The organism is Microvirga brassicacearum (assembly GCF_008757455.1).
GTDB lineage: Bacteria > Pseudomonadota > Alphaproteobacteria > Rhizobiales > Beijerinckiaceae > Microvirga > Microvirga brassicacearum.
The window spans coordinates 1-57,400 of sequence record NZ_VCMV01000007.1; the positions used below are offsets into that span (position 1 = coordinate 1).

Annotated in this window: 49 protein-coding genes and 2 tRNA genes; 24 read left to right on the forward strand and 27 right to left on the reverse strand. The window is 62.6% G+C overall.

Annotation, left to right across the window (positions count from 1 at the left end; all coding sequences use genetic code 11):
* On the forward strand, positions 1-301 hold a 301-nt coding region (locus FEZ63_RS25360; protein ID WP_210251573.1), incomplete at its 5' end, for a hypothetical protein.
* Between the two features lie 111 nt (positions 302-412).
* Here FEZ63_RS25360 and FEZ63_RS05720 read toward each other — a convergent pair.
* From FEZ63_RS05720 to FEZ63_RS05740, 4 genes are all read right to left on the reverse strand, one after another.
* Complete coding sequence (locus FEZ63_RS05720; protein WP_150942804.1) at positions 413-2,107, reverse strand: arylsulfatase; 1,695 nt, start codon at positions 2,105-2,107, stop codon at positions 413-415.
* 617 nt (positions 2,108-2,724) lie between these two features.
* On the reverse strand, positions 2,725-6,246 hold the full coding sequence (locus FEZ63_RS05730; protein ID WP_150942684.1) for an autotransporter outer membrane beta-barrel domain-containing protein: 3,522 nt from the start codon (positions 6,244-6,246) through the stop codon (positions 2,725-2,727).
* 332 nt (positions 6,247-6,578) lie between these two features.
* Positions 6,579-8,099: a DUF1254 domain-containing protein gene (locus FEZ63_RS05735; protein ID WP_150942685.1), complete on the reverse strand. Its 1,521-nt coding sequence runs from the start codon at positions 8,097-8,099 to the stop codon at positions 6,579-6,581.
* Positions 8,100-8,167: 68 nt separating this feature from the next.
* Positions 8,168-9,610: a DUF1254 domain-containing protein gene (locus tag FEZ63_RS05740; RefSeq protein WP_150942686.1), complete on the reverse strand. Its 1,443-nt coding sequence runs from the start codon at positions 9,608-9,610 to the stop codon at positions 8,168-8,170.
* A gap of 343 nt (positions 9,611-9,953) precedes the next feature.
* Here FEZ63_RS05740 and FEZ63_RS05745 point away from each other — a divergent pair, with 343 nt between their 5' ends.
* Complete coding sequence (locus FEZ63_RS05745) at positions 9,954-11,045, forward strand: AraC family transcriptional regulator (RefSeq protein ID WP_150942687.1); 1,092 nt, start codon at positions 9,954-9,956, stop codon at positions 11,043-11,045.
* Positions 11,046-11,114: 69 nt separating this feature from the next.
* On the opposite strand, the gene FEZ63_RS05750 is transcribed toward FEZ63_RS05745, so the two are convergent.
* Positions 11,115-14,414 (reverse strand): autotransporter outer membrane beta-barrel domain-containing protein, encoded by a 3,300-nt coding sequence (locus FEZ63_RS05750; protein WP_162419678.1) that lies wholly within the window; start codon positions 14,412-14,414, stop codon positions 11,115-11,117.
* A 358-nt stretch (positions 14,415-14,772) separates the two neighbouring features.
* On the opposite strand from FEZ63_RS05750, the gene FEZ63_RS05755 reads away from it, so the two are divergent.
* From FEZ63_RS05755 to FEZ63_RS05770, 4 genes are all read left to right on the forward strand, one after another.
* Positions 14,773-15,078 carry a hypothetical protein gene (locus FEZ63_RS05755; protein WP_150942689.1) on the forward strand — a complete coding sequence of 102 codons (306 nt, stop codon included), beginning with the start codon at positions 14,773-14,775 and terminating at the stop codon, positions 15,076-15,078.
* A gap of 55 nt (positions 15,079-15,133) precedes the next feature.
* A complete protein-coding gene (locus tag FEZ63_RS05760; RefSeq protein WP_150942690.1) occupies positions 15,134-15,901 on the forward strand; it encodes an isocitrate lyase/PEP mutase family protein in 768 nt (255 codons plus the stop codon).
* A 124-nt stretch (positions 15,902-16,025) separates the two neighbouring features.
* Complete coding sequence (locus FEZ63_RS05765; protein WP_150942691.1) at positions 16,026-16,796, forward strand: SDR family oxidoreductase; 771 nt, start codon at positions 16,026-16,028, stop codon at positions 16,794-16,796.
* A gap of 161 nt (positions 16,797-16,957) precedes the next feature.
* Complete coding sequence (locus tag FEZ63_RS05770) at positions 16,958-18,217, forward strand: GGDEF domain-containing protein (protein ID WP_150942692.1); 1,260 nt, start codon at positions 16,958-16,960, stop codon at positions 18,215-18,217.
* A 31-nt stretch (positions 18,218-18,248) separates the two neighbouring features.
* Here FEZ63_RS05770 and FEZ63_RS05775 read toward each other — a convergent pair whose 3' ends face one another.
* The 6 genes from FEZ63_RS05775 to FEZ63_RS05800 form a co-directional block, all read right to left on the reverse strand.
* On the reverse strand, positions 18,249-18,680 hold the full coding sequence (locus FEZ63_RS05775) for an RbsD/FucU family protein (protein WP_150942693.1): 432 nt from the start codon (positions 18,678-18,680) through the stop codon (positions 18,249-18,251).
* Positions 18,681-18,690: 10 nt separating this feature from the next.
* On the reverse strand, positions 18,691-19,680 hold the full coding sequence (locus FEZ63_RS05780) for an aldo/keto reductase (protein WP_150942694.1): 990 nt from the start codon (positions 19,678-19,680) through the stop codon (positions 18,691-18,693).
* Positions 19,681-19,708: 28 nt separating this feature from the next.
* Positions 19,709-20,542: an amidohydrolase family protein gene (locus tag FEZ63_RS05785; RefSeq protein WP_150942695.1), complete on the reverse strand. Its 834-nt coding sequence runs from the start codon at positions 20,540-20,542 to the stop codon at positions 19,709-19,711.
* Between the two features lie 6 nt (positions 20,543-20,548).
* Positions 20,549-21,844, reverse strand: coding sequence for a TRAP transporter large permease (locus FEZ63_RS05790; RefSeq protein WP_150942696.1), 1,296 nt, complete (start codon positions 21,842-21,844; stop codon positions 20,549-20,551).
* A complete protein-coding gene (locus FEZ63_RS05795; protein WP_150942697.1) occupies positions 21,844-22,344 on the reverse strand; it encodes a TRAP transporter small permease in 501 nt (166 codons plus the stop codon). Before FEZ63_RS05795 ends, FEZ63_RS05790 begins: the two co-directional genes overlap by 1 nt.
* 174 nt (positions 22,345-22,518) lie before the next feature.
* On the reverse strand, positions 22,519-23,523 hold the full coding sequence (locus FEZ63_RS05800; RefSeq protein WP_150942698.1) for a sialic acid TRAP transporter substrate-binding protein SiaP: 1,005 nt from the start codon (positions 23,521-23,523) through the stop codon (positions 22,519-22,521).
* Positions 23,524-23,709: 186 nt separating this feature from the next.
* Here FEZ63_RS05800 and FEZ63_RS05805 point away from each other — a divergent pair, with 186 nt between their 5' ends.
* Both FEZ63_RS05805 and FEZ63_RS05810 read left to right on the forward strand, forming a co-directional pair.
* A complete protein-coding gene (locus tag FEZ63_RS05805; RefSeq protein ID WP_275552332.1) occupies positions 23,710-24,603 on the forward strand; it encodes a dihydrodipicolinate synthase family protein in 894 nt (297 codons plus the stop codon).
* A gap of 2 nt (positions 24,604-24,605) precedes the next feature.
* Positions 24,606-25,286 (forward strand): GntR family transcriptional regulator, encoded by a 681-nt coding sequence (locus FEZ63_RS05810; protein WP_150942699.1) that lies wholly within the window; start codon positions 24,606-24,608, stop codon positions 25,284-25,286.
* 54 nt (positions 25,287-25,340) lie between these two features.
* Here the strand turns inward: FEZ63_RS05810 and FEZ63_RS05815 are convergent, their stop codons facing one another.
* The 11 genes from FEZ63_RS05815 to ehuR form a co-directional block, all read right to left on the reverse strand.
* Complete coding sequence (locus FEZ63_RS05815; protein ID WP_150942700.1) at positions 25,341-26,732, reverse strand: aspartate aminotransferase family protein; 1,392 nt, start codon at positions 26,730-26,732, stop codon at positions 25,341-25,343.
* A gap of 13 nt (positions 26,733-26,745) precedes the next feature.
* Positions 26,746-28,263, reverse strand: a complete 1,518-nt coding sequence (locus tag FEZ63_RS05820) for an NAD-dependent succinate-semialdehyde dehydrogenase (protein WP_150942701.1) — start codon at positions 28,261-28,263, stop codon at positions 26,746-26,748.
* Between the two features lie 132 nt (positions 28,264-28,395).
* Positions 28,396-29,163, reverse strand: coding sequence for an ectoine/hydroxyectoine ABC transporter ATP-binding protein EhuA (gene ehuA / locus FEZ63_RS05825; RefSeq protein ID WP_150942702.1), 768 nt, complete (start codon positions 29,161-29,163; stop codon positions 28,396-28,398).
* Entirely contained in the window at positions 29,160-29,852 is a 693-nt protein-coding gene (ehuD, locus tag FEZ63_RS05830; protein ID WP_150942703.1) for an ectoine/hydroxyectoine ABC transporter permease subunit EhuD, read from the reverse strand. The genes ehuA and ehuD overlap by 4 nt, the downstream gene beginning before the upstream one ends.
* Entirely contained in the window at positions 29,849-30,514 is a 666-nt protein-coding gene (gene ehuC, locus FEZ63_RS05835; RefSeq protein ID WP_150942704.1) for an ectoine/hydroxyectoine ABC transporter permease subunit EhuC, read from the reverse strand. Before ehuC ends, ehuD begins: the two co-directional genes overlap by 4 nt.
* A 78-nt stretch (positions 30,515-30,592) precedes the next feature.
* Positions 30,593-31,444 carry an ectoine/hydroxyectoine ABC transporter substrate-binding protein EhuB gene (gene ehuB, locus FEZ63_RS05840; RefSeq protein ID WP_150942705.1) on the reverse strand — a complete coding sequence of 284 codons (852 nt, stop codon included), beginning with the start codon at positions 31,442-31,444 and terminating at the stop codon, positions 30,593-30,595.
* Positions 31,445-31,525: 81 nt separating this feature from the next.
* Positions 31,526-32,536 (reverse strand): N(2)-acetyl-L-2,4-diaminobutanoate deacetylase DoeB, encoded by a 1,011-nt coding sequence (doeB, locus tag FEZ63_RS05845; RefSeq protein WP_150942806.1) that lies wholly within the window; start codon positions 32,534-32,536, stop codon positions 31,526-31,528.
* A 5-nt stretch (positions 32,537-32,541) separates the two neighbouring features.
* On the reverse strand, positions 32,542-33,723 hold the full coding sequence (gene doeA, locus FEZ63_RS05850; protein WP_150942706.1) for an ectoine hydrolase DoeA: 1,182 nt from the start codon (positions 33,721-33,723) through the stop codon (positions 32,542-32,544).
* The gene (gene eutC, locus FEZ63_RS05855; protein WP_150942707.1) at positions 33,720-34,733 is read right to left on the reverse strand and encodes an ectoine utilization protein EutC; all 1,014 of its coding nucleotides are present in this window, start codon (positions 34,731-34,733) and stop codon (positions 33,720-33,722) included. Before eutC ends, doeA begins: the two co-directional genes overlap by 4 nt.
* Complete coding sequence (gene eutB, locus FEZ63_RS05860; RefSeq protein ID WP_150942708.1) at positions 34,733-35,734, reverse strand: hydroxyectoine utilization dehydratase EutB; 1,002 nt, start codon at positions 35,732-35,734, stop codon at positions 34,733-34,735. The genes eutC and eutB overlap by 1 nt, the downstream gene beginning before the upstream one ends.
* A gap of 208 nt (positions 35,735-35,942) precedes the next feature.
* Complete coding sequence (gene ehuR, locus FEZ63_RS05865) at positions 35,943-37,403, reverse strand: MocR-like ectoine utilization transcription factor EhuR (RefSeq protein ID WP_150942709.1); 1,461 nt, start codon at positions 37,401-37,403, stop codon at positions 35,943-35,945.
* Positions 37,404-37,465: 62 nt separating this feature from the next.
* Here ehuR and FEZ63_RS05870 point away from each other — a divergent pair, with 62 nt between their 5' ends.
* Both FEZ63_RS05870 and FEZ63_RS25480 read left to right on the forward strand, forming a co-directional pair.
* Complete coding sequence (locus FEZ63_RS05870) at positions 37,466-37,930, forward strand: Lrp/AsnC family transcriptional regulator (RefSeq protein WP_150942710.1); 465 nt, start codon at positions 37,466-37,468, stop codon at positions 37,928-37,930.
* Positions 37,931-38,102: 172 nt separating this feature from the next.
* Entirely contained in the window at positions 38,103-40,679 is a 2,577-nt protein-coding gene (locus tag FEZ63_RS25480; RefSeq protein ID WP_244622657.1) for a DNA translocase FtsK, read from the forward strand.
* A 78-nt stretch (positions 40,680-40,757) separates the two neighbouring features.
* On the opposite strand, the gene hpf is transcribed toward FEZ63_RS25480, so the two are convergent.
* On the reverse strand, positions 40,758-41,123 hold the full coding sequence (hpf, locus tag FEZ63_RS05880; protein ID WP_162419679.1) for a ribosome hibernation-promoting factor, HPF/YfiA family: 366 nt from the start codon (positions 41,121-41,123) through the stop codon (positions 40,758-40,760).
* 220 nt (positions 41,124-41,343) lie between these two features.
* Between hpf and FEZ63_RS05885 the strand changes: the two genes are divergently transcribed.
* The 6 genes from FEZ63_RS05885 (at position 41,344) to FEZ63_RS05910 (ending at position 46,074) form a co-directional block, all read left to right on the forward strand.
* Positions 41,344-41,949, forward strand: a complete 606-nt coding sequence (locus tag FEZ63_RS05885) for a cysteine hydrolase family protein (RefSeq protein WP_150942712.1) — start codon at positions 41,344-41,346, stop codon at positions 41,947-41,949.
* A 265-nt stretch (positions 41,950-42,214) separates the two neighbouring features.
* Positions 42,215-42,670 carry a hypothetical protein gene (locus FEZ63_RS05890; RefSeq protein WP_150942713.1) on the forward strand — a complete coding sequence of 152 codons (456 nt, stop codon included), beginning with the start codon at positions 42,215-42,217 and terminating at the stop codon, positions 42,668-42,670.
* Positions 42,671-42,777: 107 nt separating this feature from the next.
* Entirely contained in the window at positions 42,778-42,972 is a 195-nt protein-coding gene (locus tag FEZ63_RS05895) for a hypothetical protein (RefSeq protein ID WP_150942714.1), read from the forward strand.
* Positions 42,973-43,213: 241 nt separating this feature from the next.
* Complete coding sequence (locus FEZ63_RS05900) at positions 43,214-44,923, forward strand: ArnT family glycosyltransferase (RefSeq protein WP_150942715.1); 1,710 nt, start codon at positions 43,214-43,216, stop codon at positions 44,921-44,923.
* Between the two features lie 45 nt (positions 44,924-44,968).
* The gene (locus FEZ63_RS05905; RefSeq protein WP_150942716.1) at positions 44,969-45,703 is read left to right on the forward strand and encodes a glycosyltransferase family 2 protein; all 735 of its coding nucleotides are present in this window, start codon (positions 44,969-44,971) and stop codon (positions 45,701-45,703) included.
* Complete coding sequence (locus tag FEZ63_RS05910; RefSeq protein WP_150942717.1) at positions 45,703-46,074, forward strand: lipid-A-disaccharide synthase N-terminal domain-containing protein; 372 nt, start codon at positions 45,703-45,705, stop codon at positions 46,072-46,074. The genes FEZ63_RS05905 and FEZ63_RS05910 overlap by 1 nt, the downstream gene beginning before the upstream one ends.
* 22 nt (positions 46,075-46,096) lie before the next feature.
* On the opposite strand, the gene metC is transcribed toward FEZ63_RS05910, so the two are convergent.
* Complete coding sequence (metC, locus tag FEZ63_RS05915) at positions 46,097-47,293, reverse strand: cystathionine beta-lyase (protein WP_150942718.1); 1,197 nt, start codon at positions 47,291-47,293, stop codon at positions 46,097-46,099.
* Between the two features lie 228 nt (positions 47,294-47,521).
* On the opposite strand from metC, the gene FEZ63_RS05920 reads away from it, so the two are divergent.
* The 4 genes from FEZ63_RS05920 to FEZ63_RS05935 all read left to right on the forward strand — a co-directional run bounded on the left by FEZ63_RS05920 (position 47,522) and on the right by FEZ63_RS05935 (position 51,986).
* A complete protein-coding gene (locus tag FEZ63_RS05920; protein ID WP_150942719.1) occupies positions 47,522-48,541 on the forward strand; it encodes an amino acid ABC transporter substrate-binding protein in 1,020 nt (339 codons plus the stop codon).
* Between the two features lie 129 nt (positions 48,542-48,670).
* On the forward strand, positions 48,671-49,873 hold the full coding sequence (locus tag FEZ63_RS05925) for an amino acid ABC transporter permease (RefSeq protein ID WP_150942720.1): 1,203 nt from the start codon (positions 48,671-48,673) through the stop codon (positions 49,871-49,873).
* An 8-nt stretch (positions 49,874-49,881) separates the two neighbouring features.
* Positions 49,882-51,201, forward strand: a complete 1,320-nt coding sequence (locus FEZ63_RS05930) for an amino acid ABC transporter permease (protein ID WP_150942721.1) — start codon at positions 49,882-49,884, stop codon at positions 51,199-51,201.
* A gap of 5 nt (positions 51,202-51,206) precedes the next feature.
* A complete protein-coding gene (locus FEZ63_RS05935) occupies positions 51,207-51,986 on the forward strand; it encodes an amino acid ABC transporter ATP-binding protein (RefSeq protein WP_150942722.1) in 780 nt (259 codons plus the stop codon).
* A 78-nt stretch (positions 51,987-52,064) separates the two neighbouring features.
* Here FEZ63_RS05935 and sseA read toward each other — a convergent pair whose 3' ends face one another.
* The 3 genes from sseA to FEZ63_RS05950 all read right to left on the reverse strand — a co-directional run bounded on the left by sseA (position 52,065) and on the right by FEZ63_RS05950 (position 54,116).
* Positions 52,065-52,919, reverse strand: coding sequence for a 3-mercaptopyruvate sulfurtransferase (gene sseA, locus FEZ63_RS05940; protein ID WP_150942723.1), 855 nt, complete (start codon positions 52,917-52,919; stop codon positions 52,065-52,067).
* Between the two features lie 87 nt (positions 52,920-53,006).
* The gene (locus FEZ63_RS05945; RefSeq protein ID WP_338042197.1) at positions 53,007-53,849 is read right to left on the reverse strand and encodes an alanyl-tRNA editing protein; all 843 of its coding nucleotides are present in this window, start codon (positions 53,847-53,849) and stop codon (positions 53,007-53,009) included.
* A 192-nt stretch (positions 53,850-54,041) separates the two neighbouring features.
* Positions 54,042-54,116 (reverse strand) — tRNA-Asn (locus FEZ63_RS05950).
* Between the two features lie 204 nt (positions 54,117-54,320).
* On the opposite strand from FEZ63_RS05950, the gene FEZ63_RS05955 reads away from it, so the two are divergent.
* From FEZ63_RS05955 to FEZ63_RS05970, 4 genes are all read left to right on the forward strand, one after another.
* A tRNA-Cys gene (locus tag FEZ63_RS05955) sits at positions 54,321-54,394 on the forward strand.
* 21 nt (positions 54,395-54,415) lie between these two features.
* The gene (locus FEZ63_RS05960; RefSeq protein ID WP_150942725.1) at positions 54,416-55,078 is read left to right on the forward strand and encodes a protein-L-isoaspartate O-methyltransferase family protein; all 663 of its coding nucleotides are present in this window, start codon (positions 54,416-54,418) and stop codon (positions 55,076-55,078) included.
* Between the two features lie 236 nt (positions 55,079-55,314).
* A complete protein-coding gene (locus FEZ63_RS05965; protein ID WP_150942807.1) occupies positions 55,315-56,661 on the forward strand; it encodes a TolC family outer membrane protein in 1,347 nt (448 codons plus the stop codon).
* Positions 56,662-56,819: 158 nt separating this feature from the next.
* Positions 56,820-57,356 (forward strand): PopZ family protein, encoded by a 537-nt coding sequence (locus tag FEZ63_RS05970; protein ID WP_162419680.1) that lies wholly within the window; start codon positions 56,820-56,822, stop codon positions 57,354-57,356.
* Positions 57,357-57,400: the final 44 nt, after the last annotated feature.

A 57,400-nucleotide genomic window follows, 5' to 3' on the forward strand; every position in this document is an offset into this window, starting at 1 on the left:
TCGACGAACTGATCCGGATCAAGCGTTAGAACTCGTCGGAGCTGTCTCTGCATCGATAGCCGATGAAGCATTGGGGATTGTTCGAGCTCGGGACCCATGCCGGCTCGGGGAATTGATCGACGAGGCATTCACCAGCACCTTTGACGAATCGAGCATAGGTGTTGGGTCCCGTATCCAGGACAACCGCGCCTTCCTTCAGAACAAGCTGCCGGTTGGCCGAGCAAGGCCGTTGGGACGTAGGCGGTCCGACCTGGGCCGTCGCCGCTGTGGCGATTGCGGCAAGGGCAAGAGCTGGCAATAACCTTATCATCGCTACTTCCTCCAGTTCTCAAAAGTGCTTGAGCGCGTGTGAGAGTTGGATGCACGCGGGCAACCACAACCGATGGCCCGCGTGCATCAATCCTTGACTCACCTATTTGCCGATTGCCCCCCGGGCGGCCTCGATTTGTTGCTTTACAGCTTCAAGGTTGAAGCTCGCGCCCTTTTGCATCGGCGGGAATTCGACCGCCGTCATGGCCAGCTTCTCTACCTGCTGCTGAACGAACACAAAGCGCCAGAATTCGTACTTGAACCAGTCAAAGTATTGCTGCGCTCCCTCCTTGGTTCCTGAATTGGGCCAGCCGGTGCGCTCGAAGGGATCGAGGCGCAGATTGGTCAGGAACGGCACATCGACCTGGGTCTTGCTGCCGAGCCAACCACCTGGCTGGTCGATGAAGCGATACTTGTAATCGCCGAACCGGACCGCGCCCAACGTGCTTTCGCCGAAGTAGAAGATCTCCTGGCGATTGGACGGACCCTTGCCGGTGATCAGGTTGGTTTGGTCATAGCCGTCCAGATGGTTCTTGTAGGTCCTGTCGCCGATCTTCTTGCCCTGCTTCAGCTCGGCGGTGATGTTCGGGTTTCCGGCCGCCGTCAGGAGCGTCGGGAACCAGTCGAGCCCGGAGATGAGACCGTTCTCGACCTTGCCAGCCGGCACCTTGCCGGGCCAGCGGATCATGGCCGGTGCGCGGAAGCCGCCTTCCATCACCGTGCCCTTGCTTTGAGCAAAGGGGGTCTGTCCCCCATCAGGCCAAGTAAAAACCTCGGTGCCGTTGTCGGTGGTGAACACGACGATCGTGTTGTCGTCCACACCGGCGTCCCGAAGCTTCTTCATCACGAGGCCGATGTCATCGTCGAGCTGCGCCATGCCTGCTTCATGGATGGACCAGCCGTTCTGGGAGTTACGCATCGCCTGGTATTTCGGCGAGAGGTGCGTGACGATATGCATCCGTGTGGGGTTGAGCCACAGGAAGAACGGCTTGTTGTCGGCCTTCGCCTTGTCGATGAACTTAAGAGCATTGTCGCGGATTTCGTCGTCCACGGTTTCCATGCGCTTCGGGCACAATTCACCGGCGTCCTCGATCCTTTGCTTGCCGACCTTGCCCCATCGCGGATCCGCGGTGGAATCATCGACATTCGTCGCCCATGAGTGGAGCATGTTGCGCGGGCCGATCTGCGCCCTCAGCTCCTGCGGGTAGTTCGGATGGCAGGGATCCTCCATCGCATCGAGGTGATAGAGATAACCATAGAATTCGTCGAACCCGTGCACCGTTGGCAAGAACTCGTTCTTGTCGCCCAGGTGGTTCTTGCCGAACTGTCCGGTCGCGTAGCCGAGGTCTTTCAGTGCGGTGGCAATCGTCACCGCCTCCGCTGGCAGTCCGATGGGCGCACCGGCTTGGCCGACGGTGGTCATACCGGTTCGGATCGGCAGCTCTCCGGTGATGAAGTTGGCGCGACCGGCGGTGCAACTCGCTTCGGCATAGTAGTCGGTGAACAGCATGCCCTCCGCAGCCAGCTTGTCGAGATTTGGCGTCCGCCCCGCCATCATGCCACGGTGGTAAGCGCCGATATTCCAGATGCCGATGTCATCGCCCATGATCACGACGATGTTCGGCCGTGCCGGCGCCTGAGCGGCGGCTGGCGTCAAGGCGGCGGCGGAGATGAGCGCAGTCGCGCCCAACAGAGCCGTTCGCGATGCGTTGCACGCGCCGGCGAGCGCGCCCCTGACCCAAGATCCGCCGTCTGCGGAAGCGGTATTTGACCTTCCCGCGCGAAATGCACGAAGCATTAGACTTCTCCCTCTTCGTCTTTCAGGTTTCCAGAATTTCTCGGCTGACGCGGCGAGATCCGACGTGCTTTTGGTGGAAGTGTCAGCCGGCTGCAGGTGGTGCGCCGCCGGGCGGTAGCGGCAGTATGTAGGTCAGGCGGGCGCGCATAGGTGCGAGCTGCCCTTCAGCACCCGGCGTAGGATGTGCATCTGCGGTTGGCGCGCATCATAACTTTGGTCCTCGCGAGTATCGCACGGGTTTTCCGGAATGCAGCATGCGATTCCGATCATGCCCGGGAACAACTGTTCCCTTGGGACTTGGGCTTGATCATCGCGGAGTATGGCCTGCGACATGGGCGGTGCTCCCGTTTGGGCAGGCCGGCAGTATCATACAGAATCCGGCGATCCGCTATCAGGGTTTACCCTCGAATTCCGCAGCACCAGCCACCCGTCGGCCACCGCCGAAATTAAAGTCCGCCTCTCGCAGCTTCAGGGTTTCGCGCCCTCTGCCGAAACGAGAGGGGCTTCCAGTTGACGCTGAGCGCAGCGATGTCAGCACAGGGTTTGTATCTTCGATCGGAATCCAAACGCCACTATCAATCGGATTTGGAAATAGCCGGCCCTGACTGCCGTTCCCGTTACCAGGTCATCCGGAAGCCTCCGGTTCCCCCGAGACTGTAGCTGTCGCCGACATGGGCGAGGCTGGTGTTGACCGACACTTCGCCATAGAGCGCATATTTGTCACCCGACCAGCTGTAGCTGCCGCCGGCGCCGATGCCGGCCCAGAGCCGGTCGTTGGCATTGGCGAAGGTGACGCCGGCGACACTCGCCGCGGTGCCGTCGAGGAATTCGTAATAGAGATTGGCAATGCCATAGACCTTCGAGCGACCGGTCTCCCCGGCACTCTCGAAGTCGGCCGAGAGGCCGAGCCGTCCCTTCAGACTGTCGCCATCGGACGAGGTGACGCGCGCGCCGAAGAAATCGGTGAAGCCGTCGAAGTCCACCGCCGAATAGGCAAGCTGCGCCTGAGGCGTCATCGACCAGCCCGCGCCGAGGCCGAGACGCTGGCCCGTTTCTCCGCTCAACGCATAACCAGAACCGTCGTTGCCGGATGCCACGGTACGGCCGATCAGGGTCGAGGCGATGTCGCTGTCAAACCGGATCGCTTGGGCTTGGCCATCGGCATAGAAGCCGTTGTGACCATACCAGGTGAGCGTTCCGCCAACCCCATAGCCATCGGTGTCGATTTTGCCACCGCCGAAGCGTGAGGTGACATCGGCCGAGACCGTGCCGTACTGGGCTGTGAGGCCCGCCACGAGTTTCCCGTTGCCGTTTTCGACCACTACGCTGTCGAGGCCCATCTGCAGCTTCAGCTGATCGGACTCGTAATTCGCTCCACTTGTCGTGCGGGATGGTTCGAACACCTGGCGCGAACCTTCGATCCGGCCCCACAGGCCCTCGCGCGCCGTCGCGGCGGCGGGAGCCGTGTCTGGTGACCACGCCCGGGTCCCGACGCGCTGCTCGAGGGTCGACACGCCATTCAACCCGAGCAGCACCTGCGCATAGGTCTCGAAGAGCGGCACGCCAGGCTGATAAAGCGGACCAAATGATACGGGCGATGTGGGGCTATCCGGACCCGCCGGAGCGGTGGCCAGCGACGAGCGCAGGTACCAGTCGCCATCGGTTGGCGTGCTGATCCCGTTCTGCTGCAAGGTATAGCCGTAGGCTCCAGCGACAATCACCTGCTGGCCCTGAAGGGCATAGTCGCCCGAAAGCGTGAACGTGCCGTTCGACGTCCCGCGGACATCGATGACCTTGATGCCTTCGACGGTGCGTGCGCCGACACCGCCCAGATTCACGACCTTGAGCCGGGAGGAGCCGGCCGTGTTGCCGGTCACGACGAGGCGGTCGGAAGGCGATGCGTCACCGCCGATCACCGACTCGATCTCGAGCAGACCGGCATTGCCGGTGTAGTTGCCATTCACGGTCAGCGTGCCGAGTGAGTTGCCCGGCGCCACAACGCCCGCGTTGCTCGTCGTGCAGACGAAGCCGGTGCCCTGCAAGCGGCCGCCGGCCAGCACATTCATGTCGCCGCACAGGCTGCCATTGACCGAGAGCGATCCGGATTCCACCGAGGTGACGCCCGTGAAGCCTGAGCTGTCGCCGGTGAGGTTCGTCAGGCCCGACCCGATCTGCCGGATGCTGCCGCTGCCGGAGATCGAGCCGCCGAACGTGGAGGTGTCCGAGCGGTTGAAGGCGAGGATGCCGTCGTTGGCGACATTGCCGATGATCGAGCCCCTCATGCCGCCATCGCCGACCTGAAGGGTACCGGCCGAGATCGCCGTATCTCCGGTGTAAGTGCTTGTGCCGGTCAGCGTCTGCGTGCCGCCCGTGATCGCCAACCCGCCGCTTCCGGAAATGCCGCCCGAGAAGGTATCGTTCGCGGCGGTGATGACGAGCATCTTGGGGCCGAGGGTGGCGCTGCCGCTGCCGGCAAGGCTCTTGATGCTCGAGCTGGCGGCCGCCACGCCCGAGAGGTCGAAAGTCCCGTCGGCGATCACCCTGGCGGAGCTCGCGATCGAGCCGGCGCCCGACAGGGTGAGCGTGCCGGCCGAGATGGTCGTCGAGCCGGTATAGCTGTTGTTCCCTGACAGCACCCATCTGCCGGTGCCGGCCTTGACGAGGGAGGTTGGACCGCCGCTGTCGCCCAAGGGGGCGGCCAGCGTGTTGGCTGCGCTGCTGATGCCGGTCAAGGTCAGGGTGCGAGGACTCGTGCTACCTAAAGCCACCGCGGCCGTGCTCGTGAAATTCAGCGCGCCGGATCCGGACGCATCGATGCCGCCTCCATTCGTCGCCAGCGTGAACTGGCGGTCCGTGCTTGCACCGGTCCCTGTATATCGCAGCGTGCCCCCATCCAGAACCAGATTGGCGGCGGCGCTGGAGGATGCGCCGATGCCGCTTGCAGCACCGCCATTGGCCAGGAGCTGTGTGCTCAGGACACCGCCGGAAATCGTGGTGCGGCCGGCATAGGTGTTGGCGCCGGACAGGATCTGTGTGCCGGCGCCAAGTTTGGTGAAGGATGAGATCACATTCTGGATTGGCCCGGCGAAGTTTCCTGAGCCGTTCGCCGCGCCGACTGTCAGATTCGGCCGACCGCCGGCGAGGAATGTAATGACGGCGTTTGACGAACCGTTGAGGCCGTCGATCGTCTGGTCTCCCGTGTTGACAAATCGCAGTACGCCGTTGCCGAGGATGGTCAGGGTGGCGGTCCTCGGTAGAACGTTGGCTGCATTCGTCTGCAGGATGGAGCCTGCACTGATCGTGACGTTGCCCAAAAAATCATTGGTGCTGTTGTCTAAGGTGACCCTGGAGCCCGCGATCGTGATGTTGCCGGTGCCTGTGATCTTTCCAGTAAATGTCGTCCGGTCTGTGTTTCCGCTGAGGAGCGTGGCATCCCGGTTCAGGGTCATGATCCCCGTGAATATTGTTCCGTTGCTGCCCGGATTGAAGGAGGTCGAGCCGATCGTGACGGCGCCGGTGCCCGAGCCGCTGACGACGATGTTGTTGGCAATCTTTTGTGCTGAAAAGAAATTTCCGAAATTAGCCAGAAGCGAAACGTTCGACGCTCGGGTATTCGCGTCGCCGAGCGTCACGGTCCCACTGCCGAGGGCCTGGTTCCCGCCGAACACCAGCGTACCCTGCGATACCGTCGTGCCTCCCGTGTAGGTGTTGGTTGCATTGCCGATGGTGAGGGTTCCGGTTCCCGTCTTCACCAGGGTCGAACCGGTGATTACCGAATTGATGGTTGCCGAGATCCCGGCATTCGTTGTGATCGTCGGCGTATTCCCGCTCAGGGTCAGCGTGCCGCCGGTGATCCCGTAGCCGTTGGTGTTGAAGGTCGCACCGCCCATAGCAACCGTACCGTTCACGGTCACGGTGCCCGCGGTCCCTCCAAAGGCGGCGGTGTTTCCGCTCGCCCATGGCACAGCCGTCGAGCCGTTGAACCAATTGACGGTGGTGTTGTCCCAGGAGCCGGAGCCGCCGGCGCCGGTCGGGCCGAAACTCAGGGTCTGGGCGCCTACGGATGTAAATGTCGTGCCCAACAACAGCATCGCCGCAAGGACTACTGAGTAGTTATCGCCAGCCCTCGCACGAAACATACAAATTCTCTCAACTTCAGCGTGCCGATTCTGCGAATATGAAACGTACCACTTAGGAGGGCAATCTATTCCCACACCGAGCAGCGTCCGGAGTTTGCGCTGACCGCACCTGCGACGCGGCTGCTCGGTTCGAGAAAATAGCAGTCACTGTCGAACGCGGGTGGGAAGCGAACAATCGTCAGCCGAATGAGAGCGCTATGCCGCGGGCACAATTCGGAGGTGTATGCAACTCGATGGCTGCCAACGTGGCAGCCATCTCTCAGCGAAATCTATCAGCCTGCTCCGGGGTCGGAAGCCCCGGATAAGTCCGACAACGGTTCCGTTAGCGTTTCCTATCTGACGAGTTCGAACTCGCCCGGTTTCCAGGTCTTGTCGAACCATGGCTCCAGCGGGCCATAGAGGCGAAGGAGAACGTTCCAGCCCTTGCCAGGAACCGTCTGGACCCAGTTGGTCTCATGGCCTTTCGGTGCTGTCGGGCCGAACCAGACATCGACCGAGGAGTCTGCGTTGATCACAATGTCTTTCTTGTCGCTGCCGATGCTGGGGAATTGCTGGTCCGTCTGCAACATTGAACGCGTCTGATTGTCATATGCAACGAACGACCAGAACTCCTTTGCCGGAATGTTTGGTGGCAAGTGCACCTTATAAGTCTTGCTGCCATCGAACGGCTTGCCGTCCTTGTCGGTCGTGGCACCGGCATATTGCGAACCGATGCCGACGCGCTTTATCGCCATGGCCGGCGTGACGCCCGTCGCATAGTAATGGAACAGGACACGGGCATCCAGATAGCGAACGCCGGGCTGCAGAAGAAACTCGTAGCTACCGCCGACAAAGCCGGTGAACCAAGCACTGTCCGGATAATAATAGGCGTCCTTCATACGGGTCTTGAAGGTGATGGTGCGCGCTGTCGCATTGCCGACGGCCACGGCTTCGGTGAGGATCTTCTTCATCCGCTCGTCGGGCGCGAAGGGTTTGCCTTTAACAATGCCGATGGCGGCGAGCTGTCCTAGCACTTCCGGGTGATAGGCCTCGTTCGGCTCGTATTGGACGATGTTGTTCACTTCCTCGTAGAAGTGAAAATTATTGGCATGGATGGTGTTGAACTCCTTGCCCGAGACGTTGATGATCTTCATCGGCGACGGATTGCCGGCTTCCGAAAGGCGATAGACCTTGGCGAATTTCTTGGTGTTTTCGACAGCAGTCGCGGTGCTGCCATTTTCGAGGAAGCCGCGCCAGAAGAAGAGGTTTCCGTACGTCGAGGTTCGAAACACGAAATAGCCTTCAGGTATTTCGCCTTCATAGCCCGGTGGCAAAAGCAGGTACTTCCCGCCCTTGCCCTTGTCCGGGCCGGCATTGCCAACGTCGCCGACATATTCGAACCAGTGATTGTCGATCATGCCCAGAATGTTGGGTGGCGTCTCGATGACCAGCGGGCCAGCCTTGGTGTCCAGCCACATCAGATTGTAGATGCTTTCGGTGTTGCCTGTGAGGAACAGCGAACGCGAGTCCATGAGTTTTTCGAAGATCAGGATGGTCTGATTGTTGTCGGCGCCCTGGCTGGCCAATCCAACCCGCAGCGCTTCAACGGATGCACCGGGCATGGCATTGAGAAAAGCATCGACGCCGCGCATGAAATCGAGATTGTCGTAGATCTTCGCCGACGTGGCGTCGTCGGGGAAGCCATCGAAAAAGTTCAGTTTGCCGAGCCTGGTGTCTAGACTCTCCGGCGTGGTGATCGAATCCGGTATGGGCGTCGTCATTTTCATCTTTGGCGCCGTATCGGCGGAAGCGGTGCCCAAGCCCATCAGCACCACCGCGGCGGTGGCGCAAATCAGTCTCGTCGTGCGTATCATTGTTCACTCCTCATCGACATCCGACGCCACGCGTCAGCCTGGTCGAGGTATTCATGATCGGGGAATAATTATTGCGCCACATTGATACCGGGCGGCTGCCACGTCCCTTCGCCAGCCGGCAGGATCGAAGGCGCTTCGCTCTTCGGCCAGTACAGGCGCATCACGAGATAGATTGTGTCGTTGGGCGCCGGCAGCCAGTTTGCTTCCTTGTCCGCGCCGGGGCTGTCTTTCTGGATATAGAGAGTGAGCGAACCATCTTCGTTTTTCTTCATACCCGGCAGCATCGGCGAGTTGATGAGGTAGCGGTTGATCGGATTTTTGACCAGGAGTTGGCTCTTGCCGTCATACATCGTCACGGACCAGAACGCATTCACTGGCGGCAACTGGCCGGCTGCGAAGGTGATGGTGTACTTGTGCTTGCTGCCGTCGAGCGGCGCACCGGCGGCGTCCGTTCTGGTGAAGGGGTACATGGCCTCGGCTGCATCGTTGCCATAGATGCCAGCCTTGGCGGCCCCGGCCCGCATCAACCAATCGCCGTTGTAGAAGGCTTCGTCGCCAAGAAGCGAGCTGACGTTCCAGCCGTTGATGGGTTTGTTTCCGCCGGCCAGCCATTTCTCGATTTTGTCGTCACCCTGCTTCATGCCTATCAGAATTTCGGCTTTGTGTTCGAGCGAGAGGTCCTTGAAGTCAAAGGTCTTGCCGGGACCGATGCCAATCTTCGCAAGTTTCGCGCGAACAGCCTTGTCCCTTGGTGTCTCAGGGACGAATTGCAGGGCGGCGTCGAGATACTGGAAGAAGTTGTCCTTGATCCCGGCAGTGGTGGCGGGAACGAAGTTGATCGTCGGCGCAGCTGGCGGGGCGGGTTGTTTGAGGAAGGTGGAAAGCGGCTGCGCCTTGTAGGCGGCCTGAATTTTCTCGACGTTTGGCATGTCGTCGGGGTTAAAGAGTTGAGTGCGGAAAAGTGCGAGCGTGAACGGCGTCGTCGATTGGAAGACCTTCTTGATCCCGGTGGGCGCTTCACCTTTCCAGTCGGGGCCGACCACCAAATAGTCGCCCGGCTCGGCCTGCGTAGCGCGCGTGCCGATGTAGCCGAAATTGTAGGTGTTGCCGTCGATTAACTGGACCGCGTAGTAGCGGTCCTTTTCGACCGGAGGCACCGAGATGACCATCGGCTCAGCCCGCAAATCTAGCCAGATGAACGAGTAAGGGGTGTCGCTGTTCGGCGTGATGATTGCCGTGTCCGCTGGGGTGGCGACATGGTGCATGTTATTGATTTCGTTGAAGGGCGCCTTAAACTGCCCCGAGTTCCTGTCAACGGCGAACTCTTGCATCACCGCATAATTCATCACGAGCGGTAAGCCGTAGATGAAGCCCTCTTCGGCGATGTCCTTGGCCTCCAACAGGTTGGGCCATTCGGTTTTGTTCTGCGCAATTGCCGGGGTGGACTTCGCCGTCGCGACGGCGAGCGCGGTTATCGCCGCAGAGCGAAGCAGATCGCGTTTCGTCAGCATCGGAGCACTTTCTTCAGGTTCGCGAGTTGTGGTCAAAGCGCGTGCGGGTAGCAGGAAAACGTTAGGCGCCCTGTGCGGTGGTTGGCAATGCGAAGACGGTCAATCCAGACCCGCCTGGATGTCCGCCTTTGGCCATTCTGCGACCTCCAGCGACGTCCGCTATTGCGCTGTTAGCGCTGACGAGCGGACATCCGGCGTTTCCGACTCTATTAAAGCCATGCCGACGACGGCCGTAAACCGGTTTCCCCGTTCCCGAGACACTTATATTGTGCCACAAAGCAGCAATCGGACTTCGAGACCACTCATTTTGCGCCAACCCTGCGCATTCCGGAACGTCCCGCACATGGCTGAGATTCCGGTTATTTCCAACCAGATACTGCACGGCCTGCCAGCTTTCCTGCGCCACGAAATCGGGGAAAGGGCGCTCATGCAGGCCAACCGGGCCGCGGGCTTCGATCTCGAACTCATCGAGGACCGGAATTGCTTCATCCCGCACGCGGCGGTCATTGGTTTCGTGGCTGCCGCGGCCAGAGCGGCGGGCGAGCCGAACCTCGGCGTCCTGCTGGCCCCGATGATGAACGTCGCCAACTATGGCAGTTTCGGACGCTATGTCCTTGGAGCCGACACCCTCGGCCGATCCATCGAGCGCAGCATTACGGCCCTTTGTTACCACAGCACCGACGATAGGATGTCGGTTGCGATCGTCGGCGGCGAGGTACGATACAGCTACCGTTTTGCTCTGGCCGGCCGCACCGGCTACGATATTGTCGCCTGCGCCGCGGCCGGCGTCCTGCTGAGCGTCTTCAGAGCTTACTTGCCGATTGACTGGCGTCCTCTGCGTGTTGAACTTGATACAGATAAGCCGCGCCAGACCGAGCTCTTTGACGACGTGTTCCAGTGTCCGGTCCTTTTCAACGCTCCCGCGGTGACAATCGTCATGGAGCGCCGTCATTTATCTGCGGCTCCGAGACGCGTATCACGGCCGATTGTCACCATTGAGGATGTGGCGCGAGACCGGCGGGGCGGCGCTCCACGAGATTTGCTTGGCGTCGTGTTGGAGCAGATCCGCGCCCAGGTTCTCACCGGCAGTGTATCCATCGATGGTGCTGCGCAATCGATGGATATCAGCGTCCGAACCCTGCAACGTGAGCTAAATCGGGCTGGCACCGATTTTCGCAGCTTGGCGAACGCGGCAAGGATTCAGCGAGCTACCGAGCTGCTCCGGCATGATAGCGGTTCGATCACCCGAGTTTCGGCAGAATTGGGATATTCATCTCCGGCCAATTTCGCGCGTGCCTTTCGAAAGGGGACCGGTCGCGGACCAAGCGAGTTTCGCTTGCGAGGGGACTCTCCGATTTCCATTACCGATGACCACCAAAGTGTCGGACAGGACGCACTTGTCCTTGCGCCCCTCGTCGCGCCGCCTGAGCGATAGGACAAGTCATTGCGCTTCGTAGGATATGGTGAAGACCCATCCGGTTTGGCGCGAATGCCAGCGGAGCCCTTAGAAGCGCCAGGTGAGATTGCCGTTGAGGGTATGATCCTGCCCGCGCTGGCCGATCTGACCGTTATAGGCGATGCCGAGCGTGACGTCCTGGGTCGCCTGCCAATCGAGACCGGCTTGCGCGATCAGAGCGTCCCGGTCGACCGGAATCCCCCACACCGTTAAAGGCACCGCGCCGCCGTCGAAAGCGACGAGCGAGGAGGGGGCGATGTCGCCGTATGCGTGACGCCAGCCGAACGTGCCGTGCAAGGTGAGTGCCGCTGTCTCGCCGAGCGTCGTTTCGACCTTGATCCCGACCGTCGTGGAGCCGAGCTCGCGCGCCGGGCCGTAGCCGGCGAGCGCGGCAATGCCGCCGTTCTCGCGGAAATCGTCCGTGCGAACCTGGATGATCGAGGCACCGACGAACGGCTCGAAACGCACACCGGCGGTGGGAATGGCATAACCGATCTCGCCGAAGACCTGCGCCGTTGAGCCGTCATAGGACGCGGTGGCCTGATCAGAGAAGGCAGGGAAGATCACCGACCGCTTCGTGTCGGTGTCCCGGCCCGCATAGGCGGCGCCGAGCCGAACGCCGAGTGCCCCCCATTGCGCCGATCCATAGATCGCGCCGAACACGGTTTCGGTCGTGCCGGAGGAGTTTCGGGCGTCGATATCGAACGTGGTGCGAGTGAAGCCGCTGGCAACGCCAAGGCGGTAGGCGGGACTCACCGCCATGTCCGCACCGAGAACGAAACCGCCCGTGGAGCGATCGATCGAGGCTGCGTTGCCGTCGAAACGGGTCCGCCCCCACGATCCGAGACCTTCGCCCCACAATGCAAAACGACGGGGATCGAAGCCCTGCACAGTGATGGGCACCGGTTCGTCGACTCTCCCCGGCCGATCGGCCGCGTAGGCGGCAGGCAGCGTGGATGAGCCGGACTGCGATGCGCGGTCGAGGCGCTGCAGCAATCGATCGCCGATGAGGGTCGCGTCCTGATACGCGACCGTGACGGCGGACGCGTGAACCTCGCCCGACAGCGCGTCGAACGCTTGCCGAGCTGCGCCGGTGCTGGCACCGAGGACCGTATCGTACAAGCGGTTGCCGGAGCCGAGCGCTTCGACGGCGGCGGCAGTATCGAATTGGTTCCTCGAGACCGCTACGGAGGTGAACGGAACCGGTTTCGGCGGAATGACCTTGCGCTTCAGGGTCAGCGTCACGCCGTCGCCGTCATAGGAAAGCGTCGGCGTCAGAAACGCGAAATTTGTATTGGCGACCGCGAAAGTGCCGTTCACGCCGCTCGCTGCGGTCAGGATCGTGTAGTCCGTCTTGTCGCTGTACGAACCTTGATCGGCCGGGACGAAAACCTTGCCGCCCGAGAGCGTCGCGACGCCGGTAGCGGAGATGCGATCCGATTGCCCGTGGGCGTTGACTTCGACTCGATAAGTGGAGCCGGAGGAGAACCCCACGTTGCCGGCGACATTGAGCGTGCCGATCGAGTTGCCGGGGGATACCGTTCCGCCTGATTGGGCGAGGATGCTGCCGACAATGCCCGTGCCGGACAATGTGCCGGCGCTGGTGACGATCACAGCCGATTGCGCCAACGACCCGTTCACCGCAAGGTTTCCCGCCTGCACTTGCGTTGAGCCCGAGAGAGCGTGCGTGCCGCGCAAATCGAGTTTGCCCGCACCCCGTTTCACAAGCGTTCCCGTCCCATTGATGGCGGTATCAAACGCCGCACCGGTCGGCTGGTCGATGATCAGGCGTGCGTCGTTTCTGATCGTGCCGCGGCCGAGGCTCGCGGCGTTGCCGACAAGCGTGCCGCCTGTGATCGTCGTTCCGCCGGTCGATGTATTCGCGCCGGTGAATGTGAGAGTGCCGGATCCTTCCTTGGTGACGGTTCCGGATCCACTCAAAGGGGCTGCAAATGTCACACCATCATTGTGATTGAAGGCAAGGACACCCGCGTTGACGACCGACCCGGCGGACACCGTGCCGCCCACATTGCCGATGCCGACACGAACGGTGCCCTGTTCGCCGATGGTGAAAGTTCCAGCCGACACCCGTCCGCCGTCTCGAACCGTGAGCAGGCCGGGCGTGGCGAAGCCGCTGATCGTGTCGCCTACGATGAGATTGCCGCCGACACTCCATTCCGACCCGGCGTCCCGCACTGTCGCGGATCCGGTGCCCAACACGACGGACGACAAAGCCGCGTCGGTTCGCGTCACCACGCGCCCGCCATTGGAAATGTTCAATGTTGCGTCGCCTGCGAGCGCGGAGATGTCGGTCACATCGGCGTTCACCAGGGACCCGCTTCCCGTAACGTTGATCTCGCCGCCGATCGAGCCAAGGATGTTCGTGTTGACGCGGCCGCCGCCCAGAATGTTGATGTTGCCGCCCTCGACGGCCACCACGTCCGCGGTCAATGCGCCCGATGGGCCCGAAACATTCAGGTTGCCGTCGAGCACCGCTGCCGTTCCGGCGGCCGTGAACGATCCCCTGATGTCGAGGAGCGAGCAGCAAACGGTAAGATCGCCGCCGATGATGCTGTTGCCCGTCAGCGTCAACTCCGTGGCGTTGCCGTCGACTTCCAGCGAGCCGGCGCCGCTGAACGAACCGGAGAAGGTCGTGGCGATCTCGTTGAGGCCGGTGGTGAAAATGGCCCCCGAGCCGATCACCACATTGCCCGCGCCCGCAAGCGAGCCCGTAAGCTGATCGCCTGTGACCTCGAGCGTCGCGCCGCTTTGCACCGTGATGTCGGACACCGTCGACAGGGTATTGGCCGCTCCTGCGCTCAACGTGCCCTGCGACACGACAGTCGCGCCGCTATAGCTGTTCGCGCCGGTGAGCGTCAGCGTGCCGGTGCCGGACTTGGTCAGGCCGCCGCTGCCATAGATGGTGCCTGCGATGCTCGTTGGCGCTGCGATATTGAAGAGTGTGTCGGCAGCCAGATTCAGGCTCAGGGAAGCATCGAAATTGACAAAGCTGAGCGGCGCGACGATGACGGCACCGCCGGTCAGCTCGATCGTCCCGTTGATCAGGGTGTGGGTGCGGTTGAGGTTCGATTCGAAGTTCAGGCCGTTCACCGACTGGGGTCCGTCGACATCGACGACGCGGGCACCTGGCGCGGAAGGGAAGACCGCGACGTCCAGACCGGTCGGCAATCCGGCGTTCCAGTTTGCAGCATTGCTCCACAGGCCGCCAGTCGGGCCCAGCCATCGAATGTCGAGCGCGCGTACGCTGCCCGGCGCGCACAGCGATGCGGCGGCGAAGGCGGTCGTACCGAGAAGCAGCTTTCGGAGCGAGCTCGAATTCAAGGGCATAAGCATTTCCGCGGCGACATAAAGTTTCGCGCCGAAGACTAAGAGGAAATGCCTACATGACAACCGTTTTCCGTTGAGGAAACTCGTTTTATCGGACGTTGTTACCCTTGGGCAACGGCGGCGAGGACGAAGCTCGGTGTCCGTGAATACTCGAAAATCAGCATTGCCTCTATCTCGGGCCTTGCATGAAGTATCCTGCCTGAAAGGGGGCGATTCCGGGCGAGACCCTTGTGACCGCACCGGCACTCGACCATGATCTTCCGAGAGACAGTGCACGCCGGCGTTGCCGGTGGGACGCAAAACAGGGCTGCTGTCGCAACAAGCGGCAGCTGTAAATTGTTCAGGGGACGAGCGGATCATGAACCTAACGATTTTTGCCGCGGGTGCGATCCTGGCATTCGTCGCGCCGGCGGGGGCTCAGGAGAGTGAGCCGTCGACGTGGCGCGACCCCGACACCAGATGCGTCTATCTCAAGGTCAACGACACCTTGAGTCTTCGGTATCGCCGCGATGGCTCGCCGGATTGCGCGAGCGTGCCTCAAGTCTCGGTTGGCACAACGATCACCCGCGATGACTTCCGCGAGCTCTCTCGCGCCATCGAGAGTTTGCGACGGGATGTCGGCGCGGTGCGTCGTGAGATTGATCGGTTGCAGCCCACGCGCTGATGTATTGTGATCCCTGGAGAACGCGTAACCGCGAATTCTCGCTCTGAGGTGATTTATGTCGAAGCAAATATCCCATGCCACCGCGTTCAGGTCGTTTCATATTCCTGGTCGCCCGCTCGTTCTTTTCAATGTCTGGGACGCAGGTAGCGCAAAGGCGGTCGCAGCCAGTGGCGCAAAGGCCCTGGCAACTGGAAGTTGGTCTGTTGCCGCCGCGAACGGATTTGGCGACGGCGAGCAGGTGCCCCTCGATTTCTGCATCGCTAACCTGCAGCGGATCGCGGGCGCAATCGATCTTCCTCTCACGGTCGATCTGGAGCGCGGCTACGGCGCCGATCCCAAGGCGGTCGGCGCGACGGTCGCGCGTGCTTTGCGGGCCGGAGCGATCGGCTGCAACATCGAAGACAGCCTTGCGGAGAACGGAGCCTTGCGCGACGTCTCCGATCAGGCAGCGCGGATCAGAGAGGCCAGGATCGCAGCCGATGACATGGGCATTCCGGCATTCGTGAATGCGCGTACGGACGTGTTCTTTCAAACGGGTCGGGATCAGCATGATGAGAGCATGGTGACAGCGGCTCTCGAACGGGGGCGCGCCTACGCCGATGCCGGCGCGGACGGCTTGTTCGTACCGGGGCTGGCCGACGAAAGGCTTATCGGCGTTCTGGTCGAACGATCGCCGCTGCCGGTCAACATCATGGCGGGCGACGCAACACCAAATGCGGCGAAACTCGCGGAGTTGGGCGTCGCTCGCGTCAGCCATGGACCCGGTCCGTACCTCCTGGTCATGCGTGCGCTGGAAAATGCAGCAAGAGCGGCCTTGCTGTGAAGTGCATTGCGGGAATCCGCCGTGATCTCTTCTGAATTCGGCGGCAAGAACCGGATCGCGATCAGCTTTCCGAGCTGAGATGTAGAACCCGAGCATCATATCGGCTCAGAAAAAGGGTTCAAAAGTGTCCACATTGATTAACAAGGTCGCAATCGTAACCGGTGCCAGTTCTGGTATCGGTTACGCAACCGCCAAGCTGTTTGCGCGCGAGGGTGCAAGCGTCGTCGTGACCGCCCGCCGAGCCGCCGAACTGGACGCTCTGGTAGCAGAAATTCAGCGCTCCGGGGGAAACGCGGTCGCCGTCGTTGGCGACGTGAGAGATGAGTCTCTCGCGCAAGCTTTGGTCGAGACGGCCGTCAGTCGTTTCGGGGGGCTGGACATTGCTTTCAACAATGCCGGCGCCGTGGGCCAGATGGGCCCAATTTCGGAGGTCTCGCTCAGCGACTGGCGCGATGCGCTCGACACCAATCTCACGAGCGGGTTTCTCGGAGCGAAGTATCAAGTCCCGGCAATGCTCAAACGAGGCGGCGGTTCGATCGTCTTCACCTCCACGTTCGTGGGCCACACCGTTGGAATGCCCGGGATGGCTGCATACGCCGCGAGCAAGGCCGGCTTGATCGGCTTGACCCAGGTGCTTGCCGCCGAGTTCGGTGCAAAAGGCATCAGGGTGAACACGATCCTGCCCGGTGGCACCGATACGCCCGCGAGCGTGACCAACGCTCCGGGTGCCGCCCCGGAACTGCTCGCTTTCGTGGAAGGACTGCACGCCCTCAAACGGCTTGCGGCGCCGGAGGAAATCGCCAAATCGGTGCTCTTCCTCGCATCCGACGCATCGAGCTTCGTCACCGGGACCGCCTTCCTGGCCGATGGTGGGGTATCCATCACAAGGACGTAAGGGCGGTCCGTCGAACAGCAGGCGGCGCCATAGGCGCCGTCTCGTTCCTCGCCCGCATAGGGGATCCGCGCTCGCTGGCCTCACCTCATCCCGTCAAGTGTCGACAAACAGCCCTTCGGAATATAATCGTTTTGAAGGCTGACAGGGGTGGCGGGCTTTCGATGGAGCGCAATCGTCTGATCGCACTGTTGCGCCGGTTCTTTGGAACGGGGCACGGTGGCCCAGCTCTCGACGAAAACGAGGTCCGGGTCGCGCAGTCGGTTGCGCTAGTTCGTCAGATGCCGATGATCATCATCGGCAACGGTATTGGCTCGACCATTGGATACCTCTTCCTCGGCGCGTCGAAGGTTTCTCACGATCTGACCCCTCTCGGTCTCGGCATCTGGCTCCTCCTTCTGCCCATGCTGATCAGTTGGTTTAGGCTTCGCGGGCGCGCGGTACCGCAGAGGGTATCGAAGCGGCGCATCCGCCGCATCACGGTCTATTCAGGTGTTCTCGGCACGGCATGGGCTGCGTTGGAGCTCTGGTACCTGCCAACGGTTCCGTTTTCCGTGGCGGCGTTCCTGATGGCGAGCTGCGGGTTCCTGGCCGTCAGCGCCGTGACCACAATCTTCGTGATGCCTTGGGCCTGCATCGCCTACGCCACCCCGATGATGGGGGCGGCGATTTACATTTCCGCTCGCTCAGAAGATCCGGTCGCCGGCCCCTTCATCGGTCTTCTGCTGCTCATGTCCTTTGGGATCTTCTGGTTCCTCGCCGTCAATTGGCGCAACTTTCTGACGATGTTGGAACTTTCGGCGGAGAAGAGCCGCCTGCTGGTTCAGCTGGCGAGCGACCTTCAGATGCAGAAGGAACTCGTCGAAGCCAAGGACGAGGCGACCGCGGCTTTGCGAAAGGCCAACCTCGCGCTCAAAGCGCTCGCTCAGACCGATCTATTGACCAACCTGCCGAACCGCCGAGGCTTCGAGCAGACGCTCCGAAGGGAGTGGCTGCGGATGCAAGCCACGGGCTACACGCTGTCGCTCCTGATGGTCGATGCCGATCACTTCAAGGCGATCAACGATCGACATGGCCACAAAAAGGGCGACGAGTGTCTGCGCATCATCGCCGCGGCACTCGAGGCCAGCGTGCGTGCGGGTGACACGGTATCACGCTACGGCGGAGAAGAGTTCGCTGTCATTCTTCCGGGCTTGGCCGGTTCCGATGCCTTCAAAGTGGCAGAGCGTATGCGCTCAACGGTGGAAAGCTCGGGCGCGGGGTTCGGGCTAACCATCAGCATCGGCATCGCCACATGTCACACGAGCAATGCCCTCACGACCTCCGAACTGATGGAGCAGGCCGACGACGCGTTGTTCCGCGCAAAGCAGGGCGGTCGCAACCAGCTTGTTTTGGCCGCGGCGAGTGTCGAGGGGAAGCGATAAATCTTTCGGCCCGGTCATTGATCGCGCGCGGCTATTCCGGCGGCAGGACGCCCGTCTTGAGGATGAGATTTCCATAGAGGCGCCGCTCGCCGGTCGCGACGATGAAAGCCGCGCTCCGCGCACGCTCGTAGAAAGCGAAGCGATCAAGCCCGACGACCGGGAATGGACCTGCGAGTCTCTGCACCAGATCAGCAAAGACTTCGCAGATGGGCGGCACCGTTGCCGGATCGTCGACGCTCGCCATCCGGAAGGCCGCTGCGTCCGCGAACGTGTCGAGCGGAAGATGGGTCAGGATCGCGTCGACGGCCGAGACCGCATCGACACCGTCAAGCCGCACGACACGCGGCCCCAGGCTGTGAGCCGGGAAATTGGCGTCGGCGACAACCAACTCGTCGCCATGGCCAAGGCTTCGAAGGGCGTGCAGCAGGTCAGGACCCAGAAGCGGATGAATGCCACGCAACATGCTGGTCTCCTTACAAGTTGAGGGCCGCAGCCTCGAATGAACGCCAGGCATCCTCCGGAACCGGGGTCTCCAGAAGTTCGAGGTTGCGGCTCAGGCTGGAAGCCTTGGCGGTGCCAATGAGCACGGTCGCGACAGCTGGATGTTGAAGCGGAAACTGCAGGGCCGCGGCAGCGAGCGGAACGCCAGCCCGCGTTGCCGTCTCCTCAAGCTGCGCGACGCGGCGCAGAATGTCGTCGTCGGCGGGGCCGTAATCGAAATGAGCGCCGGCAACCGGCCCGGTGGCAAGGATGCCGGAATTGAACACACCTCCAATCACCAGCGATGTCCCGGCCTTCTCGCAGAGCGGAAGAAGTTCGCGGCTGGCAGAACGGTCAAGCAAGGTGTATCGGCCGGCGAGGAGAATGCAGTCGAGGGGTGCCCGCGCCATCACGTCGAGGCAGACCTGGACCTCGTTGACGCCGAGGCCGTAGGCCGAAATGGAGCCCTCGCGCTTCAACTGCTCGAGCGCCTTCAAGCCACTATCCATCAGGTCGCGGAGGTGCCCGTCATTGGCCACCTGGCCGTGGGTGTAGGCTCCGATATCGTGCACGAAAAGGATGTCGATGCGGTTCAGGCCGAGGCGTGCCAGACTGAATTCCACAGAACGCATGATCCCGTCGTAGCTGTAGTCGTAATCGACCGCGAAGGGCAGGGGTTCGACGTAGCTGTAGTCGGGAACCTGATCTTCCGGGACAGCTCTCAGGAGCCTTCCGACCTTGGTCGAGAGCACATAGGAGTCACGGGGATGGTCGCGCAGGAAGTCGCCCATCCGCCGCTCGGACAAACCGAAGCCGTAGAAGGGGGCGGTGTCGAAGTATCGGATGCCGGCGTCCCAGGCGGCCCTGAAAGTCTCCTCCGCGTTCAGGCGCGGCACGGCTCGATACAGCCCGCCGATGGCCGCGCCGCCGAGGCTGATTTCCGTCACCTGCAGTGAGGTCCTGCCGATCTGCCGCCGCTTCATGCTGGTGCTTCCCAATCTGCCCGAAAGTTTACAATCGATAGAAGCGGCTGGCGACATCGCCGAAGACCGCGCTTTGCTCGCTGCGTGAAAGCCTGGCGAGATGCCCGCGTGCGAGTTCAATCCATGTTGCGTAGGGGGCAGCCAGTTCGACGACCGGCCAGTCGGAGCCCCACATCAGGCGCTCGGCGCCGAAGATTTCGAGCAGATGATCGATGAACGGCGCCAGATCTTCGGCACTGGCCCGGCGGCCGGCCTCCGTCAGCAGCCCTGACAGCTTGCACCGGACCTGAGGACGTTCGGCAACCGCCGCGATGAGATCGGCCCAGGCCGCAAAGCCTTCGCGGCCCGCAGCGATGGCGGGCTTGGCGCCGTGGTCGATCACGACCGGTAGGTCGGGATAACGATCGACGAACGCGCGAAGGGCCTGGAGGTGATGCGGACGCACGAGCGCGTCGAAGGTCAGGCCGAGGCGTTGAACCGCCGCCAACGCCGGCGCCAGCGCGGGCCGCAACATCCAGTCCGCGTCAGGTATCGCCTGGATCATCGGGCGAATGCCGACGAACTTGTCGCGCGCAGCAAACCGCTCCAGGTCGGCGATGGCAGCTTGGGTTTCGAGATCGACCCAGCCGACGACGCCGGCAATGAATTCATGGGCATCGGCAATGTCGAGAAGATGCTGCGTCTCCGCAACATCCGGCGCGACCTGAACCAGAATGCTCCGGCTGACGCCGGCTGCTTCGAGCTCCGCCTTCAAATCGGCGGGGCCGATATCTCGGTAAATCGGTGCGAGGTCCGGCGTCGGCCAATCGAACCACGGGTCACTGAGGGACCAGAAATGCTGATGCGAGTCGACGACCGTCATTTCGCTCTAGCCACCATATCCGAACTGCCGCGGCAGCCAGAGAACGATGTCGGGGACGAGGATCATCAGGAGAAGCGCCGCGATGAGGATTGCGATGAAGGACCAGATCTCGCGGATGATGTCCCGCAGCGGAATCCCGGTCAGGCCGCTCATGACGAAGAGCAGCACCCCATAGGGCGGCGTGATGAGCCCGATCATGATGTTGACGACGATCACGACGCCGAAATGAACCAGGTCGATGCCAAGTTCGCGCGCGGCCGGAAGGAACAGCGGCACCAGAACGAGCAGCATGGTCGTGGCATCGAAGAGGCAGCCGAGAATGAGAAACAGCAGGTTGACCAGCAGCAGGAACATGAGCGGCGACACCTCCGCTCCCTGCAGCAGCAGCGCCACCTGCTCCGGCAGCCGTTCCGACGCCACCACATAGTTGAAGACCATCGCGGCTGCGATCAACAGGGCAACGACGCTCGTGGCGCGCGCCGATTCCACAAACACCTTGAAACCTTCCTTCCAGGAGAGCTCGCGGTAAAGCAAAACGGCAAGCATCAGCGCGTAGGCTGCTGCGATCGCCGCTGCTTCCGTCGGCGTCGTCGCGCCGCCATAGATGCAGTACAGCAGGATCACGGGCATCAGCAGCGCAGGCACCGCCCGCACGCTCGTGCGCGGAAGTTCGCGCAGTGGAATTCCCTCGCCCCTCGGGAAATTGCGCTTGCGGGCAACGAAGCCGACGAGCCCCATCTGCGCCAGGCCCATGATGAGACCGGGGATCACGCCGGCGAGAAACAGGTATCCGACCGACGTGTCCGAGACCACCGCATAGATGACCATCGGGATCGACGGGGGGATGATCGGACCGATCGTGGCGGACGAGGCTGCCACCGAGGCGGCGAAGCCCGGTGGAATGCGCCCTTGCTTGATCATCATCTGCGTGACGAGCTTGCCGGGGCCGGCGGCATCCGCGATGGCGGATCCAGACATTCCCGAGAAGATGATGCTGACGAGAATATCGACCTGCGCCAAGCCGCCGCGAAAGCGGCCGACCAGCGCCTGGCAGAACTCGAAGAGTCTGTCCGAGACGCCGCTGGCATTCATGATGTTGGCGGCGAGGATGAAGAGCGGGACAGCCAGCAGTACGAACGAATCGTAGAGACCGTTGAGGATCTGCTCGCTGAAGAGGCCGAGGTCGCGTCCGGTGACGAACAGATAGCCGATCGAGGCGACGAACATCGCAAAGGCGACCGGCATTCCCAGAAGGGCAAGGCCGAAGAATGCGACGAGCGTCAGGATGAACACGGTACTCATCAGTCGATGTCCTGGCGAGCGCTAAGCTCTTCGTTCCATGATGGGCCCATGAGCCGCTTGATCCGGATGACCGCGTCGACGATGACGGCCACCAGAAACACCGCGAAGATCGAATAGAGAAGGTCGAAGCGAATTCGAAGCACCGGGCTCTTTTCGATTTTCATGAACATGACGTAGTCGATCGTCCCGGGCAGACCGACGACGAATGCGATGGCGATGATGCCGCTGAGGACAATCGCGAGGCGGCGGCGAGCGCCCGGCGGAAGGGCCTCGAAGGCCATGTCGAAGGTAATGTGATCGCGCTCCCTCAAGAGAAACGCAGCGCACCAGAACACGATCCAGATATAGAGGATCAGCACCAGTTCCTGCGTCCAGCTAATGGGATTGTTCAGGATGTAACGGGCGAAAACCTGGACCAGGAAGGCTGCGAACATTGCGGCGAAAAGCGCCGCCGCGATGATTTCGGCGAACTGGCGGAACCGGGCGCGGAAGGATTGCATGGGCAAACTTTCAGTGGGCTCGCGCCGTGGCCACAGGCGCAGAACAACTTCATCAAGAACCGGGCAGCAGACCTCACCGATGGTCCACCATCACCGTCCTCTGCTCGACCGGTAGGGACGGCCTCGTGGAGGCCGGCCCGATGCCCGATCGCCGAACCAAAGAATTGAACGCTTCTACTTCGTCGCGTTGATGCGATCGACCATGCCCTTCGGCCATGTCTTCGACCATTCCGAGTCCAGATATGCCTTCTGCACGTGGGTGCGGAACGCGTCGAGATCGGGCTTGTAGACTTTGAGTCCCTGCGACTTGAAGAAGGCCTGCAACTCGCCCTCTTCCTTGATTCTGTTGTCGTTGTTGAACTTGACCGCGGCCTTCGCGGCGTTCATTACGGCGGTCTTCTGCTTGTCGTCGAGCTTGTTCCAGCTCGATCCGGCAAGGGCGAGGAAGATCGAATCCACGAGGTGATCCGTCATCACGATCTGCTTCGTGACCTCGTAGAATTTCGTCGCGCGGACCGTCGGAAGCGGGTTGTCCTGGCCGTCGATCGCGCCGGTCTGGAGAGCCGTATAGATTTCGCCGAAAGCGAGCGGCAGCGGGTTTGCGCCCAGCGCTTTGCCGAGGAACAACCAGGTGTCGGAGCCCGGCATGCGCAGCTTGACGCCGGCCAGATCGGCCGGTGTCTTGATTTCCTTGTCGGTGCGCAAGTTGACCTCGCGCGTTCCGAGATAGCCGACGCTGAGAATCTTGATTCCCATCTTGTCTTCGACAAGCTTGTACATCTCGCGACCGATCTCACCGTCGAAAACCTTCGCCTGATGCTCGGGGTCGCGGATGAGGTAGCCGGCGGTGAAGATCGACCATTCCGGCACCTGCTTGGCGATGTCGAACGCCGAGATCATCGCCATCTCGAGGTTGCCGCGCTGCATGGCGGCCGGTTCCGTGCCTTGCTTGAACAGCGTTCCGTTGAGGTGGATCTCGACGTCGAATTGTCCGGGAGCGCTTTTCTCGAGTTCCTGCTTGAAGACCGGCAGCATCTTGGCGTGCCAGTCGGAATCGACCGCAGGCGTTGAAATCCTGAGCTTGATCGGGTCGGCGGCCAAGGCCGGCACCATCCCTGCAACGAGGCCGATGGCGGCGACAGCACCCATCAGGGCGCGGCGTGAAACTGATATCGACATGACGTCTCCTCCGGACTTTTCATTGAGCTTCCGGGTGAACAAGCCCGGTTCTCTGCGTCTCGTCTGCATAGTGCCCAGCGTTTGGGCCGCTTGTAAATATCTAAATACGAGGTAACATGTTAATCCTACACAACGCGCTCGGTCGCTCTCCGGCGGAGCCCTGATCTTTACTAGAGGAATCTTGCGGTGACCGAATCTTCTAAGCCTTTTGGCCTCTCCGCGGCGATGACCACGCCGTTTCGGGAGGATGGCGCGATCGATCTCCCGCGGCTGGTCGATCATGCCCGCTGGTGCCTTCAGCAGGGTTGCGCCAGCGTTACGGCCTTCGGCACCACAGGCGAGGGCGCATCGGTTGGAACTTCCGGTCGCGAGCAGGTCCTGGGCGCCCTCGCCGGCGGCGGAATCGCTCCGCGCAACGTGGTGTATTGCGTTGCCGCCACATCGCTTCACGAGGCGTTGGCCCAGGGGCGCATGGCCTATGACTTCGGAGCCCGCGCGCTTCTTTTGCCGCCGCCGTTCTATTTCAAGGGTGTGAGCGACGAAGGTTTGTTCGCCTGGTTCAGCCAGCTTCTCGGCAAACTCGGCAAAGCGGCGCGCGACGTCATCCTCTACAACATCCCGTCGGTCACGCAGGTGGCACTGTCGGTTGAACTGATCGGCCGGATCAAGAACAGCTTTCCGGGCGTCATTACCGGCGTGAAGGATTCATCCGGAGACTGGGATTACACGCAACGCCTTCTTGCCGCCCACAAGGATCTGGCGATCCTGATCGGCGACGAGCGTTATCTGGCTGAGGGCGTGGCCCTCGGCGGGCAGGGAGCCATTTCAGGTCTGGCCAATGTCTGTCCGCAGGTCTTGCTTTCCCTGGTGCAGAACGCCCGCCCCGACGCTCGCATCAATGCGCTAGTGGATGAGGTTCTGCGCTACCCGGTGACCCCGGCCGTGAAGGCGCTGGTGGCGCATCGCACCGGCGATGCCGAATGGCGTCACGTCCGGGCGCCGCTTGTTGCCCTTCCGACCGGAACCGCCGCCAGCTTGAGCGCCGCATACGACACGCTTTTCGCGTTGAAAGCGGCCTGAACATGGACAAGACGAACCAGACGCGTGATGGCGGAACTCTGCGGGAAAGAGCCTACGAGAGTTTCACCCATCACCTTCTGGCGCGCGACATCAGACCGGGACAGTTCATCTCACAACGAGAGCTCGTCGAACTGACCGGGCTGCCGCTTGGCGCGATCCGCGAACTCATCCCGCGCCTTGAGGCCGAGGGCCTCATCAAAACCGTTCCGCAACGCGGCATGCTGGTCGCGCATGTGGATGTCAGTCTCATCAAGGACGCGTTTCAGTTTCGTCTTTTTCTGGAGCGGGAGGCGATGGCGATTTTCGCCGTCGAGGCGAGCGACGCGACACTCGCCCGTCTCCGGCAGGACCACGAACAGGTGATCGCCGATTGCCTTGCCCGGAATGGCGAAATCAGCCCCGAGCTCGTCGCGCGTGCGCAGAACATCGACTGGAATTTGCACTGGACGATCATCGCGTCGCTGACCAACGACATCATCGCCGATGCCTACCGGGTCAATTCCATCAAGGTGAGGTTGATCAGGCAGGAGCAGACCCTGCTCTCGGAGCCGCTCGTCATTCCGGTGATGCAGGAGCATCTGACTGTGATCGCCGCGATGGAGACGAGAGATCCAACGCAGGCCGTGGAGGCGATCAGCGCGCATATCCTCAGCGCAAGGAACCGCGCGCTCGGCGTGAGATAGACGAAAGACACGCCATGACGGGCCGGCTTTTCACCGGCCCGTCATGGACAAGAATCAGAGTTCCGCGCTCACCGCTTCAACCGCACCCTTGGCGGCGGCAACGACCGTGTCGGCTTCCTGCCGCGTGAGGCAGAGCGGCGGGGCAAAGCCCAGAATATCGCCCTGCGGCATGGCGCGGCCGATCACGCCGCGCTCCAGCATGGCCGCCGCGATGCGCGGACCCACCTTTTCCGACGCGTCGAAGAAGACCCGGTCGTCACGATCGCGCACGAACTCGATGGCAGCCATCAGGCCTTCGCCGCGAACCTCGCCGACGAACCGATTGGAGCCGACGGCATCGTTCAAGGCTTTCTTGAAATAGGCCCCGACCTCGCCGGCATTGGCGACAAGGTCGAGATCGTCCACCACTTCGAGATTGGCGACGCCCGCCGCTGCGCAGAGCGGATGGGACGAGTAGGTCCAGCCATGGCCAATGGGACCGAATGTATCGGAACCCTGCTCCAGGATGCGCCAGAGCTTTTCCGACACGATGACGCCGGAAAGCGGCGCATAGGCGGAGGTCAGGCCCTTGGCGATGGTGATGAGATCCGGCTTCATGCCGTAATGATCGGAGCCGAACATGGTGCCGAGGCGGCCGAATCCTGTGATCACCTCATCGGCAATCAGCAGGATGTCGTGTTTCGCCAGCACCGCCTGGATCTTTTCCCAATAGCCCTGCGGCGGCGGCACGATGCCGCCCGTGCCGAGCACCGGTTCGCCGATGAAGGCTGCTATGGTCTCCGGACCCTCGGCTTGAATCATCTCCTCGAGCTTGTCGGCGCAATATTGCGAGAATTGTTCCTCGCTCATGCTGCGATCGGGCCGCCGGAAATAATAGGGCGCTTCCGTGTGCAGGATCGGGGGGCGCGGAAGGTCGAACAGGTTGTGGAACGCCGCCAGTCCGGTGAGGCTGCCGCTCATCAGGCCGGAACCGTGATAACCGCGCCAGCGCGAGATGATTTTCTTCTTCTCGGGCCGTCCCAGAACGTTGTTGATATACCAGACGAGCTTGAGGTTCGTCTCGTTGGCGTCCGAACCGGACAGGCCGAAGAACACCCGGCTCATGCCCTTCGGGGCGCGGTCGATGATCATCTTCGCGAGGCGGATGGACGGCTCGGAACCGTGGCCCACATAGGCATGATAATAGGGCAGGGCCGCCGCCTGCGCCGCGATGGCATCGGTAATCTTGGTGCGGCCGTAGCCGACATTCACGCAATAGAGCCCGGCGAACGCGTCGAGGCTGCGCTTGCCTTGCCGGTCGACGATGTACACGCCCTCCGCCCCGGTGATGATGCGGTTCGGCGTCTCGCCGCGCGCATGCTGCGCCATGTGGGTGGAGGGGTGGAAGAAGTGATCCCGGTCCCAGGCATTGAGTTCGTTGTCGGGATTGTTCGTTTCGTTCAGCATGGCTGGCTCCGGATTAGGTGATGTCGACGCAAAGGTATTTCAGGTCTGTAAAGGCTTCGAGGCCGTGGCGCGATCCTTCGCGTCCGACGCCGGATTGTTTCATGCCGCCAAAGGGGACCGGCGCGCCGGTGATCTTCACGCGGTTGACCGCCACCATGCCGTATTCGAGGAGGCGGCCGAGGCGCAGGGCGCGCGCCCCGTTTTCGGTGACCACATAGGCGACGAGGCCGTATTCCGTGGCATTCGCCCGCATCACCACTTCATCCTCCGTATCGAAGGGCGTGACGGCGGCGACGGGCGCGAAAGTCTCTTCGCTCATGATCAAGGCGCTATCGGGCACGTCGGAAAGAAGCGTCGGCGTCACGAACAGGGGTCCGGCGGGTTGTGCCGCGCCCACAATCCGCCGCGCGCCACGCGCGACGGCGTCGTCGATCTGCGCGTTCGCCTTGATCACCGCATTGGCGTGCATCAGCGGCCCGATCTCGGTGTCGGCCTCCAGTCCCGGGCCCATTTTCAGCCCTGCAATTCGCTTGCCGAATGCCTCGCAGAATGCCGGGTAGATGGAACGCTGGACGTAAATGCGGTTTGCCGCGAGGCAATCCTGCCCGGATGTGGCGAACTTCGCCGCCATCGCGATCTCAACGGCCTTTTCCAGGTTGGCATCGTCGAACACCAGAAGCGGCGCATGGCCGCCCAATTCCATCACGAGGCGTTTCATGGTGGGAGCGCAACGGGCCGCGATCTTGCGACCGATCTCGGTCGAGCCCGTAAAGCTCACCACCCGCACGCGCTCGTCGTCGCAGAAGCGGTTGGCGATCGGTTCGGCGTCGCCGGTGACGATGTTGAACACGCCGGCGGGCAGTCCAGCCCGTTCCGCGAGCTCAGCGAGTGCGAGGGCGGAGAGAGGAGTATAGGAAGAGGGATGCGCCACCACCGTGCAGCCGGCAGCGAGCGCCGCGGCCGCTTTGCGGGTGAGCATGGCGGCCGGGAAGTTCCAGGGGGTCAGCAATACGGCGACACCCAATGCCTCCCGACGCACAAGCATTTCCGCACCGGGCAGGTGGCTCGTCACGCTCTCCACGTTCAGGCGCTTAGCTTCCTCGGCGTACCATTCCACGAATGATGCGGCGTAGCTGATTTCGCCGAGCGATTCCGAAAGTGGCTTGCCCTGTTCCAGCGTCATGATGAGGGCAAGATCTTCGCGAGCGTCGAGAATGAGATCGTACCAAGCGCGCAATCGGGCGCTGCGTTCCTGCGGCAGCAGAGTTTTCCAAGCGGGCAATGCCCGTGCCGCCGCATCCACCGCTTGGGTCGCCTCGTCTGCGCCGAGACGAGACACGCGGGCAATGGTGAGGCTGGAGGCAGGGTCACGCACCTCGAAGCGCGCATCGTGCGGCGCTCCGGTCCAACGACCGTCGATATAGGCCATCTCCCGCAGCAGGCGTCCGTCGCGAAGCCGGCTCAGCGCCGGATGCGCATTTGCCTTCACGGGCACCGAAGCGGCGTCGACAGTGTGTGTGATCGCGTTCATGCGACGCTCTCCTTGCGGTTGACACGGCTCAGACTAGCGTTCCGGACGGCGAGAGGATCTCGGTTCTTCGGCCGAGGCCAGAGAGAGTCTCGGTTTGGTGGGCTGTGATCCGAGACTTCTCCCGTCCGTCGTTCAATCGTTCAGAATCGAGCTCAGGAACTCGCGGGTGCGCGGCTGCTCGGGATTGCCGAAGAATCGGTCCGGGTCGCCCTGTTCGACGATCCGTCCCTTGTCGAAGAAACAGACGCGGTCGGACACTTCGCGCGCGAAACGCATCTCGTGGGTGACCAGCAGCATTGTGAGGTCATGCTCGCTCGCGAGAGCGCGGATGACGCCCAGAACCTCTCCCACCAATTGCGGATCGAGCGCGGAGGTGGGCTCGTCGAACAGGAGAACGCGCGGGCGCATGGCAAGCGCACGGGCGATCGCGACGCGCTGCTGCTGGCCGCCGGAGAGCTGGCTCGGATAATGATCCTTCTTGTCGAGAAGGCCGACCATGCGCAGAAGATCGATGGCGCGGCTCTCCACCTCGGCGCGCTTCATTTTCAAGACCGCCACCGGCGCCTCCACGATATTGCGCAGGACGGTCATGTGCGGAAAGAGGTTGAAGCTCTGAAACACCATGCCGACATTGCAGCGGATCTTGTGCAGGTGCTTTTCGCTGGCCTTGAACGCACCGCGCCCATTGGGCTCGTGATAGCTGATCCCGGCAAGCTCCAAATGCCCTTCCTGGAAAGGCTCCAGCGTCATCAGGATGCGCAGCACCGTGGATTTTCCGGAGCCCGAAGGGCCGATCAGCGTCACTTTCTCGCCGGGCCGGACATCAAAATTGAAATCGTCCAGCACCGTCAAGGCGCCGAACCGTTTCGTGACGTTCTGGAAACGGATGATGGATGTCATCGCAGGGGGATTCCGCTTTTAGGCAGAGCCTTCTCCACCGTGTGGATGATGGCCGAGCAGATGAGGGTCATGGGCAGGAAAATCAGTCCGACCATGGAGAGCGGCACCAGGTAGTCGAAGGTGCGCTCGCCGATCATGTTGGCAAGGCCGAGCATGTCGAGGACCGTCACCACCGACAGGACCGGAGTCTCCTTCAGCATGGAGACGAGGTAATTCCCCAGCGCCGGGACGATGCGCGGGATCATTTGCGGGATGACGACGTCGCGATAGGTCAGCAGCTTGCTCATGTTGAGCGCCGTCGCAGCCTCCCACTGGCCGCGTTGTACCGCGTCGATTCCGCCCCGGTACACCTCCGACGTGTAGGCGGAGTATTGCAGGCCGAGGGCAAGCGCGCCGGTCATGAAGGCTGGTAGGACGATGCCGAAATCCGGCAGCACATAGTAAAGGAAAAAGAGCTGGACCAGCAACGGCGTGTCGCGCACGAACTCGGTGAAGCACGCGACGCTCCATGAGATCGCCTTGATGCGGCTGCGGCGCATCAGCGCCAGAACGAGGCCGAGGACAAGCGCAATGGCGAAGCCGACCGCAGCGGCCTTCAGGGTGACCATCAGGCCGATGCCGAGAATGGGCAGGATCGAGATCGCAAAGGTGAGGGGCGTGGTGGTGTCCCAGACATAACCGTACATCATGAATGGGCACTCCTGGGGAAGGCGGGCCCGCGCCGCAGCTTCATCTCGACGAAGCGGAGGACGAACATCAGGAACAGCGCGATGATGAAATAGCCGAGCAGCGTCATCGTGTAGATCGTGGCGCTGTCGAGGGTAATGTTGCGCAGCGATTGCGCCTGGAACGTCAGGTCGGCAATGGAGATCAATGAGACCAGCGCCGTGTCCTTCAAATTCTGCACCGCGAGGTTGCCGAAGGGCGGCATCATCTCGATGATCGCCTGCGGCATTGAGATGTGCCACAGGGTGTAGGTGCGGCTGAAATTGAGCGCCCGTGCCGCCTCGTGCTGCGCGAGCGGCACCGCCACCAGGGCGCCGCGCACGACTTCGGCGCCGAAGGCCCCGGTGAGGAGGGCCAGCGTCACGATTCCGGTCGTGACCGGATCGAAGGAGATGCCGATCAGCGGTAGCGCATAATAGAACCAGAACAGCTGGACCAGCAGCGGCGTGCCGCGAAACAGCGCCACATAGGCAAAGGCGATTCCCGACAGAATGCGATTGCTCGAGATGCGCGCGATGCCGGCCGCGAATGCGAGGATTGCGCCGATCGCGATGGACGCGAGCGAGATCGTCACCGTGACTTGCGCGCCCTTGAGCAATGGCGCGAGATATTGCGTCCACGTCATCGTCGTTGTCTCCTCACGCGCGTTCCGTCCGGCCGGGATCGATCATCCCCGCCGGACAGTTCAAAACGGTGCGACGGGTTACTTGCCCTCGCACAGATCCGCGACGTTCTTCGCCTCGGCGGCCTTGATGCTCTCCGCGCTCAGGCCGTAGGACGTGAGGATCTTCTTGTAGTCGTCGGTCTTGCGGAACTCGACGAGCGCCTTGTTGAAAGCGGCATAGAGATCCTTGTCCTCGGGACGGAACGCGAAGCCGCCGTAATTGCGCACGGGTTTCCCCTTGACGATCGGATCGGTGAAGGGCCTCACCTGCTCCACGTCCTTGCCGCCCTCGGCGAGCTTGGACACGGTCAGCTCGGTCGCCGCATAGGCGTCCGCACGGCTCTGCACGGTCGAGAGTGCATCGGCATTGGCCTGGATGATGACAATCTGGTCATCCTTGACCCCGACGGCGCGCAGGAAGTCGATGTTGTTCGCACCCGACACGACCGCAACCTTCAAGGACGGGTCCTTCGCGATATCGGCATATGTGGTGAGCTTCTTCGGGTTGCCCTTCTTGACCAGCAGGCCTTCACCATAGCTCGAATTCGGCTCGGTGAACGTCACCTGCTTGCAGCGCTCGGGCGAGATGTTTTGTTCCGCAGCCGCGAACGCGAAACGGCGGGCCTTCAAGCCGGGAATGAGGGTGCCGAACGGCGTCACCGTCCAGTTGACCTCGTTGATGCCCATGCGCTTCAGCACGGCGATCGCGACGTCAGGGCCGATGCCGGCGGCGGAGCCGTCTTCCTTCATATAGCCGTAGGGAACCTCGTTGGCGGTGGCGCCCTGGATGTAGCCGGCTTTCTTCACCTCATCCATCGTGAGCGCTTGAGCGCCCCCGAGGCCGGCTGCGAGAGCGAGAGCGGCAACGCCGTATCGAATGGTCTTGTGCATGTAGTCTTCTCCTCTGGTGTTTTGGGAATCCGCGTGCCGGTTGATCCGGCTTGCAGCGACATCGCTGGCGGGGTTTTGGGTTCAGATCGTGTCCTCCACCGTGGCGACGACCGCGAGGCAGTCGCCCGTCTTGACGAGACCGGGGAAGTGTCGGGCTGCAAGGACGCCATCGAGTGCCGCCCGATGTTCTGTCGGGGTTTGCCCGGTGCGTCCGAGAGGGTGGATGCGGGCGATCACGTCGCCGGCGCGCACGCGGTCGCCGAGATCGATGCAGGGTTCGACGAGCCCGTCATCCTCTGCAAAACCGAAGCAATCGCCCGACGGCATATCGAGCCAGCGCGTGGGCCCGGTTTCCGGCGCGCCGGCGACGATGCCGGCATGTTTCAGAAGATTCATGGTTCCGCGCTTGGCGATACCCACGGTCTTGGCAGTCGAGGTGCCGCCACCCGAGAGCTCGGTGGTGACGAAAACCTTGCCCAGATCCTCCGCGGCGGTGTCGTACATGCCGACCGCATCGATCTCGATCATCTTCATCGAATAAGGCGCCGAGAAAGCCGCCACCGCATCGAAGCAGCGCTTCTCCTGCGCCTTGTCGGGCAGTTCATGCGCGGCCGCATAGGGCAGAAAGTCGAGGGTGCGTCCGCCCGAGTGGAAGTCGAGCACCAAATCCGCCAGCGGCAGCAGCGTGCGCTGGAAGTAATCGGCGATCTTTTCCGTCACCGTACCGTCGGGGCGCCCCGGAAAACTGCGGTTGAGATTGCCGCGATCGATGGGCGACGTCCGGGTGCCGGCGCGGAACGCCGGATAATTCATGGCCGGCACGATGATGACGCGGCCCTGCACCTGATCGGCTCGCAACGTGCGCGCCAGATCGAACAGCGCCACCGGGCCTTCATATTCGTCGCCATGGTTGCCGCCGGTGAGCAGCGCGGTCGGCCCATTCCCGCGCTTGATGACGGCAATCGGGATCATCACCGAACCCCATGCCGAATCGTCCCGGCTATAGGGCAGACGCAGGAATCCATGCTGCACCCCGTCCGCCTCGAAATCGACGCTGGCGGTGATGGGGGAGGGGCGCTGAACGGGTGTCATGAGGTTCATGGTTTCACGAAGAGCTGGCGCGGAACGTTCGACAGGCACTCGACGCCCTTGTCGGTGATGACGATGCTCTCGGTGATCTCGAGACCCATATTCTCGAGCCAAAGCCCCGTCATGAAATGGAACGTCATGCCCGGCTGGAGCTCGGTCTTGTCGCCGGGACGCAGGCTCATGGTGCGCTCGCCCCAATCCGGCGGATAGCTGAGGCCGATGGGATAGCCGGTGCGGTTGTCCTTGACGATGCCGTAGCGCTTGAGGACGGTGAAGAACGCGTTGGCGATGTCCTCGCAGGCATTGCCGGGTTTCGCTGCCGCAAGTCCTTCCTCCATGCCTTCGAGCACGGCTTTCTCGGCATCGAGAAAGGCTTGTGTCGGCTTGCCGAGAAAGACGGTGCGCGACAGCGGGCAGTGATAGCGCTTGTAGCAGCCGGCGATCTCGAAGAAAGTGCCTTCGCCGCTGCGCATGGGACGATCGTCCCAGGTCAGGTGCGGCGCGGACGCTTCCTCGCCCGAAGGCAGGAGCGGCACGATGGCGGCGTAATCGCCACCATAGCCGTCGACGCCGCGCAGGCCCGCATCGTAGATCTCGGCCACGAGATCGCATTTGCGCATGCCGGGTTCGACCTTTTCGACGATGCGCCGGTGCATCGCCTCGACAATGCGGCCGGCCTTCTTCATGTAGCCGATCTCGGTCGCGCTCTTGACGGCGCGCTGCCAGTTCACCAGCGACAACGCGTCCTTGAATTTGGCATTCGGCAGGTTCTTGGTCAGCGACATGTAGGCGGCGGCGGAGAAATAGTAATTGTCCATCTCGACAGCGATGGTGCCCTTGTCCCAGCCGCGTTCCGCGATGATGCCGGACAGGAAATCCATCGGGTGGCGCTCAGTAGATTGAACGTAATGGTCGGGATAGCCGATAATGTTGTGGTGGGCGAGATAGGCGGTGCGCTTCGCGCCGTTGGCGTCCTGCCCGCGGCCGTACCAGATCGGGTCCCCATGAGGAGGCACCAGCACGCATTGATGGACGTAGAACGACCAGCCGTCATAGCCCGTGAGCCAGTGCATGTTGGACGGATCGGTGACGATCAGGAGATCGGTCCCGGACTTGTCCATGGCCTTGCGGGTCTTCGCAAGGCGCTCGGCATATTCGGCTCTGGTAAAATTGAGGTTGGGCGCGCTCACGGGGTTCCTCCGGCTGATTCTTGCGTGTCGATGGCTCTGCCCGCGCCGGCATTGGCGGCGCGGGCGTGAGCAAGGGTGGCGATGGCGGTATCCTGCACGCCGGTTCCGGTGAGGTCGCACAGGGTGATGGTGTCGGGGCTTTCCCGTCCCGGCGCTTGTCCGGCGATCACCTGTCCCAGTTCGGCGAACGACCGATCGGGTGCGATCAGGCCGGCGCGGATCGCGTGGTGGAGTTCGCCGAGACGCCGCGTCTGCGCCAGGCTGTCGGCGAAGTAGGAAACGCGCGCGAGGACGGCAGGCTCGATCTCGTTCTTGTGCTCGGAATCCGAGCCCATGGCCGTGATGTGCTGGCCCGGGCGCAGCCATTCGGCTTTCAAGATCGGCTGCTCGGCCGGGGTCGTGGTGACGATGATTTGCGCGCCGTCGCAGGCGGCCTCGGGCGTGGACGCGGCCTCGACCGTGATGCGAAGCGAATGCGCCATCTCTCGCGCCGCCGCCTCGGCCTTCGCAGGCTCGCGCGCCCAGATCCGCGCACGGGTGATCGGCCGCACCAGTGTGAGTGCTTCAAGCTGCAGCCGTGCCTGGATGCCGGCGCCAAGGATCGCGGCGGTGTGTGCGTCGGGCCTTGCCAGGTGCTTCGCCGCGACGGCGCCCGCGGCAGCCGTGCGCACATCGGTGAGATAGCCGTTATCGAGCAGCAAGGCCTCCACGAGGCCGGTCCTGGTGCTGAGCAGGATCATCAGACCGTTGAGGCTCGGCAGGCCCAGCTTGGGGTTATCGAAGAAACCGGGGCTGACCTTGATGGCAAAACCATCGAGGCCGGGCACATAGGCGGTCTTCACATCCACCTCGCCGCGATGCTCAGCAATGTCGAGCCGCAGGATCGGCGGCATCACCACGGCCTTGGTGGCGAGAGCCGCAAACGCGTTCTCCACACAGGCGACCACGCTCGCATCGAGCCGCACGACATTGCGAAGATCGGGTTCGGTGAGCACGAGCATCCGGGCCATCAGCCGCGCCCTCCGGCGGATATCGCTCTATCCGGAGTTCCATCGACGATCCGACGATGCTGTGCTTCATCGATGTTGCGGCCCGAAACCACGATGACGGTGGGCCCGCGCGTCTCGACCTTGTTCGCCAGAAGCGCCGCGATGCCGACCGCTCCTGCGCCTTCAACCGTTTCGTCCTCCACCGAGAAAGCATGGCGGATTCCGTGCGCGATCTCCTCCTCCGACAAAAGCACCACGCCATCGAGCAGGTCGCGGCACATGGCAAAGGTGTATTGGTTGGCCAACCCGATGCCGCCGCCAAGCGAATCGGCCAGCGTTTCCAGTTCTTCGACGAGAACGGGTTTTCCCGCGCGCAGGCTTTCGTCCATCGCCGCGCCGCGCGCCATGGAGACGCCGATCACGCGGGCTCCGGGAAGTTTGCTCTTGATCGCTGCGGCGACGCCGGATGCGAGCCCGCCGCCGGAAAGCGGAACGAGAATGAGTTCAGCATCGGGGCGATCCTCGGCGATTTCCAGACCGAGCGTCCCCTGTCCGGCGATGATGGCCGCATGATCGAATGGCGGAACGGCGATGAGGCCTTCCTCACGCACCAGACGCTCGACTTCATCCTGCGCATCGTCCTGCGAGCGCCCGACAATGCGCACCTCCGCGCCGAGAGCGCGCACGGCCTCAACCTTGTTGGCGGGAACGAGAGCCGACATGCAGATAACCGCCCGCACACCTTCGACCTTGGCAGCGTGGGCGAGGGCGCGGCCATGATTGCCGGTGGATGCGGTGACAAGGCCGTGCCGACGCGCTTCGCTATCCAGCGACAGAACGGCGTTGGTCGCGCCGCGCAGCTTGAAGCTGCCGGTTGTTTGGTGGTTTTCCAGCTTGAGAAAAACCGGAGTGCCGCAGCGCGTGGACAGGCTGGCGGAAGGAATGAGAGGCGTGCGCTGAATGCTGCTGGCGATGCGCTCTTGGGCCTGCCGGATATCGTCGAGCCCGATTGCAGCCCTCATCACAGGGAGCCTGCCGAGCGAACCGCATCAAGGATGTTCCGGCTCCGGCCGAGGCCAGCGCCCAACGCGTCTGCGTGAGCCGCATTGGGAGAAATCGTTCCTGCTGGCCTGGAATGCATCGGTCACCTCGCTCAGGACAAAGCGATCGTGTAATGCACCAAAATTCATGTCAATAATTATATTGTCATGAAACAATCCGCAACTCGGCTCAGGCGATCGAACTCACGTCAAAGACCGGTGGCAATTGCTCGAAGGTTCGCCGCACGATCTGCAGCGCATCACTCAGAGCCGCATGCGAGAGCCGGCCTCCCAGGCAGATGCGAATGCCGCCCTCGCAGCTTCCGCCAGCCATGAAGGGATCGGAGGGCGTGACGGCGATCCGGCTTTGCGCGAGCGCCCGCACGAGGCCATCTTCGGTCCAGCGCGGCGGCACTTTCAGCCATGCGCACAGGGAGAGCGGGTGGGTCTGGGCGATGTGATCGCTCAAGCTCTCAGTCACGATCGCTTGACGCGCCCGCGCTTCCCGGCGCTGCACGTCGATCAGGTTGCGAGCGGTGCCGTCCTCGACCCAGCGTGTGGCAATCTCGGCCGGAAGGTTGGTGGCGCTCCAGGTCGTCACACGCATGATGCTGGCGACGCGGATGCCGTATTGCGGTGGCACGACCAGATAGCCGACTCGCAGGCCGGTCATGACGGATTTGGTGAAGCTCGTGACGAAGAAGCCGAGATCGGGCAGGAGTTCGGTGATCGATGGAAGCGCCGCATCCAGCAACGGCTTGTAGACTTCATCCTCCACCACGAACACACCGTAACGGCGCGCCACGTCGGCGATGGCTCGCCGCCTTTCGGCGCCCATCACGTGGCTCGTCGGGTTGCCCAGCGTAGGCACGAGCACCAGCGCCGTCACGCCGCCGCCCGCGCAGGCATCCGCGAAGGCCTCCACCAACACGCCTTCGCGATCGGTCGGCAGCCCGCGCAGGCTGAATCCCAGCACGTTCGCGAGGCCGATGATGCCGTGATCCGTCAGGCTCTCAGTCAGAACGATGTCGCCGGGCTGGACGACGGCGGCGACCGCCAGAAACAGGCCATGGGCCGCCCCGTTGGTGATGAGGATGCGATCCTTCTCGGCATCGACGCCCAGACCCTTGAGCCAGCCCTGTGCGGCCGCGCGATGCCGATCGAGGCCGGCGATCGGCCGGCATGGGCGCATGAAAGTGCTGTTGTCGAGTTCTGCGAGATCCGCCATGACGGCGCGGGATGCGCGTTCGTGCGCCTCGGTATAGACGGCCCGGACGATGGACAGATCCATCGCCTCGCCTGGGTTCCGGTCGAGCATGAAACGGTCGGCCTTCTCGGTGACGCGGCTGCGCACGAAAGTGCCGCGGCCAACCTCGCCACGCAGGTAGCCCCGCCGTTCCGCCTCCTTGTAGCTCAGGCTGACGGTCTGCACGGACACGCCCATGCGGCGCGCAAGGTCCCGATGGGTCGGCATCTGCGCCAGGGCCGGCAGGATGGCTGCGTCGATGTCCGCGATGATCCGCTCCGCCAATAGCTTGTGTTTGGTCGCTCCCCGGCGCTTGGCGAGCGTCGGGCGCCACGTGGCAAGATCCGATGCGTCTTGGACGGGGCTCGGGGCGAGGTCATTCGGGGGAGAAACTTGTTCACGCATGGGATTGTCTCGAAGGAATGTCCTGAGATATTCATTACATTGGAATGGGGTGCTGGATAGCCATGAAGCTCGATAAAATCGATTTGAAAATTCTAGCAGCTCTCCAGATCGACGGTCGGATGACCAAGCTGAGACTTGCGGAGGCCGTCAATCTGTCCCCGACCGCCTGCTGGGAACGTCTGAGCCGGCTGGAGAAAAGCGGTGTCATCACCGGCTATACCGCGCGCATCAACCCGGAGAAGTTTGGGCGGCGCACGACGGTTCTCGTCGAGATCATGCTCAAGAGCCACCAGCAGGCGGATTTTCAGCGCTTCGAGACCGCCATCATGAAGGAGCCCAGCATCATTTCGTGCGACGCGACCGGCGGCGGGGTCGATTATATTCTCAAAGTCGCCGCCGATGATATCGACGCCTATCAGCGGCTGATCGACCGGCTCCTGACGCAGGAACTCGGGATCGATCGGTATTTCACCTACATCGTCACGAAGAGCGTGAAGGCCAGCGACCTTACGGCGCCGTCCCTGTAGCGTTGGTCCACTTCCTGTCGCGGACGCTGCCAGTCAGGACGGTCGCGCATCTGCCCTTAGGTCAGATCAGGATAGTCCGAATCCCCTAACCGACTTTTTACCTGTCGCGCCCGATGGTGCCCTGAAGCGTCGGCCCTTGGGCTGTCGCGCACCCTTGGAGCCTATCGAGATCATGCGACCGAACCACCAGCCAGCGCCTTGCCCGCAGACCAGCCCGGATTCGCGTCCGACCGAGCCGAAGCTGCCCTATGCTGGCGGTCCGTCCGCGGGCGGCATTCAGGAAGCAGCGGCCCGCGCGTGGAAAACGCCCTGGTCGGAAGCGGGACTTCCCGAGCCGGGCTGGTGGAAGGCATTCGCGGTCGACAAAAACGTCAGATCGACCCGAACACCGCGTCGGGTCGCGCCTGATCAGGCCACGATCGCCGCCAAGGCATCGGCCATCGTGGAGGCTGTCACCAAGACATTGGAGCCCCGGCCGATCCGCGAAGAAGCAGCGCTCCTTGCGGAAAGAGCCGAGGAAAATGCGGTGCGGAGCCGCATCGCGGATTTGCACAGCGCCTTCCGGCCCGAAGCTTCAAGGCAGGGCGAAGAGGGGGCTGACACGGCGGGCGACGGTCAACGTCTGGACGCACGGATCAAAGCCCTGCAGGACGCCGCCCGCGTGGATCGCGAGCCGCCGATCGAGAACGAGCCGCTCCTGACCCGGTCGCGCGGTGGTGCTGTGCGCCGGCAAGTCGTCACGACGGTCGACCAAGGCGAGGTAGCTGAGGCGACCGCCTCTTTCGGCTGGATGGAGCACACCTACGCGGTCAAAATCCTCTCGTTGAACGGGTCGTATGACTTCTCGGTGAGTCCCGCGGCCGAAAGTTTCGAGATGGCCAGCACCGCTGAAGCGGGCGCGGCTCATAGCACCATGAATGCGGAATATGTTTCCGGGTCGGCGCTGCCCCCAGTGCTTGTCGATGAGACGGCCCCGCAAAGTGAAAGCACGTTTGTCGAAGCTCCCGCGAATTCTCCCGAAGTCGATGCCGACTTTCTGTGGCTCTACGACAACCGGACGCCTGCCCGCGCGGTGAGCCCCGCACCCGAGCCGGAGACCGACGAACCCGTCATCCGCGTCCCGGAAATTACCATGAGAGAGGTTGTGGTTCGCGCGGAAGTCCCGGTTGTGCGGCCGTCGACGCAACTCGTCCCCTTCGTGCGCCACGAGACGACAGGCGAGGGGGTTTACGAGTTGCCGGACCTCGCCTACCTCGCAGAGGCCCCGAAAACCGAAGGCCCGGTTCTGACCGAAGATATCCTCGAGGAATCCGCTGGCCATCTGGAAAAGGTCATTCGCGATTTCGGCGTCAAGGGCGAGATCATTCATGTCCGTCCGGGGCCGGTCGTGACTCTCTACGAATTCGAGCCCGCGCCTGGAACCAAATCGGCGCGTGTCGTCGCGCTCGCCGACGATATCGCCCGCTCGATGAGTGCCGTCTCGGCGCGCGTCGCGGTCATTCCGGGCCGCAACGCCATCGGCATCGAGTTGCCGAACGAGACGCGCGACACGGTGTATCTGCGCGAGCAGCTGGAAAGCGACGATTTCAAAGCCTCGCGGCAGAAACTCCCGCTGTGCCTCGGCAAGACCATCGGCGGCGAACCGGTGATCGCCGACCTCGCCCGCATGCCGCACCTGCTTGTCGCCGGCACCACCGGCTCGGGCAAGTCGGTCGCCATCAATACCATGATCCTGTCGCTGCTTTACCGTTTCACGCCGGAGCAGTGCCGCCTGATCATGGTCGATCCCAAGATGCTCGAATTGTCGGTCTATGACGGCATTCCGCATCTGCTGACGCCCGTCGTTACCGACCCCAAGAAGGCGATCATCGCACTGCGCTGGGCGGTGCGCGAGATGGAGGATCGCTACAAGAAGATGTCGAAGCTCGGCGTGCGCAACATCGACGGCTTCAACGTGCGCGTGTCCGAAGCGAAGGCCAAGGGCGAAGTCATCACCCGCACGGTCCAGACCGGGTTCGAGAAGGAGACCGGCCAGGCGGTGTACGAGGACGAGATCATGGATCTCGAGCCGCTGCCTTACATCGTCGTGATCGTCGACGAGATGGCCGACCTGATGATGGTCGCCGGCAAGGAGATCGAGGGCGCGATCCAGCGTCTGGCGCAGATGGCGCGCGCGGCCGGCATCCACGTGGTGCTGGCGACCCAGCGCCCGTCGGTCGACGTGATCACCGGCACCATCAAGGCGAATTTCCCAACCCGGATCTCGTTCCAGGTCACCTCCAAGATCGACAGCCGCACCATCCTCGGCGAGATGGGCGCCGAACAGCTTTTGGGCCAGGGCGACATGCTCTACATGGCGGGCGGCGGCCGCATCACCCGCGTGCACGGCCCGTTCTGCTCCGACGAGGAGGTCGAGAAGGTGGTGGCGCATTTGAAGCGGCAGGCCAAACCGGTTTATGTCGAGGCAGTCACGGCGGATGACGAGGAAGAACTCGACGCCGAAGAGAGCCCGGTTTTCGACGAAGGTGATTTCGGACTTGGCGCCGGCGATCTCTACGATCAGGCCGTGGCGGTCGTTCTCCGGCACAAGAAGGCCTCGACCTCCTACATCCAGCGCCGCCTGCAGATCGGCTATAACCGCGCCGCGTCGATCATGGAGCGCATGGAAAAGGAGGGCGTCGTCGGCCCAGCCAACCATGCCGGCAAACGGGAGATCCTGATCGAGCTGGACAGCCGGGCGTTCGATTGAGGCGACGGCGCCGGATCAGCTGCCCCGTCGCTGATGCGGAGGAGCGATCGCTCCTCCGCATCAGTTGCGAAGGACAGCTCAGGGGCGCGCATCCGCGAACGGAATCGTCGTCCTGCTCGGGCGTCGAGCACGGTTGTCCCTGACCGCGCGCTTCTTGCGGCGCAGCTGCTTTGCCGCCTTTTCGATCGCCACGTTGAAAGCCTGGTAGCAATCCGTGCCGAGGCCGCCTGCTGAAATCATCTTGAAGGAGCCGATCTGCAAGTTCACGGCGCAGCGAAACAGCGGTCCCTCACGGCTGAAATACACGGGCGCCGCCACCAGTTCGCCGAAGTATTTTTCCGTGATGCGAAGAACGCTCTCGCGGACATGCTGCGGCAGCGCCTGACCGAGATCGACATTCGCGCTTTTGACCGTGATGACGTTGTCCAAACCGTCGAATTCCATCAAGACCTCCATGAGTTCGATGACGAGCCGTGGTCCGATCGAGAAAAAATCCTGGTCGCGCGATCGGAACCAATCTCATCCAAAAGATAAGGCTGCGGCCGAGCTTTTTCATCATCCTGCGCCGAATGGTCCCGTGCCGGCGTTCGTGGGCGCGCGAAACGACCGCACGGGAACTGGCGCGCGGTCTTGTCGTTCAGACGAAGACACACGATGGCTCCCGATGGCTGAATCCTTGCAACGACCGCTGGGTCCAAACGCGCTGCATTTGTGCCTGGATATGCAGCGGCTGTTTTCTCCCGATGGACCTTGGCCGACACCCTGGATGGAGCGCGTACTGCCGACGGTTGCGGCGGTCGCCGAACATGCGCCGGCCAGGACCATCTTCACGCGGTTCATTCCGCCAAGGCGCGCCGAAGACATGCCGGGCACCTGGCGGCGCTATTATCAGAAATGGGCGGTGGCGACACAGGAGCACCTCGACCCGCGCCTGCTCGAACTCATGCCCGCGCTCCAGCGGCTGGTTCCTCCCGCGAGTGTCTTCGACAAGCCGGTCTATTCGGCATTTGCCGGGCATCGGCTATCGGACGAGTTGAAGAACCGGCAGATCGACACGCTCATCGTGACGGGATCGGAAACCGACGTCTGCGTCCTCGCCACCGTCCTGGGTGCCGTCGATCACGGCTATCGCGTCGTGCTCGTATCCGACGGTCTCTGCAGTTCCTCCGACGAGGGACACGACACGTTGCTGTCGCTTTACCGTAAGCGTTTCAGCGAGCAGATCGAGACGGTCGAAAGCGACGAACTTCTCGAGAGTTGGAGGCTGTGAATGGTGACGCTTGCGGCCGTAGGATGCGAGCCGGACTGCCGGCGTGACCGTTGCCGTTTGGTCACATCGCGCGAAACACCACAAATTCGGAAAGCCCCGGGCCACGATAGCGCGCGACGGCGCTGGGCTTTTATGCTAAAGTTGGGAACACGCAGGTAGTCAGGTCCCCTTCCTGATTACCCCGGAATTTTCCGAGAAATTATTCACACAATGCTACGTTTGTCGCGTGGATAAGTGTTCGTTGTAGTGCGTGATGGGAGTCGAGATGTCCGAGGAAGAAGTCGAGTGCGTTGCCGAGGAACTCGCCAAAGTTGGCGGAGTGGCATGGTATCCGGGTCGCGAGCCCAACGCGATCCTACGGGTGGTAAGCGACCGATATCGCGACAGGGCGCGCGTTGCGATTGCGGCGCTCGAACGGCTGAGAGCCAGTCGTCAGCAAAGCGGCACGATAGAGCTTCAGTCCGGTGAAGATCCGGATTTTGCCGGAATCGTCCCCATGCGGACGGCCGAGGAAATCCAGGTCGGCAGCATCGTGATCTACCGTCCGCCGGGCGACCTCAGGGCTATTGCCTGCCGCGTCACCAAGCGTGAAGGGACCGCCGTATACCTCGTTCCGTGCGAACGCGCCGATATCGGCTGGGTCGAGATCAATGGAATCGTTCCCTCGGCTGGGCATGGCGAGCGGGTCGAGGGAGAAAAAGCCAATAGCGAGCAAGGCTGAAGCGTGGGGATTGCGCCCTAGGGGCATGGCGACTACCCCATTGTATTCCTTGCGCAGTCAGGCTGTTCGAACCGAACCTTCCAGCATCTGCAAATGGGGAGCTTCGGATGATCAGCGATGACGAGATCGAACACGTTGCGCGCGCGATCTACGGAACCGAGCACGATTCACGAGGGTGGGACCAGGAGCCTGGATTGTCGAAAGACCGGTTCCTGACGGAAGCGCGGATCGCCATCGCGACGCTCGACCGTCTCCGCAGGATCAAGAGCGTCACGCCCGAATCCAGGCGGTTGGTCGGTTGACGCCATAATCTCGCGTCCGGCCCCGCCCAGCACTCGGCCACTTTCCCCGGGATCAAGCCTTCTGACGCCGAAGCCTCACCGGCTCGGCGGACCTCTCCCTCACCGCAAGCCAACACGTCTCCCGCAGCCGGGGGGGCGGGCATTTGACTTCCCAACGGCTTTGGGTGACATGACCCCCCTTCAGGGGCGCTTGCCTCGGCGTTTTTTCAACCAACCGATTGTGTCGCTGCCGGAGCTATTTATGGACGGTCACGTCGCGCAGCCGCGCATGTCCTGGCGCCATTTCTACGTGGCGCGGCTGGCCAATGCCATCGAGCGCAGCCATTTCCGGCTCTGCCTCGTGCTCGTGCTTCTTTCCCTCGTCTGCTTCCTGCCGGGTTTTACATCCCTGCACCCCATGGATCGGGACGAGCCGCGCTATGCGCAGGCCTCGAAGCAGATGCTCGAAGCGGGCGATTTCGTCGATATCCGGTTCCAGGATGAAGCCCGGCACAAGAAGCCGATCGGCATCTATTGGCTCCAGAGCGCCAGCGTCGCGATCGGCGAGGCTCTTGGCGTGCCCGAGGCGCGCACGACGATCGCGCTCTACCGCGTCCCTTCGCTTCTCGGGGCGGTTGCAACTGTCCTTCTAACTTATTGGGCTGCCTTGGCTTTCCTGGGGCGGCGTGGCGCGTTTCTGGCGGCCGCCTTCATGGCGACCTCGATCATCCTGATGGTCGAGGCCCGGCTTGCAAAGACCGACGCCGCCCTGGCGGCCTGCGCGGTCGCCACCATGGGCGGGCTGGCCCGCGCCTATCTCAGTCGCGGGGCGGGCATATTGCCCCGGCGAACGCTGGCGTTCTTCTGGCTCGGCCTTGCCGCCGGCATCCTGATCAAGGGCCCGCTGATCCCGATGTTCGTGGGGCTTGCGGCGGCCGTGCTGTGGTGGCGCGAACGGTCGGCGCGTTGGCTGCTGACCCTGCGGCCGATCCCCGGCGCAGTCTTCACGCTTCTGGTCGTCCTGCCCTGGTTTGTCGCCATCGCGATCACGAGCGGCGGCGCCTTCTTCTCGGCTTCCGTCGGTCACGACATGCTCGGCAAGGTCGGGACGGCGCAGACCTATCACTGGGCCCCGCCCGGCTATTATCTGCTGGCGTTCTTCGCCACCTTCTGGCCCGGCGCCATTCTGGCCGCCATTGCGGTTCCGTTCGTGTGGAAACACCGTCGCGACGAGCCGGTCACCTTCGCGCTCGCCTGGATCGTCCCCGCATGGCTGATTTTCGAACTGGTGCCGACCAAGTTGCCGCACTACGTCATGCCGCTCTATCCGGCCATCGCCATCGTCACCGTGATGGCGATCTCGCGGCACTTCGTCGGGCCGCAGCGTCCGCTGGCGAGGCTCGCCACGATCCTGATCCCGTTCATCCCGGTGGGACTGACCATCGGCCTCGCGGTCGCCGCCTGGACACTGGACCAGACCATGCCGTACCGCGCGCTGCCGGTCCTCGCCCTGTCGTCGGTCGCGGCCCTGTATGCCTGGTGGCTGTTCGTGCGAGAGCAGGTGCTCAAAAGCATCTGGGCGAGTTTCCTCTCTGCGGCTTTACTCTCCATCGGCGTCTTCGGCCTCGGCCAGCTCGATCTGCGCTCGCTGAAGCTGTCGCCGCGTCTGGCCGAGGTCGCGCACAATCTTAGCTGCCATAAACGCCTAGTCGCCACGCTCGGGTACCGGGAACCGAGCCTCGTCTTCCTCATCGGGACCAATCTCGAAATGCTGGAGACCGGCGCAGAGGCTTCCGACTTCCTGCAGGGAGGCGGTTGCCGGCTTGTTTTTGTCGAATCGCGCTTCGAGGATGACTTCCGGGCCGCCAACGAACGCCTCGGCCGAAAGCCGGCGCTCTCGACCCGCGTCTCGGGTTTCAATATCAACAGCGGGCGTCGGCTCGATATCGGAGCCTATGCGGCCGGCCTTTAAAGGCAGGCCGGCCCATCAAGAGGTGGCCGCAGGGGCCGTTGACCTATGATCGAACAGAATGCGGCAACCCGCGTGAGCGTCGTTGTTCCCGTCAAGAACGAAGCCCCCAACGTTCTCCCCCTGATCGAGGAGATCGAGCGCAGCTGCGCGACGTTGACGCCTTTCGAGGTGATCTATGTCGATGACGGCTCGACCGATTCGACCGTAGCGGAGCTTGAACGCGCGCGCTTGACCAGGCCCTGGCTTCGCATCATTCGCCACAAGGCCAGTTGCGGCCAGAGCGCGGGGGTTCGCACGGGGGTGCTTGCGGCGCGCGCCGCCGTGATCGCGACGCTCGACGGCGACGGACAGAACGATCCGGCTTTCATTCCGAAACTTGTCGGCGCCCTCGACGATCCGAAGATGGCGCTCGCCGCCGGCCAGCGTGTCGGCCGCAAGGACGGCGCCTACAAGAAATGGCAGTCGCGCATTGCCAACGGCGTTCGCGGCTGGGTTCTGAAGGATGCGACCCGCGACACCGGCTGCGGGCTTAAAGCCTTCCGCCGCGACGTGTATCTGGCCCTGCCGTATTTCGATGGGCTGCACCGCTTCATGCCGGCGCTGGTGAAACGCGAAGGCTTTCATATCGCTCATGTGCAAGTGGTCGATCGTCCCCGCCATGCGGGCCGGTCAAATTACGGCCTTTTTGATCGCCTTTGGGTCGGTATTCTCGATCTTGCGGGCGTGTGGTGGCTGATCCGTCGCCGCCGTCGCGTGCCGATCGTTCAGGAGATCCTCTGATGCTGATGCGACTGTCGCACGATATCGGCCTGTTTTTTTATGATGTGGTCGTGGCGCGCTTCGACCTCTGGGCCGCATTCGGCGTTGTGGCGCAGTTGGTCTTCGGGGCGCGTTTCTTGGTGCAATGGCTCGCCAGCGAGAAGGCGGAAAAGAGCGTCATCCCGGTCGGCTTCTGGTTCCTGTCGATCACCGGCGGGCTGATGACGTTGGTCTACGGTTTTGCCCGACGGGATCTTGTCATCATCCTGGGCCAGGCCTTTTCGGTCTTCATCTACGTCCGCAATCTGATGCTCATCGCCAAGGATGCCAAACGGCGCAAGGCAAAGGCGGCGGCGGAAGCGGCGGTCGGAGCGGAGGGCGCGGCAGGATAGGGAACGTCCCGCCGCGGCCTGTTCAGGCGGCTCGTGAATCCGCGTCCCGCAAACGAGCGAAGCCCTGATCGAGATCGCGCTTGAGATCGTCCAGATCCTCGAGCCCGATATGAAAGCGCAGGCCATGACCGCCCGGCGCCCATTCGGTCGCGGTGCGGTAATCCGCACAGTCGAACGGCACCACAAGGCTCTCGAACCCGCCCCACGAGAATCCCATGCCGAACAGCGCGAGATCGTCGAGCATGGCGGCCAGCGCCTTGTCGGAACAGGGCTTCAACACCACCGAGAAAAGCCCCGACGAGCCTTTGAAATCGCGCTTCCAGATCGCGTGGCCGGGATGCGTCTCGAGGGCGGGGTGGAGAACGTCCGCCACTTCCGGGCGCGTGCCGAGCCATTTCGCCATGTCGAGGGCCTGTTTTTCATGCTCGCGAAGCCGCAACGCCATCGTCCGCAGACCGCGCAGGCCGAGAAAAACGTCCTCCGGACCGGGACACATGGCAAACGCGTCGTAGGTCTTTCGTAGGGTCTTGAAGCAGCGCTCGTTCGCCGAAACCAGCCCGAGAAGGAAGTCGGAGCCGCCGCTGAGGTACTTGGTGCCGGCCTCGATCGCCACGTCCACCCCACGTTCGTGCGGCGGGAAGAAGAGAGGCGTTGCCCAGGTATTGTCCATGACGACGACGGCGCCGTGGCGGTGCGCGACCTCGGCGATAGCCGGAATATCCTGCATCTCGAACGACTGGGATCCGGGTGCTTCCGTAAAGACAACGGCGGTGTTCGGCCTCAGCAGGCCGGCAATATCGGCGCCGATAAGCGGGTCGTAATAGGTGGTTTCCACACCAAATTTTTTCAGCACCCCATCGCAGAAGATTCGCGTCGGGCGGTAGACCGAATCCGTCATCAGGAGATGGTCGCCCGCCTTGAGAAAGGCCATCAGCGCGAGCGTTACCGCAGCGAGACCCGAGGGCGCCAGAACGGTGCCGGCGGCGCCGGAAATTTGCGTCCAGGCAGTCTCCAGAGCCTCCGTCGTCGGCGTGCCGTGGGTGCCATAAGTGAAGCGCGCCCGGCGGTTCAGCAGGTCGTCGGTGGTCGGAAAGAGAACGGTCGAGCCGCGGTAGATCGGCGTGTTCACGAAACCGTGCTGCTCGTGCGGGTTGCGTCCGGCATGGACCAACTGGGTGCGTTCACCGAGGTTTTCGAGCTTGGGGGGGAGCTTTGACATCGCCTGCTGTAATTTCGAGAGCGGGAGATCTGATGTGAGACAGGGGGTAGGGTGCCGTCAAGTCACCTCGCGGACGTGTTCCCATCAACACTTGACCAGTCATCGATGATAGAATGTGATGGTTTCGGATGCCGCTCTGTTGAGCGGCGGACAACCGTCAAACAGGGAACCGGGCTCGGTGCTGGCGACAATCGTCGCGCCCAGCCGTCTAGTGGAGAGCATGACAACATGAAAAAGGCCATCGTATCGATCGCCTTCGGCCTTACGGCCAGCCTGCTTGCAACGGGCGCCTCGGCGCAGGCGACGCTGAACAGCGTGAAGCAAAAGGGGTATCTGACCTGCGGATCGAACACCGGCCTCGCCGGCTTCGGTGTCCCGGATGCGCAAGGCACCTGGACCGGCCTCGACGTCGAATATTGCCGCGCCATCTCGGCCGCCATCTTCGACGATCCGACCAAGGTCCGCTTCATCCCCCTCGCGGCGAAGGATCGCTTTACGGCGCTCCAGTCGGGAGAGGTCGACGTCCTGGTTCGCAACTCCACCGCCACCATGTCGCGCGACACCCAGCTCGGGCTGGACTTCCCGGCCATCAACTATTTCGACGGCCAGGGCTTCATGGTCCGCAAGAAGCTCGGCGTTTCGTCCGCCAAGGAGCTGAACGGAGCCTCGATCTGCACCCAGCAGGGCACCACCACCGAGTTGAACCTCGCGGATTATTTCCGCGCCAACAACATGAAGTATGAAGTCGTGGCATTCGCGACCTCGGACGAAACGTTCAAGGCGTATGATTCCGGTCGCTGCGACGCCTTCACGACGGACGCCTCGGGCCTGTATTCCGAGCGTCTGCGCGCGTCGGCGCCGGACGACCATATCGTGCTGCCGGAGATCATCTCGAAGGAGCCGCTTGGCCCGGCAACGCGTCACGGCGACGACCAATGGACCGACATCGTGCGCTGGACGCACAACGCGATGCTGAACGCCGAAGAACTCGGTGTCGCCAAGGCGAATGTCGACCAGATGAAGACCTCCGACAATCCGGAGATCAAGCGTCTGCTGGGTTCCGAAGGCAAGTACGGCGAGGCCATCGGCCTGACCAACGACTGGGCGTATCGGATCATCAAGCACGTGGGCAATTACGGCGAGAGCTTCGAGCGCAACGTCGGCGAGGGCTCCAAGCTGAAGATCAAGCGCGGTCAGAACGCGTTGTGGACCAAGAACGGCCTGCAATACGGCATCCCGATCCGCTAAGCGGCAAGGGAGCGGGCGTCCGGAGCGATCCGGGCGCCCTTTTTGAAAAGACCCGCCAGTGATGGCAGTCCGCGTCGCGTAAAATTGCGTATGTCGGGCCAACAACAACAAGACGTGAGGGGTTGACCAGTGCAGACAATCGTCAGCCAGACATCGCCGCCCAAGAAATCGGTTCTCTACGACCCGAAGGTTCGCGGCGCCTTCTATCAGGTCCTGCTCGTCCTCACCGTCGGCTACCTATTCTACATGGCGGCCTCCAACGCTGTCGAGAATCTCCAGCGCGCAAAGATCGCCTCGGGCTTCGGCTTCCTCAACAACACCGCCGGGTTCGACGTCAGCCAGACGCTGATCACCTTCAGCGCCGCCGGCTCCACCTATGGCGACGCCTTCATCGTCGGCCTGCTCAATACGCTGGTCGTGTCGGCCATCGGCATCGTGCTCGCGACCATCCTCGGATTTACTGTCGGCATCGCGCGGTTGTCCAAGAACTGGATGGTCGCCAAGGTCTCGATGGTCTACGTCGAGGTGCTGCGCAACATACCGCTGCTGCTGCAATTGCTGTTCTGGTACATCGCGGTCCTCGGCCCATTGCCGCAGCCGCGCGACTCGATCGGCTTCGGCGCCGGCGTTTTCCTGAATTCACGCGGTCTCTTCATGCCGCGTCCGCTTTACGCGAGCGACGCCTGGGTCATCGGCACGGCGCTCATCCTCGGGATCGTCGGAACGATCGTCTTCCGCCGCTGGGCAAGGAAGCAGCAGGAGCAGACAGGTCAGCAATATCCCGTCGGAATCATCACGCTCGCACTCGTGGTCGGCCTGCCGTTCGTGTCATGGCTGGTTCTCGCCCTCGTCGGGACAAATCCGATCAGCTTCGACATGCCGCAAAAGGGCACCTTCAATCTTCGCGGCGGCATGCAGATCCTGCCCGAATTCGTGGCCCTGCTCGTCGGTCTCGTGACCTACACGGCAGCGTTCATTGCCGAGGTGGTGCGCGCCGGCATTCTCGCCGTCTCGAAGGGGCAAACGGAGGCTGCCGGCTCGCTCGGATTGAGGCCGGGACAGACGCTTCGGCTGGTGGTCGTCCCGCAGGCCATGCGCGTCATCATCCCGCCGCTGACGAGCCAGTATCTGAACCTGACGAAGAACTCGTCGCTGGCCGTCGCCATCGGCTATCCGGACCTGGTGCAGGTCTTCATGGGCACCGTGCTCAATCAGACCGGCCAGGCCATCGAAGTCGTGGTCATCACCATGGGCGTCTACCTCACGATCAGCCTCGTGACGTCCTTCGTGATGAATATCTACAACCGCCGCGTCGCGATCGTTGAACGGTAGGAAACGTCATGAGCACCGCCATCGACACCTCCCGCTTCGTTCAACACAACCAGATCGAAGCGCTGCCTCCGCCCAATCTCGCCCGCGGCCCCATCGCGTGGGTGAGAGAGAACCTGTTCTCCAGCCCGCTCAACGGACTGCTGACGATCTTCGTGTTCTATCTGCTCTACGTGATCGTCCCGCCGATCATCGACTTTCTCTTCATCAATGCGGTCTGGACGGGCACGGACCGCGATGCGTGTCGCGCCGAGACGGCCGGCCACCGGATCGGAGCGTGCTGGGCCTTCGTGATCGATAAAATCAACTATTTCACCTACGGCTCCTACACGATTTCCGAGCGCTGGCGCGTCAACATCTTCTTCCTGATGCTGGCGGTGGGCGTCACCTGGCTGCTGTGGCTGCGGGCGCCGCGGCGCGATCTTGGCGCGTTGTATTTCTTCTGGCTGTTCCCGACCTTCTCCTACGTCCTGCTGACCGGCGGGAACATGGATCTGGGGGGAGGTTTCTGGGTCGGGTTCGTGGTCGTCAGCGCCCTGTTCATCGGCGCCTTTGCGGCCATGGCTTATCTGCTCAAGGTGTCGGTCAAATCGGGCGCGGCCATCGGCGCCGGCATCATCGCGGTCATCGGCATCACGCTTGCGCTGATGGATTTCGATTTCGGTCTCGACCACGTTCCGACCTCGCTCTGGGGCGGCGTTCTCGTGACGCTGCTGGTGGCGACGGTGGGAATCGTGTTCTCGCTGCCGTTCGGCATTCTTCTCGCGCTCGGGCGGCGGTCGAAACTGCCCATCGTGCAGCTCGCCTCCGTGATCTTCATCGAGTTCGTCCGCGGCGTTCCCCTCATCACCGTGCTGATCATGGCCAACACCATGCTGCCGCTGTTCCTGCCGGCGGAAATGACGGTCGACCGGTTGGCGCGTCCGCTCATCGGCGTTGCCTTCTTTGCATCGGCCTACATGGCCGAGGTGGTGCGCGGCGGGCTGCAGGCGATGCCGAAGGGGCAATATGAAGGCGCCATGTCGCTCGGGCTGAACTATCCGCAGATGATGGTCTTCATCATCCTGCCGCAGGCCCTTCGCATCGTCATTCCTGGCATCGTCAACACCTTCATCGGGCTGTTCAAGGACACCTCGCTGGTCTCGATCGTCGGCATCTTCGACCTGATCAGGACCATCGAGGCCTCTCGCATCGATCCGAACTGGGCGGCCCCGACCATCAGCTACACGGGCTATGCCTTCGCGGCCTTCTTCTACTTCGTCTTCTGCTTCGGCATGTCGCGCTATTCCCTTGGGGTCGAGCGACGGTTGGCGGCAGGGCAAAACAGGTGAGTTCCATGGCAACGACATTGACTTCGCGACAAGCCGCCATCGACCCGACGGCCCAGCCGGCGATCGAACTGGTCGACGTGCATAAATGGTACGGTGAGTTCCACGTGCTGCGGGATATCAATCTCAGCGTCCAGCGCGGCGAACGCATCGTGGTCTGCGGCCCCTCGGGCTCGGGCAAATCGACGATGATCCGCTGCATCAATCGTCTGGAAGAGCACCAGAAGGGACGCATCATCGTCGACGGGACCGAGCTGACCAACGATCTCAAGCGCATCGACGAGGTGCGGCGCGAAGTCGGCATGGTGTTCCAGCACTTCAACCTGTTCCCGCATCTCACCATCCTCGAGAACTGCACGCTCGCCCCGATTTGGGTGAAGAAGATGCCGAAGCGCGAGGCCGAAGAGGTCGCGATGAAATACCTGACCCGGGTCAAGATCCCGGAGCAGGCGAACAAGTTCCCGGGCCAGCTCTCCGGGGGCCAGCAGCAGCGCGTGGCAATCGCACGCTCGCTCTGCATGAGCCCCAAGATCATGCTGTTCGACGAGCCGACCTCGGCGCTCGATCCGGAGATGGTCAAGGAGGTGCTCGACACCATGGTGAGCCTTGCCGACGAGGGCATGACGATGATCTGCGTGACGCACGAGATGGGCTTCGCGCGCCAGGTCGCCGACCGGGTGATCTTCATGGATTACGGGCAGATCGTCGAGATGAACACACCCGACGCGTTCTTCAAGAATCCACAGCACGAACGCACAAGACTGTTCCTCTCGCAGATCCTGCATTGATCCGCGACCAGACAGACAAAAGCCCCGGCATTACCGGGGCTTTTTTTATTGAAGCGTGCTTCGAAGCGCGGTTGCGCTTTACGCCTTCTTCGACGGTCCGGTCGCAACCGGCAGATCCTCCCGCGATCCCCAATCGGCCCAGGACCCGTCATAGAGGGCTTTCGCCGGATGCCCCGCCGTCTCCAGCGCGAGCGACAGGATTGCGGCCGATACGCCGGAACCGCAACTCGTGATCACCGGGCGGTTCACATCGACTCCTGCGTCCTTCAGTGCTTGTTCGATCGCGGCTTTGTCCTTCAGCTTTCCGTTCTCGATGATCGTCGGGAAGGGAAGATTGATGCTGCCCGGCATGTGGCCGGCGCGGACGCCGGGGCGCGGTTCGGGCGCCTCGCCACGAAAACGATCGGCCGGCCGCGCGTCCAGCACCTGGGCCGATGCGTTGGTAAGCGCGTCACGCACCTGCGCGGCATCCGCCACCACGGCGGGGTCGAATGTCGGGGTGAATACCTTGGGCGCAAGCGGCCGGCCGGGGCCGCTCTCGACGGGCCGGCCTTCCGCTTTCCAGGCGGGAAAACCGCCTTCGAGAATCCGCACGTCCTTCGCGCCGAAAACGCGGAAGGTCCAGCGCACGCGCGGCGCCGAAAACAGCCCGGCGCCGTCATACACGATGACGATGGTGTCGTCCCCGATGCCCATGGCGCCGACGCGTTTGGCAAATTCTTCCGGAGTGGGCAGCATGTGCGGCAGGGACGACGAGGCATCGCGCACGCTGTCGATATCGAAGCGCACGGCGCCGGGGATGTGACCCGCGAGATACTCGGCCTCAGGGTCGCGATTCTGCGTCGGCAGATACCAGGATCCATCGACGATCACCACGTTCGGATCGTCCAGATGTTCCTGCAGGCGTTCGGGTGTCACGAAGGTCTGGGGCATGAAAATATTTCCTCCCGGCTGGATCACGATGGTCTCGAGCACGATACCACCGGTCCCACATTGTCCGGCATCATGCACCAAGCGCGATCAATCGACGAGCGACATGCGAACCCGGCGGTTCTGCTTGCCCTTCTTCTCGATATCCGTCACCGCGACGGTACCGATTTCGCTGGTGCGGCGCACATGGGTTCCGCCGCAGGGCTGCAGGTCGATTCCCTCAATGGCAACGAGACGGACCCTGCCGGAACCGCGCGGAGGCTTGACCGACATGGTCTTCACAAGGCCCGGATTGGCATCGAGTTCCGCATCGGTGATCCAGCTCTCGGTCACGGCTGCGTCGCGGGCGATCAGTGCATTGAGCTTGTCGGTCAGATCGGCCTTGTCGAGACCGCCATCGGGAATATCGAAATCGAGCCGTCCGTCGCCATCCGCGATGGCGCCGCCCGTGACCGGGTAGGGCAGCACGACGCTCAGGAGATGGAGTGCGGTGTGGACACGCATGCGCTTGAAACGGCGTTCCCAATCGAGTTGCAGCGAAACGGATTCGCCGGGCGTGAATCGTGCCGCCTGATCCGCGCCGACAAGATGCGCCACCTGGGACCGATCCGCCGCGTAGACGGTGTTCGTCACGGCGATATCCTCACCGTCCGTCCGCCGGATCACTCCGAGGTCGCCAGGCTGACCGCCGCCCTGCGCGTAGCAGATCGTGCGATCGAGGATGATGCCGCCTTCGGGGGTGACGGCGACCACGATGGCGTCGCAGTTCTGCAGATAGGCATCGTCGCGAAACAGAAGGGTGGTTGCAGTCATGGTGGTCCTGCTCTCGAACATCAAAACGTGGGTCATGGAAGGACGGCGTGGAAGCTGATGCCAACAGCGCCGCGGGGTCAAGCGCTCGGTCGCGAGGGTTGAGGTCTCCCACCGCGACAATGCGCCCGGCGGAATTCAGTCTCGGCTGCGAATCGCGAGATCACATTCCGCGGGCGAAAATGGCGTGAGGACCGCGCAGCCGCATGTGTTTCCCGGTCCCGCAAGGCGAGCGTGCGACCCGGCGGGAATCGCGTTTCTCGCGCGGAATCGCCGATGGGGCGCCGATTTGGGATCACGATGTGGTGAGAGAATTGGCTCCGGCGGTAGGATTCGAACCTACGACCAACGGATTAACAGTCCGCTGCGCTACCGCTGCGCCACGCCGGAATATCGCCATGCCAACGGTAGGAACCCGCTGGCGGACCTCCGCTTAAGCTTTTCCCAAGCGGGTCAGGCTGTCGGCGTCAGGTGGGAGCCATATAACACGGGTTTCGCCGGTTGCAAGTCCTGTATTTCAGGCCGCGGGGCTGTTGCTCTTTCAATCAATGCTCTGCTATGGAGCAGCCGTCGCGGTTGCGGCGCTGCCCGGATGGCCTCGTGGCGGAGTGGTTACGCAGAGGACTGCAAATCCTTGCACCCCGGTTCGATTCCGGGCGAGGCCTCCATCTCTTTTTCTGAGGCATTCCATGGTCGATTTCACGCAGGCGCGCCGCACGATGGTGGACAGCCAGCTGCGCACTTTCGATGTGAATGACATCCCGCTCCTTGACGCCATGGACCATGTCCCGAGAGAGAATTTCGTTCTCCCCGGCCGCGAGCAACTGGCCTACAGCGATCAGGAGCTTCCCGTCAGCGACGGCGCCGACCGGCGCTTCATGCTTGCGCCCATGGTGCTTGCACGGATGGTCCAGGCGCTCGAAGTCAATCCCGGCGACAAGGTGCTCGATTTGGCGTGCGGGCGGGGATATTCGTCGGCGATCCTCTCCGAACTGGGTGCCCGCGTCACGGCGCTGGAATCCGAGCAGGGTCTTGCCGCCGCCGCCAGGAAGGCGCTTGCCGCCGCCGGCTGCGAGGACGTGGCCGTCGAGAGCGGGCATCTTGCCGAGGGATTTGCGCCGGCCGCCCCTTATGATGCCGTCCTGGTGAACGGGGCGATCGAGGTGAAGCCCGAAGCTCTGCTGCGACAGCTCAAGGATGGCGGCCGTCTCGTCTGCGTGATGGGCGGGGGCCGGTCGGGTCGTGCGACATTGTACGTTCGTTCCGGGGATGCCTGGGGCGAACGCAGCCTTTTCGACGCCGCGGCGCCTGTCCTGGCCGGGTTCAAAGCCAAGCCTGGCTTCGTTTTTTAAGGTCTCGTTAACCTTCGGAAGAGTGTCGCTTATTTGCGCCACTCGCTGACAAAATGGTCGGAACGAGGACGATCGGATTGCCGACTCATCCAGCTTGGGTATTGTTTCGTCCTGTATCGTGTTGGTTTAATGCATTGATAGAAACGGTCGAGCGGCCGAGGCCAGCTCGAACCAACAGGTAGGTGGGCGTGAACGACACTCGATTTGGCAAAACTGGCCAGGCTTTCTTCGGGGCGATGACATCGGTCTTCGTGCTGGCATTTGCCGGTGGCGTGTCCGCCGAGACGCTTGAGAGCGCCTTGGCGCGCGCCTATGGCAACAACCCAGACCTGAATGCGCAGCGTGCCAGCGTGCGCGCCACGGACGAGAACGTCGCTCAGGCCAAATCGGGCTATCGCCCGCAGGTCAACGCATCCGCCGATGCGGGCCGGACCTATACCGAATTCTCACGGCCTGGTGGCGGATCCACGATCGAGCGGCTTTACCCGCGCGGCGTGGGTCTGCAGATCGACCAGAATCTCTTCAACGGCTTCCGTACGCAGAACTCGGTCGAGCAAGCCGAGAGTTCGGTTCTCGGCGCTCGCCAGACCCTGACGAACAACGAACAGAACACCCTGTTCGATTCGGCTGCCGCCTATATGAACGTACTGCGCGACACCGCAATTCTGGATCTCCAGCGCAACAACGTGGAAGTCATCGACGAACAGCTGCGCCAGACCAATGACCGCTTCAATGTTGGCGAGGTCACGCGCACCGACGTGGCGCAGGCGCAATCCCGTCTCGCGGCCTCGCGCTCGCAGGCGAGCCTCGCCGAGGCCAATCTGCGCACCAGCGTGGCGCAATATCGCCAGGTGATCGGTGTCGAGCCGCGCCAGCTCGCGCCCGGCCGTCCGCTCGACAAGCTCGTGCCGCGCAACGTGGACGTCGCGCTCAAGACCGCGCTCAATGAACATCCGGCCATCAAAGCCTCGATGCATGGTGTCGATTCGGCCGAGCTTCAGGTCAAGATCGAAGCAGGCGCTCTTGCGCCGCAGCTCGGCGTTCGCGGCACCGTCGCCAAGCGCTATGACAGCCAGATCGAGGGCGACAACATCCTCTCCGGTTCGGTGGTCGCGCAGCTGACCGTGCCGATCTATGACGGCGGCGTCGCCTATGCGTCGACCCGGCAGGCCAAGGAACTGGTCGGCCAGCGCCGCATGGAAGCCGATTCGATCCGTGATCAGGTCCGAGCCGCCGTGATCTCCTCCTTCGGGCAGCTCGAGGCAGCGCGTGCCCAGATCATCGCCGCGCAAGCGCAGGTCGATGCGTCCGAGACGGCGCTCAACGGCGTGCGCGAAGAAGCGCGGGTCGGCCAGCGCACCACGCTCGACGTGTTGAACGCGCAGCAGGAACTCCTGAACGCCCGCGTCAATCTCATCACCGCCCAGCGTGACCGGGTGGTGGCGTCCTACGCGGTGGTTCAGGCCATGGGCCGCTTGAATTCGCGCGCGCTCGGCCTCGCCGTCAATCACTACAGCCCCCGCGTCCATTATGAACAGGTCAAGGACCTGTGGGGCGGCCTGTCGACGCCGGATGGGCGCTGATTATATGCCTGGGTGGCGATTAACCTCGCTACCCGGCTGCGCTTGCTTCTCTTCCCTTGCGTGAAATACTGACATCACTCGACAAGAGTTTGATTCTCTAACCCGATTGATCGGTTGGACGCATGAGTTCCGCGAATTCCAAGATTCAAGAACCCTCCATGGAGGAGATCCTCGCCTCGATTCGCCGCATCATTGCGGACGATCAGGAGGTGTTGAGCGGTGCGGCGCGGGAACGCGACGAACCGTCGAGCCTGAGGAATGTGCTGGATCTCACGGAGCGGCAGACCGCGCAGTTGCTGGGTCGGCCTTTCGACGAATCCGGATCCAATTCCGAGGTGGAGCAGGGCGGGCATTCCGGCGATCATTCGATCAACGATCTGCAACTCGACAGTTATTTCGACGAACAGTCGGACGACGCGGTCGACACCGCAACCTCATCGCGGGCAGGCGAGGCTGCCTTTTCCGATTCGCGCCCCGCCGAGACCCTGCTGTCGAGCGCCGCAAATGCCTCGGTGTCGGATGCCTTCACGCGGCTCGGCTCGACCATCATGCCGACGCAGCCGCAGACCCTCGAAGACCTGATGAAAGATTTGCTGCGCCCGATTTTAAAATCCTGGCTCGATGAAAATCTTCCCAGTCTGGTCGAACGCCTCGTGCAAGCCGAGATCGAGCGGATTTCGCGCGGCCAACGCTAGAGGTTGCCTCGGCGGCGGTATTATCCGCTCGTCGCGAGATCGTG

Coding starts and splice junctions, on each gene's coding strand:
- FEZ63_RS05720 (WP_150942804.1), bottom strand. CDS start 2,107: ATGCTTCGTGCATTTCGCGCGGGAAGGTCAAATACCGCTTCCGCAGAC.
- FEZ63_RS05730 (WP_150942684.1), bottom strand. CDS start 6,246: ATGTTTCGTGCGAGGGCTGGCGATAACTACTCAGTAGTCCTTGCGGCG.
- FEZ63_RS05735 (WP_150942685.1), bottom strand. CDS start 8,099: ATGATACGCACGACGAGACTGATTTGCGCCACCGCCGCGGTGGTGCTG.
- FEZ63_RS05740 (WP_150942686.1), bottom strand. CDS start 9,610: ATGCTGACGAAACGCGATCTGCTTCGCTCTGCGGCGATAACCGCGCTC.
- FEZ63_RS05745 (WP_150942687.1), top strand. CDS start 9,954: ATGGCTGAGATTCCGGTTATTTCCAACCAGATACTGCACGGCCTGCCA.
- FEZ63_RS05750 (WP_162419678.1), bottom strand. CDS start 14,414: ATGCCCTTGAATTCGAGCTCGCTCCGAAAGCTGCTTCTCGGTACGACC.
- FEZ63_RS05755 (WP_150942689.1), top strand. CDS start 14,773: ATGAACCTAACGATTTTTGCCGCGGGTGCGATCCTGGCATTCGTCGCG.
- FEZ63_RS05760 (WP_150942690.1), top strand. CDS start 15,134: ATGTCGAAGCAAATATCCCATGCCACCGCGTTCAGGTCGTTTCATATT.
- FEZ63_RS05770 (WP_150942692.1), top strand. CDS start 16,958: ATGGAGCGCAATCGTCTGATCGCACTGTTGCGCCGGTTCTTTGGAACG.
- FEZ63_RS05775 (WP_150942693.1), bottom strand. CDS start 18,680: ATGTTGCGTGGCATTCATCCGCTTCTGGGTCCTGACCTGCTGCACGCC.
- FEZ63_RS05780 (WP_150942694.1), bottom strand. CDS start 19,680: ATGAAGCGGCGGCAGATCGGCAGGACCTCACTGCAGGTGACGGAAATC.
- FEZ63_RS05785 (WP_150942695.1), bottom strand. CDS start 20,542: ATGACGGTCGTCGACTCGCATCAGCATTTCTGGTCCCTCAGTGACCCG.
- FEZ63_RS05790 (WP_150942696.1), bottom strand. CDS start 21,844: ATGAGTACCGTGTTCATCCTGACGCTCGTCGCATTCTTCGGCCTTGCC.
- FEZ63_RS05795 (WP_150942697.1), bottom strand. CDS start 22,344: ATGCAATCCTTCCGCGCCCGGTTCCGCCAGTTCGCCGAAATCATCGCG.
- FEZ63_RS05800 (WP_150942698.1), bottom strand. CDS start 23,523: ATGTCGATATCAGTTTCACGCCGCGCCCTGATGGGTGCTGTCGCCGCC.
- FEZ63_RS05810 (WP_150942699.1), top strand. CDS start 24,606: ATGGACAAGACGAACCAGACGCGTGATGGCGGAACTCTGCGGGAAAGA.
- FEZ63_RS05815 (WP_150942700.1), bottom strand. CDS start 26,732: ATGCTGAACGAAACGAACAATCCCGACAACGAACTCAATGCCTGGGAC.
- FEZ63_RS05820 (WP_150942701.1), bottom strand. CDS start 28,263: ATGAACGCGATCACACACACTGTCGACGCCGCTTCGGTGCCCGTGAAG.
- ehuA (WP_150942702.1), bottom strand. CDS start 29,163: ATGACATCCATCATCCGTTTCCAGAACGTCACGAAACGGTTCGGCGCC.
- ehuD (WP_150942703.1), bottom strand. CDS start 29,852: ATGATGTACGGTTATGTCTGGGACACCACCACGCCCCTCACCTTTGCG.
- ehuC (WP_150942704.1), bottom strand. CDS start 30,514: ATGACGTGGACGCAATATCTCGCGCCATTGCTCAAGGGCGCGCAAGTC.
- ehuB (WP_150942705.1), bottom strand. CDS start 31,444: ATGCACAAGACCATTCGATACGGCGTTGCCGCTCTCGCTCTCGCAGCC.
- doeB (WP_150942806.1), bottom strand. CDS start 32,536: ATGACACCCGTTCAGCGCCCCTCCCCCATCACCGCCAGCGTCGATTTC.
- eutC (WP_150942707.1), bottom strand. CDS start 34,733: ATGGCCCGGATGCTCGTGCTCACCGAACCCGATCTTCGCAATGTCGTG.
- eutB (WP_150942708.1), bottom strand. CDS start 35,734: ATGAGGGCTGCAATCGGGCTCGACGATATCCGGCAGGCCCAAGAGCGC.
- ehuR (WP_150942709.1), bottom strand. CDS start 37,403: ATGCGTGAACAAGTTTCTCCCCCGAATGACCTCGCCCCGAGCCCCGTC.
- FEZ63_RS05870 (WP_150942710.1), top strand. CDS start 37,466: ATGAAGCTCGATAAAATCGATTTGAAAATTCTAGCAGCTCTCCAGATC.
- FEZ63_RS25480 (WP_244622657.1), top strand. CDS start 38,103: ATGCGACCGAACCACCAGCCAGCGCCTTGCCCGCAGACCAGCCCGGAT.
- hpf (WP_162419679.1), bottom strand. CDS start 41,123: ATGGAATTCGACGGTTTGGACAACGTCATCACGGTCAAAAGCGCGAAT.
- FEZ63_RS05885 (WP_150942712.1), top strand. CDS start 41,344: ATGGCTGAATCCTTGCAACGACCGCTGGGTCCAAACGCGCTGCATTTG.
- FEZ63_RS05890 (WP_150942713.1), top strand. CDS start 42,215: ATGTCCGAGGAAGAAGTCGAGTGCGTTGCCGAGGAACTCGCCAAAGTT.
- FEZ63_RS05895 (WP_150942714.1), top strand. CDS start 42,778: ATGATCAGCGATGACGAGATCGAACACGTTGCGCGCGCGATCTACGGA.
- FEZ63_RS05900 (WP_150942715.1), top strand. CDS start 43,214: ATGGACGGTCACGTCGCGCAGCCGCGCATGTCCTGGCGCCATTTCTAC.
- FEZ63_RS05905 (WP_150942716.1), top strand. CDS start 44,969: ATGATCGAACAGAATGCGGCAACCCGCGTGAGCGTCGTTGTTCCCGTC.
- FEZ63_RS05910 (WP_150942717.1), top strand. CDS start 45,703: ATGCTGATGCGACTGTCGCACGATATCGGCCTGTTTTTTTATGATGTG.
- metC (WP_150942718.1), bottom strand. CDS start 47,293: ATGTCAAAGCTCCCCCCCAAGCTCGAAAACCTCGGTGAACGCACCCAG.
- FEZ63_RS05920 (WP_150942719.1), top strand. CDS start 47,522: ATGAAAAAGGCCATCGTATCGATCGCCTTCGGCCTTACGGCCAGCCTG.
- FEZ63_RS05930 (WP_150942721.1), top strand. CDS start 49,882: ATGAGCACCGCCATCGACACCTCCCGCTTCGTTCAACACAACCAGATC.
- FEZ63_RS05935 (WP_150942722.1), top strand. CDS start 51,207: ATGGCAACGACATTGACTTCGCGACAAGCCGCCATCGACCCGACGGCC.
- sseA (WP_150942723.1), bottom strand. CDS start 52,919: ATGCCCCAGACCTTCGTGACACCCGAACGCCTGCAGGAACATCTGGAC.
- FEZ63_RS05960 (WP_150942725.1), top strand. CDS start 54,416: ATGGTCGATTTCACGCAGGCGCGCCGCACGATGGTGGACAGCCAGCTG.
- FEZ63_RS05965 (WP_150942807.1), top strand. CDS start 55,315: ATGACATCGGTCTTCGTGCTGGCATTTGCCGGTGGCGTGTCCGCCGAG.
- FEZ63_RS05970 (WP_162419680.1), top strand. CDS start 56,820: ATGGAGGAGATCCTCGCCTCGATTCGCCGCATCATTGCGGACGATCAG.